General features: G+C 69.8%; 40 protein-coding genes, 2 tRNA genes and 1 pseudogene (1 of these 43 running past the window's edge). 25 read left to right on the forward strand and 18 right to left on the reverse strand.

Translation table 11 applies throughout. From position 1 onward, the window contains the following. Positions 1-835, forward strand: the 3' portion of a protein-coding gene (locus QSJ97_RS01000; protein ID WP_285669610.1) for a homocysteine S-methyltransferase family protein. Its footprint begins 116 nt before the window's first position; only the last 835 of its 951 coding nucleotides appear in the window; its start codon lies beyond the left edge, outside the window; the stop codon is at positions 833-835. A gap of 38 nt (positions 836-873) precedes the next feature. On the opposite strand, the gene QSJ97_RS01005 is transcribed toward QSJ97_RS01000, so the two are convergent. Next, positions 874-2,604 carry a PepSY-associated TM helix domain-containing protein gene (locus QSJ97_RS01005; RefSeq protein WP_285669611.1) on the reverse strand — a complete coding sequence of 577 codons (1,731 nt, stop codon included), beginning with the start codon at positions 2,602-2,604 and terminating at the stop codon, positions 874-876. On the opposite strand from QSJ97_RS01005, the gene QSJ97_RS01010 reads away from it, so the two are divergent. From QSJ97_RS01010 to QSJ97_RS01030, 5 genes and pseudogenes are all read left to right on the forward strand, one after another. Further along, complete coding sequence (locus QSJ97_RS01010) at positions 2,587-3,048, forward strand: MmcB family DNA repair protein (RefSeq protein ID WP_285669612.1); 462 nt, start codon at positions 2,587-2,589, stop codon at positions 3,046-3,048. The genes QSJ97_RS01005 and QSJ97_RS01010 overlap by 18 nt on opposite strands. Before the next feature lie 641 nt (positions 3,049-3,689). Continuing rightward, positions 3,690-4,720: pseudogene (locus QSJ97_RS01015) on the forward strand (IS256 family transposase); the annotation flags it as partial. A 1,781-nt stretch (positions 4,721-6,501) separates the two neighbouring features. Next, positions 6,502-7,470 carry a UDP-glucuronic acid decarboxylase family protein gene (locus tag QSJ97_RS01020; RefSeq protein ID WP_285669613.1) on the forward strand — a complete coding sequence of 323 codons (969 nt, stop codon included), beginning with the start codon at positions 6,502-6,504 and terminating at the stop codon, positions 7,468-7,470. 1,281 nt (positions 7,471-8,751) lie between these two features. Then, entirely contained in the window at positions 8,752-8,982 is a 231-nt protein-coding gene (locus tag QSJ97_RS01025; protein ID WP_285669615.1) for a hypothetical protein, read from the forward strand. Beyond that, positions 8,979-9,380 carry a YopX family protein gene (locus QSJ97_RS01030; RefSeq protein WP_352231042.1) on the forward strand — a complete coding sequence of 134 codons (402 nt, stop codon included), beginning with the start codon at positions 8,979-8,981 and terminating at the stop codon, positions 9,378-9,380. The genes QSJ97_RS01025 and QSJ97_RS01030 overlap by 4 nt, the downstream gene beginning before the upstream one ends. Before the next feature lie 271 nt (positions 9,381-9,651). Here QSJ97_RS01030 and QSJ97_RS01035 read toward each other — a convergent pair. After that, positions 9,652-9,728 (reverse strand) — tRNA-His (locus QSJ97_RS01035). A gap of 180 nt (positions 9,729-9,908) precedes the next feature. On the opposite strand from QSJ97_RS01035, the gene QSJ97_RS01040 reads away from it, so the two are divergent. The 4 genes from QSJ97_RS01040 to QSJ97_RS01055 are packed head-to-tail and all read left to right on the forward strand — an operon-like array spanning position 9,909 to position 13,947. After that, positions 9,909-10,166 (forward strand): DUF6324 family protein, encoded by a 258-nt coding sequence (locus tag QSJ97_RS01040; RefSeq protein WP_285669616.1) that lies wholly within the window; start codon positions 9,909-9,911, stop codon positions 10,164-10,166. A 1-nt stretch (position 10,167) separates the two neighbouring features. After that, positions 10,168-11,283 (forward strand): histidine kinase, encoded by a 1,116-nt coding sequence (locus tag QSJ97_RS01045; protein ID WP_285669617.1) that lies wholly within the window; start codon positions 10,168-10,170, stop codon positions 11,281-11,283. Then, complete coding sequence (glyA, locus tag QSJ97_RS01050; RefSeq protein ID WP_285669618.1) at positions 11,280-12,626, forward strand: serine hydroxymethyltransferase; 1,347 nt, start codon at positions 11,280-11,282, stop codon at positions 12,624-12,626. Before QSJ97_RS01045 ends, glyA begins: the two co-directional genes overlap by 4 nt. 7 nt (positions 12,627-12,633) lie before the next feature. After that, the gene (locus tag QSJ97_RS01055) at positions 12,634-13,947 is read left to right on the forward strand and encodes a Mur ligase family protein (RefSeq protein ID WP_285669619.1); all 1,314 of its coding nucleotides are present in this window, start codon (positions 12,634-12,636) and stop codon (positions 13,945-13,947) included. 6 nt (positions 13,948-13,953) lie between these two features. Here QSJ97_RS01055 and QSJ97_RS01060 read toward each other — a convergent pair whose 3' ends face one another. Then, the gene (locus QSJ97_RS01060) at positions 13,954-14,685 is read right to left on the reverse strand and encodes a winged helix-turn-helix transcriptional regulator (protein WP_285669620.1); all 732 of its coding nucleotides are present in this window, start codon (positions 14,683-14,685) and stop codon (positions 13,954-13,956) included. Between the two features lie 155 nt (positions 14,686-14,840). On the opposite strand from QSJ97_RS01060, the gene QSJ97_RS01065 reads away from it, so the two are divergent. Continuing rightward, complete coding sequence (locus tag QSJ97_RS01065; RefSeq protein WP_285669621.1) at positions 14,841-16,226, forward strand: FAD-binding oxidoreductase; 1,386 nt, start codon at positions 14,841-14,843, stop codon at positions 16,224-16,226. Between the two features lie 67 nt (positions 16,227-16,293). On the opposite strand, the gene QSJ97_RS01070 is transcribed toward QSJ97_RS01065, so the two are convergent. From QSJ97_RS01070 to QSJ97_RS01110, 9 genes are all read right to left on the reverse strand, one after another. Then, entirely contained in the window at positions 16,294-17,595 is a 1,302-nt protein-coding gene (locus QSJ97_RS01070) for an amidohydrolase family protein (protein ID WP_285669622.1), read from the reverse strand. A 9-nt stretch (positions 17,596-17,604) separates the two neighbouring features. Then, positions 17,605-18,549: an ABC transporter permease gene (locus tag QSJ97_RS01075; RefSeq protein ID WP_285669623.1), complete on the reverse strand. Its 945-nt coding sequence runs from the start codon at positions 18,547-18,549 to the stop codon at positions 17,605-17,607. Continuing rightward, on the reverse strand, positions 18,546-19,613 hold the full coding sequence (locus tag QSJ97_RS01080; protein WP_434220873.1) for an ABC transporter permease: 1,068 nt from the start codon (positions 19,611-19,613) through the stop codon (positions 18,546-18,548). The genes QSJ97_RS01075 and QSJ97_RS01080 overlap by 4 nt, the downstream gene beginning before the upstream one ends. After that, complete coding sequence (locus tag QSJ97_RS01085; protein WP_285669625.1) at positions 19,613-21,172, reverse strand: ABC transporter ATP-binding protein; 1,560 nt, start codon at positions 21,170-21,172, stop codon at positions 19,613-19,615. The genes QSJ97_RS01080 and QSJ97_RS01085 overlap by 1 nt, the downstream gene beginning before the upstream one ends. Then, positions 21,169-22,149, reverse strand: a complete 981-nt coding sequence (locus QSJ97_RS01090; protein WP_285669655.1) for a BMP family protein — start codon at positions 22,147-22,149, stop codon at positions 21,169-21,171. Before QSJ97_RS01090 ends, QSJ97_RS01085 begins: the two co-directional genes overlap by 4 nt. A 170-nt stretch (positions 22,150-22,319) precedes the next feature. Next, positions 22,320-23,255 (reverse strand): metal ABC transporter permease, encoded by a 936-nt coding sequence (locus QSJ97_RS01095; protein ID WP_285669626.1) that lies wholly within the window; start codon positions 23,253-23,255, stop codon positions 22,320-22,322. 3 nt (positions 23,256-23,258) lie between these two features. After that, complete coding sequence (locus tag QSJ97_RS01100; RefSeq protein ID WP_285669627.1) at positions 23,259-24,485, reverse strand: metal ABC transporter permease; 1,227 nt, start codon at positions 24,483-24,485, stop codon at positions 23,259-23,261. After that, positions 24,482-25,339: a metal ABC transporter ATP-binding protein gene (locus tag QSJ97_RS01105; protein WP_285669628.1), complete on the reverse strand. Its 858-nt coding sequence runs from the start codon at positions 25,337-25,339 to the stop codon at positions 24,482-24,484. Before QSJ97_RS01105 ends, QSJ97_RS01100 begins: the two co-directional genes overlap by 4 nt. Positions 25,340-25,371: 32 nt before the next feature. Further along, on the reverse strand, positions 25,372-26,346 hold the full coding sequence (locus tag QSJ97_RS01110; protein ID WP_285669656.1) for a metal ABC transporter solute-binding protein, Zn/Mn family: 975 nt from the start codon (positions 26,344-26,346) through the stop codon (positions 25,372-25,374). Positions 26,347-26,499: 153 nt separating this feature from the next. On the opposite strand from QSJ97_RS01110, the gene QSJ97_RS01115 reads away from it, so the two are divergent. Next, complete coding sequence (locus QSJ97_RS01115) at positions 26,500-26,934, forward strand: Fur family transcriptional regulator (protein WP_285669629.1); 435 nt, start codon at positions 26,500-26,502, stop codon at positions 26,932-26,934. Positions 26,935-26,941: 7 nt separating this feature from the next. Here QSJ97_RS01115 and QSJ97_RS01120 read toward each other — a convergent pair whose 3' ends face one another. Then, positions 26,942-27,715: a cobalamin-binding protein gene (locus tag QSJ97_RS01120; RefSeq protein ID WP_285669630.1), complete on the reverse strand. Its 774-nt coding sequence runs from the start codon at positions 27,713-27,715 to the stop codon at positions 26,942-26,944. Between the two features lie 230 nt (positions 27,716-27,945). Here QSJ97_RS01120 and QSJ97_RS01125 point away from each other — a divergent pair, with 230 nt between their 5' ends. The 10 genes from QSJ97_RS01125 (at position 27,946) to QSJ97_RS01170 (ending at position 43,330) form a co-directional block, all read left to right on the forward strand. Next, positions 27,946-30,459 carry a cation:proton antiporter gene (locus QSJ97_RS01125; RefSeq protein ID WP_285669631.1) on the forward strand — a complete coding sequence of 838 codons (2,514 nt, stop codon included), beginning with the start codon at positions 27,946-27,948 and terminating at the stop codon, positions 30,457-30,459. A 218-nt stretch (positions 30,460-30,677) separates the two neighbouring features. Further along, entirely contained in the window at positions 30,678-31,640 is a 963-nt protein-coding gene (locus QSJ97_RS01130) for a TAXI family TRAP transporter solute-binding subunit (protein WP_285669632.1), read from the forward strand. A gap of 178 nt (positions 31,641-31,818) precedes the next feature. Further along, positions 31,819-34,566, forward strand: coding sequence for a TRAP transporter permease (locus tag QSJ97_RS01135; RefSeq protein ID WP_285669633.1), 2,748 nt, complete (start codon positions 31,819-31,821; stop codon positions 34,564-34,566). 11 nt (positions 34,567-34,577) lie between these two features. Beyond that, on the forward strand, positions 34,578-35,012 hold the full coding sequence (locus QSJ97_RS01140) for a universal stress protein (protein ID WP_285669634.1): 435 nt from the start codon (positions 34,578-34,580) through the stop codon (positions 35,010-35,012). 85 nt (positions 35,013-35,097) lie between these two features. Continuing rightward, complete coding sequence (locus QSJ97_RS01145; protein WP_285669635.1) at positions 35,098-36,051, forward strand: carbon-nitrogen hydrolase family protein; 954 nt, start codon at positions 35,098-35,100, stop codon at positions 36,049-36,051. A 58-nt stretch (positions 36,052-36,109) separates the two neighbouring features. Then, the gene (locus QSJ97_RS01150) at positions 36,110-38,878 is read left to right on the forward strand and encodes an aminotransferase class I/II-fold pyridoxal phosphate-dependent enzyme (protein WP_285669636.1); all 2,769 of its coding nucleotides are present in this window, start codon (positions 36,110-36,112) and stop codon (positions 38,876-38,878) included. A gap of 15 nt (positions 38,879-38,893) precedes the next feature. Further along, positions 38,894-40,345 carry a biotin carboxylase gene (locus QSJ97_RS01155; RefSeq protein ID WP_285669637.1) on the forward strand — a complete coding sequence of 484 codons (1,452 nt, stop codon included), beginning with the start codon at positions 38,894-38,896 and terminating at the stop codon, positions 40,343-40,345. 48 nt (positions 40,346-40,393) lie between these two features. After that, complete coding sequence (locus QSJ97_RS01160; RefSeq protein WP_285669638.1) at positions 40,394-41,371, forward strand: C45 family autoproteolytic acyltransferase/hydrolase; 978 nt, start codon at positions 40,394-40,396, stop codon at positions 41,369-41,371. 25 nt (positions 41,372-41,396) lie between these two features. Further along, positions 41,397-42,335, forward strand: coding sequence for a LysR substrate-binding domain-containing protein (locus QSJ97_RS01165; protein ID WP_285669639.1), 939 nt, complete (start codon positions 41,397-41,399; stop codon positions 42,333-42,335). A 113-nt stretch (positions 42,336-42,448) separates the two neighbouring features. Continuing rightward, a complete protein-coding gene (locus QSJ97_RS01170; protein WP_285669640.1) occupies positions 42,449-43,330 on the forward strand; it encodes a CmcJ/NvfI family oxidoreductase in 882 nt (293 codons plus the stop codon). 60 nt (positions 43,331-43,390) lie between these two features. Here the strand turns inward: QSJ97_RS01170 and QSJ97_RS01175 are convergent, their stop codons facing one another. The 5 genes from QSJ97_RS01175 to QSJ97_RS01195 form a co-directional block, all read right to left on the reverse strand. Then, positions 43,391-43,984 (reverse strand): hypothetical protein, encoded by a 594-nt coding sequence (locus QSJ97_RS01175; RefSeq protein ID WP_285669641.1) that lies wholly within the window; start codon positions 43,982-43,984, stop codon positions 43,391-43,393. Positions 43,985-44,022: 38 nt separating this feature from the next. After that, positions 44,023-47,424: an ExeM/NucH family extracellular endonuclease gene (locus tag QSJ97_RS01180; RefSeq protein WP_285669642.1), complete on the reverse strand. Its 3,402-nt coding sequence runs from the start codon at positions 47,422-47,424 to the stop codon at positions 44,023-44,025. 308 nt (positions 47,425-47,732) lie between these two features. Continuing rightward, complete coding sequence (locus QSJ97_RS01185; RefSeq protein WP_285669643.1) at positions 47,733-48,503, reverse strand: RibD family protein; 771 nt, start codon at positions 48,501-48,503, stop codon at positions 47,733-47,735. 21 nt (positions 48,504-48,524) lie between these two features. Next, on the reverse strand, positions 48,525-50,132 hold the full coding sequence (locus tag QSJ97_RS01190; RefSeq protein ID WP_285669644.1) for an OpgC family protein: 1,608 nt from the start codon (positions 50,130-50,132) through the stop codon (positions 48,525-48,527). A 90-nt stretch (positions 50,133-50,222) separates the two neighbouring features. Further along, a complete protein-coding gene (locus QSJ97_RS01195; RefSeq protein WP_285669645.1) occupies positions 50,223-51,578 on the reverse strand; it encodes a tetratricopeptide repeat protein in 1,356 nt (451 codons plus the stop codon). Between the two features lie 174 nt (positions 51,579-51,752). On the opposite strand from QSJ97_RS01195, the gene QSJ97_RS01200 reads away from it, so the two are divergent. The 3 genes from QSJ97_RS01200 to QSJ97_RS01210 all read left to right on the forward strand — a co-directional run bounded on the left by QSJ97_RS01200 (position 51,753) and on the right by QSJ97_RS01210 (position 53,673). Continuing rightward, a complete protein-coding gene (locus QSJ97_RS01200; RefSeq protein WP_285669646.1) occupies positions 51,753-52,928 on the forward strand; it encodes a YeeE/YedE family protein in 1,176 nt (391 codons plus the stop codon). A 91-nt stretch (positions 52,929-53,019) separates the two neighbouring features. Continuing rightward, positions 53,020-53,490 carry a DUF302 domain-containing protein gene (locus tag QSJ97_RS01205; protein ID WP_285669647.1) on the forward strand — a complete coding sequence of 157 codons (471 nt, stop codon included), beginning with the start codon at positions 53,020-53,022 and terminating at the stop codon, positions 53,488-53,490. Positions 53,491-53,597: 107 nt separating this feature from the next. After that, a tRNA-Phe gene (locus QSJ97_RS01210) sits at positions 53,598-53,673 on the forward strand. Positions 53,674-53,754: the final 81 nt, after the last annotated feature.

Here is a 53,754-nt window from a genome sequence, read left to right on the forward strand (position 1 = left end):
CGACAAGCCGGACGCCGCGGCGGCGCTGCGCGGCATGTACCAGCGCTATCTCGATGTCTGCGCGCGGCACGGGCTGGCGGCGCTGATGGCCGGGCTCGACTATCGCCTGAGCCCGGACTGGGGCGCCAGGCTCGGCTACTCCCCCGAAGGGCTGGCCGAAATGCAGGCGCGTTGCATCGCCTTCCTGCGCGAGGTCGCGGCGCCTTATGCCGGGCAGATCCCGGAGATCCGCATTGCCGGCGGCCTCGGCCCGCGGGGCGATGCCTATGGCACCGGCGGCGGCATCACCGAAGCGGAGGCGGAGGACTACCACGCCTGGCAGCTCGGCGAGCTCGCGAGGCTCGGGGTCGACATCGTCTGGGCCGCCACCTTCAACAACGTGCCCGAAGCGGTGGGGGTGGCGCGGGCCGCCCACCGGCTCGGCCTGCCGCTCACCATCTCCTTCACCCTGACCGGCGAGCATCGCCTGCGCTCCGGCGCCTCGCTGAAGGAGGCGGTGGAGGAGACCGACCGGCTGGCCGGGGAGGCGGCGCCGGCCTTCTACGGCATCAATTGCTCGCATCCGCTGGAGTTCGCGCCCGCCATCGAGCCGGGCGACTGGTTCGCCCGGGTGCGCTCGCTGCGCCCCAACGCGGCGAAGATGGACAAGGTGGCGCTCTGCAAGATCGGCCATCTCGAGGAGGGCGACCCGGTGGAGCTCGGCCAGATGATGGGAGACCTGGCCCGCCGGCACCCGCATCTCGACGTCTTCGGCGGCTGCTGCGGCTCCTGGGAGTCCCATCTCGAGGAGATCGCCCGCAACCTGCGCGCCGCCCGCGCGCCGGCCCCCGCCTGACCGGGAGGGGGCCGCCCCCTCCCCTGCCCCGCAAGCTCTCAGGCGGCACGGCGCCGGGCCATCGCCCCGACCGCCAGTTCCGCGGCCAGCACCACCATCAGCGAGAGCCCGATTAACGGGAACCCGACCCCCGCCGCCAGCGCGATCCCCAGCACCACTCTCGGCGCAGCACCATTCGCCGGCAGCGGCGGCGCGCCCGGCCCGCCCTTCGGCCGGCGCTTCCACCACATCGCCGCCGCCGGGACCGCCATCGCCGCGAAGGCGAGGCAGGCCGCCAGCAGCACGAGCTGGTTCGCCGGCCCGAACTCCTGGCCCATATGCACGCTGATCCCCCATTCCGCGGCGCGTCCCAGCGCCCCGAGATCGGCGAGCGACATGTCGAACAGCACCGGGCCGGCATACCGGTCGAGATGGATCACCCGCTCATGGGTGATGTCGTCGGGATGGACCGAGGCGGTGTAGACCCCCTCCGGCCCCAGCGGCACGGCGAGCGCATGGCCCGAATGGATGCCCAGCGCCTCGACCCTCGCCGCCACCGCATCGAGCCCGGCCGGCACGCCCTCCGCGGCCTGCGACACCGGCATCGGCCAGTGCTCGAGAATCCGGGGCGCGCGGCCCAGCGCCTCCCCCGTCGGCACGGTGGAGACCGGGTCGTTCTCCCGGCAGCCCTCCGGCATCCCCAGCCCCTTCACTATCAGGAGCAGCAGCACGCCGGCGGTGTTGATCCCGGTCACCGCTCGGAGGTCGCGCCAGACGCCGCGGCCGGTGCGCCGGCACAGGCGGAACACCCCCACCGCGCGCCCGCGCGGCCACCAGAGATGGATCCCGCTCGCCGTCAGCAGCACGGCCCAGCCGGCCACCGCCTCGATGATCCGATTGCCCCAACAGCCGACATGGTCGAGGCTGTGCAGCTTGCGCACCGCCCTCATCAGCGGCGAGCCGGAGAAGCCGGCATCCCAGTCGCTGCCGAGCACCGCGCCGGTGTGGGGGTTCACTTGGACGACGTCCCTCTCCCCGGTCTCGCGGGTGACCTGCACCTGCGCCGAGCGGTCCGGCGCGGCCGGGGGCTGCCAGGCCCGCAGCGTGCCGGGATGCGCCGCCAGAGCGGCGGCGACCTGCGGCGAGGAGGCGGGCCGCGCGACCGCCTCCACCGCGACTGTCCGCAGGTCGCCATGGAAGGCATCGCTGATCTCGTCCCTTATGAGATGGAGCGCGCCGGTCAACGCGATCAGCACCATGAAGGGCAGGACGATCAGCCCCGAATAGAAGTGCCAGCACCAGACGGCGCGGTAGAGCGCGGAGGTCCCGGCCTCGCGCGGTTGCGCGGTATCGGTCGTTGCACGTGTTCGATGTCGGAAGGCGCCGCCGCCCGCCGATCGGGCACGGCTCCGAGGGTGTTCCGGTCCGTCAGGGGGCGGTGCGGCGGGCCGCGGGCAAGAAAGCCCGCAGGGGTCCGGTGCGGCGGCGCCAGCCGGCGGGTGCCCGGCGCGGCAGGCCGCGGCAGCGGCGGGGGTGGGAGCGCGGTGTCGGCCAGTCCCGGCAGCCCCGGCCCGAACCCGAACCACGCGCAGGGCGCAGTCGCTTGATCGGTCTCCCCGGCAGCCCCAGGCGGCGCCTCGCCGGGCAGGTCGAGCCCCAGCGCCGAGGCTGGCAGGAAGACGATCCCGAAGCCGGCGCAGATCGCGACATGGCCTCCCGCGCCGGCGCAGCAGGGCTTGACGTTCCCGGTCCGTTCCGGAACAGTCGAGCCGATGCCATATCCGAGCCATACCGAACCCATACCCGATCCATGTCCCCAGCCCGGCGTATTGCTGGCCCGCGGGGTATGCCGCGCGTTGGCCGACCGGGGGCTCGCGCCGCTCACCGAGGTGACCGTGCCGGACGGGTTGCGCATGGATGTCTGCGCTCTGGCGGGCGACGGCATGATCTGGTGCGTCGAGGTGAAGTCGAGCCGCGCGGATTTCCTGTCGGACCGGAAATGGGAGGGCTACCGCGCCTGGTGCGACCGGCTGTTCTTCGCGGTGCCGGAAGGGTTTCCCCAGGAGATCCTGCCCGCGGATGCCGGGCTGATGCGGGCCGACCAGTTCGACGCTGCGATCCTGCGCGAGGCACCGGAGCACCGCCTCGCCCCCGCCCGGCGCAAGGCACTGACGCTCCGCCTCGCCCGCCTCGCCGCCAGCCGCCTGTTGCAGGCGCAGCAATCGCTCTGCTGATCGCGTCCGCCGGTCTCCGCACCGCCCGCCGGCGTGTGGCCCGCGCTGCCGAGCAGAACGATCCGGCTGCCGGGCCGGGGCACGAGCGGCCCCGGCCGGCCGGGACGAACGCCGCCGGCCAGTCGGCTTGCACCGAGGCTGCGGCGGGGGCCTGACCCTGCGGTGGTCGCGGCACCCTTGTTCCGCCACGATCTGCGCCTCTCGCCGCGGATGGGCGCCGGAACGCCCCACCTGACCGTTCCTCCCGGGATGAGCTAGGGTCGATGCAGTCCGTCCCTGCGCCGACGGCGGCGATCCCGCAACCCGCCTTGCCCGCCACGACCCCGCAGCCAACGCCGGAACGAATGTTACCGTACAACCTCGACGGATGAAGCGAATCACCGTGCGAAAACCTCACCGAACGGACCGGGCGCGCCATCGGCCCGGATCGCCGGCGCCGCTCCGACGAAGGCTCCGATAGTGTCCCGGAGAGGCAAGCTCCGGCATCACGCTGCCGAACGAGCTTGCGCCGGGCCGAGCGGTGCCGACCGAGCGCGGCATTCCCAAGCCGCCGGTTCTCCATCTCGGGCATCATCAGTCGGCCAGCTTAGGAGGTGGCGAAGGGAACCCCTGCACCGGCACGATGGGTCGAGGGCTGCCCGACCTACCAGAACGGCGACTACGTCCGAAGTCTGGCCACCCGGCGCGGCACACCGAAGCTGCGCCAGGCCTCGTGCATTCCCGCCTTCCTCGAGCCGCGCCGCACCTTGGAGAAGGCGCTCGTCGCGGTCATCCAGGAGGCGTGAATTGGTGGGGTCTCGACCCGGCGTATTGACGAGCTCGTCCAGGCCATGGGGCTCTCCGGCATCTCGAAGAGCACGGTGTCAAAGCTCTGCAAGGACATCGGCGAGAGTGTGAGCGAGTTCCTGAACCGTCCGCACACCAGCGCCTGGCCCCATGTCCGGCTCGACGCCCCGTATCTCAAAATGCGCCAAGGCGGACGCATCGGTTCGATTGCCACCATATTCGCGGTCGTGGTGAACTCCAACGGCAAGCGCGAGCGCATCGGGCTCGGCACCTGCCCCTCGGAAGAGGAGACCTTCTGTACGGAGTTCCTAAGCGGCTGAATGCATGCGGACTATCCGGCACAGGGCTCATCGTCTCCGACGCGCACACAGGCCTCAAGGCCGCCATCGGATGCGCCTTCGAGGCGGCATGGCAAAGATGCCACGTGCACTGGATGAGGAACGCGCTCGCGCAGGTCCCGCGGGGCCAGCACAGCGTCGTCGCGACGGCCATCCGCCAGGCCATCAGCCAGCCCGCCAGCGGCCGGGCCGGCACCACCTGGCGCCACACCGCCGACCAGATCCACGCGCGTTGGACGAAGCTCGCCGCGATCATGGACGAGAGCAAGCACGGCGTGCTGTCTTGGATGGCCTTCCCCGCTCAGCACCGCACGAAGTTGCACAGCACCACCCCGATCGAGCGCCTCGACAAGGAGGTTGAGCGCCGCGCCGACGTCGTCGGGATCTTACCAGACGAGGCCTCGATCACGCGCCTCATAGGAGCCTTGCTCTTCGAACAGAACGACGAGTGGGCAACCCGGCGCCGCTACATGCAGGTCGAGGCCTTCTCGAAAGTTGATGCCGCTGAGCCCGATCTTTTTCTCGGCACAACCATGGAAGCCGCCTGATCGTGACCTGAGGCCATCGCGCAAAGTCCACCTACCTGACGGACGTGACCGCGCAGAGTACGGTCCTGCCGCGCCGATACAGCGGTGATCTTCGAACTCACCGCGCCGCCTCCGGCCCGGCTCGAGGCGGCGGCGCCGGGCCATCCTCGCCATGATGGTCTCCGGATCGGTGAGGCAGACCGTCTTCCGTTTCGAGCGCGTCCTCGTCCGCCATCATTGACCTGGACCATCTCCCCGAAGATCCACTCGGCGAGGTGCCGCCATGCCCCCCCCCGTCCCTGGCGATGCCGGCGACGACGCGGGCCTTCATGCAGCGCGCGATGGCCCGTTTGATACGCTCTGCACGCCAGCGTTGGCGGATGGGCGCCAGGGATGGACGGTCCGGCAGGCCGAGACCTGCGAGCCGGCGGATCGCGGGATCGGCCTGCGTCGCGCGCGCGCCTCGCCGGCTCCGGACGATGCCCGACAAACGCCCGTCGACATCGGCCGGACCTCGGCCACGGAATCAATGATAGGCCGGCCAGAACCTCATGCGTGGAGCTTCGCAACCTCCTCATGCCGCAAGCCGTGATCGAGGCTCGAGTCGACTCGTGGCAGCACATGCCAGCACAATTCAGCGGGGACACGATGGCACAGTGAGCCGCAAACGATGGCCTCCAGCCGCTTCCCACCCCGCCGCTTCAGCACCCGCGATCCCCCCAAGATCTCCCGATCATCGAGGCGGATCAGCAACGCGCGTCCCCTTCAACAGCCACCGCGTGCTCTGGAGGCGGCACGCGTTCTCATATGTCCTCCATGGCTGGCATGTCGTCATCGCAGCAGCGATCCGCCACGCCGTTGCCCGTGCAACGGTTGATAGGCCTGCGCCGGGCCCTCGCGTCTCCTCGGCAATGCGCAGCGTCTCGCCTGATGACCAGTATCGCCGATCACCTCTGCGCGTGAACCTCCCTCCGATCTGGTCGTGGCCCGGGGGTGTCCCCAGCCTCCCGTGGACCGGGATTCCGATCGACGCGAGACTGCGGCAGATGGCAAGACGGGTGAAGCTGCCGATCTGGACTGCGCGCGGCGCGGGTCGGGAACTGCCGGTTTGCCTCGACCGTTGGGGATGGGTTCAGCGTCTCGCCGAGTGCCGTCGGTGTCGGCTTGCTTCGGACAATGCTCCGAAGCCTCTTGTCCGCCATGCGCCCAGCCACGGTGTGGCGGGCCATGCCGGCCCACCCCCGGTGCATCTGGCGCCCCCGGCAGGTCGCGGGCCTTGACGTCTGCGCCGAGAGCTCCCGAAGCGGAACGCCTCGCCCCATCTTGCACCTGAAGTTCCCGACGCCGGCTTCACACGTGATCGTGACAGGTGGACCGAATGACCGCCCGGATCGCGGGCCGGTTAGTTGAATGCGCCGCTTCGTGGCCGCGGACGGGGTGCGCTGCCCATGTCGATCTCGCGAGAGCCCTGATCCGGGACGTTCGCAGAGACTCCCTCGGGGTAGGATGCCGCCGGCAGATCCGCTGCGGTCGCCTCGCGACCGGCGCGCGGCGGTCGGCGGGTTGATCCTGCACACGCCTCGCTCCCGTCGCCAGCGCTCGGTTGCCGGATCTCCGGCGAAGCCCTGCCCGACACCCGGGCGCCTCGGATCGTGGCCCGTGCCGGCGCTCCCGGCAACCCGAACCCCCCGCCCGGGTCGCCCCACCGAAGGCTTGTTGCCGGCCGGAAAGGGTGGGCGCTACAGTCCGGCGGTCGTTCCACACGCGCCGTCATGGCCAGCGTTCACCGAAGCGGAGATCCCATGAGCCTGACCTCGAAACGCATTCTCGTCACCGGCGGCGCGGGGTTCGTCGGCTCCCATCTCTGCGAGCGGCTGGTGGCAGCCGGGCACGAGGTGCTCTGCGTCGACAACTACTTCACCGGCCGGCGGGCGAATGTCGCGCATCTGCTCGACCACGCCAATTTCGAGCTGATGCGCCACGACGTGACCTTCCCGCTCTATGTCGAGGTCGACCAGATCTACAACCTCGCCTGCCCGGCCTCGCCGATCCACTACCAGTTCGACCCGGTGCAGACGACCAAGACCTCGGTGCACGGCGCGATCAACATGCTCGGCCTTGCCAAGCGCACCCGGGCGCGGATCCTGCAGGCCTCGACCTCGGAGGTCTACGGCGACCCGACCCAGCACCCGCAGACCGAGGAGTACTGGGGCAACGTCAACCCGATCGGCCCGCGTTCCTGCTACGACGAGGGCAAGCGCTGCGCCGAGACGCTGTTCTTCGACTATCACCGCCAGCACGGGCTGGAGATCAAGGTGGCGCGGATCTTCAACACCTACGGCCCGCGGATGCACCCGAAGGACGGGCGCGTGGTGTCGAACTTCATCATGCAGGCGCTCGAGGACCGGCCGATCACGCTCTATGGCGACGGCAGCCAGACCCGCAGCTTCTGCTATGTCGACGATCTGGTGGAGGGGCTGATCCGGCTGATGGAGAGCCCGGCCGACATCACCGGGCCGATCAATCTGGGCAATCCGGGGGAGTTCACCATCCGCGGGCTGGCCGAGCAGGTGATCGCCGCGACCGGCTCGGCCTCGGAGCTCAGCTTCGGTCCGCTGCCGGAGAACGACCCGCAGCAGCGCCAGCCGGACATCGCCCGCGCCCGCGCGCTGCTCGGCTGGGAGCCGACGGTGCCGCTGGAGGAGGGCCTTGCGCCCACCATCGGCTATTTCGAACGGCTGGTCGCGGGAGCCGCGAATGCGCCGGGCTGAGGCGCGCCGGCCCTGACCGTCGGGTTCCGATCGACGCAGGCCCGGTCGCCAGGCAGCCGATCCGGGCGAACCGGCCCGACCGCTCGCCGATCCCGGTGATGACGGCCCCTAGGCATGGAGCGGGGCGCCGCCGCGCATCTCGCACCCGGACAGCGCGACCATTGGCACCCGTTCCCTGGCGCATTGCCTCGCCCCGCGCGCCCGGAATTGGCGCGGCCACATGAACGCGGCCGGCGGAGCCGGTCTGCGACGGCGGCGGGGTGCCATGCCGACCGGCTGGATCAAGGTTTGAGGCGTCGAAAGGTCCGGCATCCGTTGTCGATACGATGGAACGCCAGAGCCATCGCCCGGCACGATGCACATCGGCAGCAGCACCCCTGTGTGCGATCCCGGCCTGCCGATGCGCCCATCGCCTCGAGGCTGCTCTCGCGCCCCGACCGGCCGACCGACGCGCCGGATGCACCGGCCAGATGGTGGCCCCGAGCCCGGCGCTCGGAGAGAGGCGCCCGCTCCGCCGCGCGACTATGCCGGGCCAGTCCGGCGGCCGCACGATCTATGCGATGAAGCGCAGGAACCCGGTCCGGCCGGGCGCCGAATCGCCTGGGGGCATGGCCGTTGCCAACACCCGGACGCCGACGATTCTGGCCGACAGGACTGAACGCCACCTCGTTCAAGGCATCGACGCAGCTCCCGGCTCGGGGCATCTGCAGACCGGCGCGCAGGTCGTTTCCCCCCTCGCCGTCACGGGAATCGCCCGGAGGATGTCAGGGCAGGACGCGCGGGAAGGTCCGGTCGGCCCCGAACCCGCGCCGAGGGTATCGCACCATCCCGTACCCGAACGGATGGCCGCGCCCGCATCTGCGCAGCCGGGGCCGGGATCGGCACGGAGCCGCACGCGCCGCGAGGGCGCGGGTTCCATCCGATCCGTGCTGGCTGGTGGGTGGTACCGCCTCCCCGGCTTGAACGGGGGACCTCTAGATCCACAAGTCTAGGATTCCTCAATAGGAACAATAAGTTATCGGAAATGAGAAAGACCTTTAGATCAATACTCTAGTGCTATCGCATGCATAAGCCCTTGAAAACGTGAGATTAAATTTTTCAGTCTCCAATGCACGAGATTTGGGAGTCTGGAAAGAGACTAGAATGAGAGATTTACCCACAGACTTATCCACAAGACATTCTATGTTTGTTCTGGTACTTTATGTAGATTATGAGCCTTGCGACCTGAACCCTGGCCACTCGCAAGGCGGCTAGGGTTTTGGTTTGCTTAATTGATGGACTATGAATGAAAGTGAACTTAATAGATACCTGCAATACCTGCATCGAGAAGATTTCCCGGAATTACTAGATGATGAATTACCAGATCATTTTGATGAATGGGTATCCCTTAAAGAATTTTCTCACTTGAGGACTATAGCGCGCGAATATGCTCGCAATCATAACTATGCGGTTGGCGAGGCAGATCAAGCTGTATTGGATTATTGGAAAAATAACTTTGGATCAATCGTATGAATATAATAAAATTTAGGTACTGGAATGGCGTCACAAACGTGATGGTGAACGATCCAGAAATGCCATATAAAGAGGGCTGGACAATAGAGCAGTTGTTCAGTGAAAGAGGCTGGATTTGGATGCAGTACACTGGCCTCAAAGATGTAAATGGGAAGGAAATTTACGAAGGTGATGTTTGTGAAGAAATCAGCGTGTCCGGCAGAAGATCCCATAAGTCAGCAATTGAATTCTTCGATGGCTCGTATCATCTTTGCCACGATCATTTTGATCTGCGAGGGAATACAACTGGAAGGTACGAACAAGTTCTGGGATTTCTGGAACAACCTGCTGTTGAGATTATCGGCAACATCTACGAAAATCCGGAGTTACTCACCCCACCATCTGAACCAGTAGCGTAGTCACAGCTGCTACAACCGCTCCGATAACCGCGCTAACGATAGCGACCCGCATATTGTCCCGTCGCGTGATTTGAAACTTTAGGTGATCGATCTCGCGCTGGTATTGTTCACGCGCTTCAGGATCACCAAAGCCTCCCCTATCCATGGAGCGCAACAACGAAGCCAGTTCGTTATCCAATTTCCCCACGTTTCAACTCCGAATTCAAAGAGACTAAACCGAGACTAGCGCCCTAATCTGAAACTCTTAAATCCGCTAACCTCTTGATTTTGTTGGTACCGCCTGCTGGATTCGAACCAGCGACCTCTAGATCCACAATCTAGCGCTCTAACCAACTGAGCTAAGGCGGCCCGATGCGGCTGTGCGGGCGGCGCGAGCGCCGTCCTAGACGTCGGATTAATCGCTGCGGCGCGGGAATTCAAGCTCCCCCTTTGCAATTGTGTCATCGGCTCTGGCATTGTCGTCGCCCAGAGCAGATCACGGGCGACGCGCCGGCATGGCGCGCCCCGGACAGGAGGAGTGCGCAGGCCATGGGCATCGACAGCGAGAGCGAGGTGGCGGCGAGCCTCCGGATCGGGCCGACCACGCTCGGCATGGTGCGGGTCTATGTCGAGTCGGACGGGCTCGAGCTGCCGATGGATTTCGACCCCGACGAAGCGCGCGAGATCGCCGAGGAGCTGCGCGCCGCCGCGGACCGGGCCGACGCGCTCGCCACGGCCAGCAAGGGCGGCGGCAAGGCCGGCAGGGCCCGCAAGGGTGCCGGAAGCGGCGGCAGCGAGCGGAGCTGACATGGCACCGCCGCCGCGCAGCGAGGCCGATCTGGCCCCGGAGGCGGCGGCGGCCTCCGGCACGGGCCGGCCGGAGGCGGGCGAGGCGGGCGACGGGCGCCCGGCGATGGCCGTGCCCGCCGGCCCGCTGCCGATCGCGATGGCAGCGATCACCGTCGACGGCCGCTGCCGCGAGCGCAATCCGGCCGATCTCGCGATCTTCGGCGAGCGGGCGGACCGGCTGATCGCGCGCTTTCTCGACCCGGGACTTGGGCAGTCGATGCTCGCCGCGGCGGTGGCCGACGGCATTGCCGAGGCGCCGGCCTGCCTCACCACCGCCGCCGGCGCCCGGCCCTTCCGCGTCAGTCTCTGGCGCCAGCGCGGCGGCGAGCGCATCCGCGTGCTCGGCGCCTTCGCCGGAGACGCGCCCCCGGCTCCGGCACCACCCCCCGACACCCGCCCCGCGCTCCCCGGGGACGGCGGCGCGGCGGAGATCCTCGTGCGTGCACTGAGGGCGCCGCTGCGGGCCGCCATCGGGGCCGCCGAGCGGCTGCGCGACCAGGGCACGGCGGCGGGCGGCGAGGCGGTGGCCCGCGGTGCCTCCGACATCCTCGCGGCCGGCTGGCGGCTGACCCGGCTGGCCGACGACCTGCTCGCCGCGCCGCCGGGGCGGCTGCCGGCACCGCGGGCGCTCGGCGAGGTCGACCCGGTGCGCCTGATCCGGCGGCTGCTCCGCCTCGCCGCCGGGGAGTTCACTGCGCGCGGCATCCTGGTGGAAGAGGAGCGGCTGCCGCCACCCGGCGCGGCGCCGCTGGTGCTGGCCGACGAGAGCCTGCTCTGGCTGGCCTTCGAGACGCTGCTCTGGGAGGCGGCGGCGGAAGCCGGCCCGGACGGGCGGATCGCGCTCGGCCTTGCCCGGACCGCGGGCGGCGGCGCGGTGCTGGAGATCGCCGCGCAGACCGGCACCGCCGCACCGATCGAGCGCGCGCCGCCCCGCCTGGCCAGCAGCGGCGGGCTCGGCCCCGAGCTCTGCGGCCCGATTCTCGCCTCCATCGGCCTTGCGCTCGAGCCACAGGCGGGGGAGGGTCCGGCGCTGCGCATCCACATTCCTCCCGAAAGCTGCCTGGACCCGCCATGACCGAGACATCTGCCCCCACCGACACCGTTCCCGCCGAGGCCGAGCCCACCTGGCTCGCCGCCCCCGCACGGGCGCGCATCGCCGAGATCGAGGCCGGGCTCGCCGGGCGCGACGCCGCCGGGCTGGCGGCGGAGATCGAGCGCCTGGTGGCGGCGGACGAAGCGCTCCGCGCCCGGCACAGCATCAATCTCGACCCCGCTGCCAACGTGATGAACCCGGCTGCCGAGGCGCTGATGGCGCGCGGGCTCTCGGGCCGGCCCTCGCTGGGGCATCCGGGCACGAAATACGAGGCGGGGCTCGAGGAAATCGAGCAGATCGAGGTGATCGCGTCGCGGCTCGCGCGGCAGGTCTTCGGGGCGCGCTTTGCCGAGATCCGGCTCGGCTCCGGGGCGATGGCGAACCTTGCCGCCTTCATGGCGGTCTGCCGGCCGGGCGACGCGGTGATCGTGCCGCCGGCCTCGGTGGGCGGGCATGTGACGCATCACCTGCCGGGCGCCGCGGGGCTCTACGGGCTTAAGGTCCACGCCGCCCCGGTCAACCCGCAGACCTACAGCGTCGATCCGGAGGGCGTGGCGGCGCTGGCGGCGCGGGTCGGACCGAGGCTCATCACCATCGGCGGCTCGCTCAACCTCGGGCACCACCCGGTTGCCGAGCTCGCGGCGATCGCGCGCGAGCACGGCGCGAGGCTGATGTTCGACGCGGCGCATCTCTCGGGTCCGATCGCGGGCGGCGCCTGGCCGGACCCGCTGTCGGAAGGCGCCGACCTGATGACCCTGAGCACCTACAAGAGCCTCGGCGGGCCGCCGGGCGGGCTGGTGCTGACCAACGATCCCGGCCTCGCCGGGCGCATCGACGCCATCGCCTTTCCGGGCCTCACCGCCAACCCTGATCCGGGCCGCATCGCGGCGCTGGCGCGGACGCTGCTCGACTGGGTGGCCTTCGGGCCGGAGGCCGCCCGCGAGATGGTCGCTGCGGCGCGCACGCTGGCGGCCGAGCTCTACCGCCACGGGCTGCCGGTGGCCTTCGCCGGCGACGACGCGACCCGCAGCCATGCCCTCGCGCTGCAGGCGGCGCGCTGGGGCGGCGGCGCGGCGATGGCGGCGCGGCTGCGGCGGGCCGGGCTGCTGGCCTGCCCGATCGGCCTGCCGGACGGGCGCGACGGTGTCGCGGAGGGCCTGCGCATCGGCACCTCCGAGATCTCGCGCCGCGGCATGGGCGTCGAGGAGATGGGCGCGCTGGCCGAGCTGATCGCGCGCGCGCTCGAAGGCGATCCGGCGGCGGTGGCACCGGATGTCGGCCGCCTCGCGGCGCGGCACGATCGGCTGCGCCACGTGCTGCCCTGAGGCGCGGATGGCGCTCGGGCCCCGGTTCCTGCGGCTCGCGGCGCCGCTCATCGGTCCCGGCGGAGTGGATGCGGCGATCACCCTCAAGCGCGACGCGGAGGGGCTGGCGGCGCTGCTGCCGGCGCGGGCCTGGCGGGCGCTGCATCCGCGGCTCCGTGTCGTCGGCATCACCGGGAGCTGCGGCAAGACCACCGCCACCGGGCTGATCGGCGCGGTGCTGGCCGAGGCCGGGCCGGTGATCTGCTCGACGCGCCCCTGGGCGGCCTCGGGCGCGGCGGCGCGGCTGAGCCAGGGGGCGAATGCGCGCCGCCCGATCGGGCGGCTGATGCTGCGCGCGCGGGGCGACACCCGGTTCTTCGTCGCCGAGATGGGCGGCGGCGATGCCGGGGGGCTGCGCCAGTTCGCCCGCCATCTGCGCCCCGACATCGCGGTGGTGACCCATGTGCGGCTCGACCACCGGTCGCGCTATCGCAACCACGAGGCGGTGGCCGCGGACAAGGGCCGGCTGATCGCCGCATTGCCGCCGGAGGGCCTCGCGATCCTGAACGCCGACGACCCGCATGTGGCGGCGATGCGCCGGCTGACCCGGGCACGGGTGATCGCCTGCGGCCGGGCGGAGGGGGCGGACCTCCGGCTCCTGGACGCATCCGCGAGCCTCACGGAGGGGCTGCGCCTCGCGCTGTCGCATGACAGCCGCCGGATCACGCTCGCCACCCGGTTCACTTCGGAGATCGCGGTCATGCCGCTGATGGCCGCGGTCGCCGCCGGGCTGGCCGTGGGGGTGGCGCCCGCGCGCATCCGCGCGGTGCTCGAGGCCGCCGAGCCGCCGCCCGGGCGCATGCGGCTGCACCGGCTGGACAGCGGGATCGCGGTGATCGACGATTCGGTGAAGGCCCCGCTCTATTCCGTCGAGCAGGCGCTCGATGCGCTGGCCGCGGCAGAGGCGGCCCGCAAGGTGGCGGTGATCGGCACGCTCTCGGATCTCGGCAGCGCAACCTCGACAAAATACCGCCGGGTGGCGCGGCAGGCGCTGGCGGTGGCAGACACCGTGCTCTTCGTCGGCCCCTGGGCCGGCAGCGTGGCGCGGCTGAAGGCGGAGGCCGGGGCGGGTCGGCTGCTCACCGCCGAGACCGCCGCGGAGGCGCTCGCACAGCTCGGGCCGGTCCTCGGCCCCGGCGCGCTGGTGCTGCTCAAGGGCTCGAACAACGCCGACCATCTGGAGCGGCTGCTGCTGGCGCTATCCGGGCAGGAGGTCGCCTGCGACCGGATCGGCTGCGGCCGTCACCACCGCTGCGAGGACTGCGCCCTGCTGGCGCCCTGAGCGGGCCTATTCCGCCGCGACCCCCTCCTCCGCGGCGAGCGCGCGCTCGGCGCCCGCGCGCTCCCGCGGAAACGCCGCCAGCGCGCTGAGGCGCAGCCAGTCCGGGAAGGCGCGGCAATGCGCCTCCGGCCCCTCGAGGCGGATCCGGCCCGCGCGGATCTCGGCGCGCAGGTCGCGAAACCCCCGCCAGGCCTCGACGAAGCGGCGGATCTCCGCCAGCACCCTGAGATCCTCATCGAAGCCCGGATGCTTGAGGCACATGTCCACCCGTCCGCCCTCATGCACCAGCCAGAAGCGGTTGAGCGCCACCGGGCTGCCGGCGAACTCGAAGCCGATCACGGTGCGGCCCGCGGGCATCGCCTCGGTGGCAAGGCGGGTGTGCATGCTCCATGCGAGGAAGGCCGGGTCGAGATCCTCCGAGACCATGTCGCGCCCCCATTTCTGGCCCCAGACAGCGAGCTGCATGATGATCGGATCGAGTTCGCGCCCGGCTTCCGTGAGCAGGTATTCGTGGCCGCGCCCCTCCCGGAGCGGGCGGCGCTCCACCAGCCCGGCACGCTCGAGCGCGGCGAGGCGCTGGGAGAGCAGCGTCGCGGAGATCTTCGGTACGCCGCGATGGATCTCGTTGAAGCGCCGGCAGCCATCGACGAGCCGGCTGACGATCAAGAGCGTCCAGCGCTCGCAGAGCAGTTCCGCGGCGAGCGCGAGCGGGCAATACTGGCCGAAACCCTTGGGCATGCGGTTCTCCCTTGGCGGTCGGGCTCCCACCCCGATCATGGCCGAATCGCGGGAGCCCAACCACTCCGGATTCCGGAGCGCTCCAGATTCCCGAGTGGCGCGGGCCGGGCCGGGGACGCATCCTCCTCGCCATGAAGCCGCTGGAGGAGACCGCAATGGACAGCGCAGACCCCCTCGCCCCGCTCGACCGACGGCTCGGGCGCCGGCTGATCCGCCCCGGAGATGCGGACTACGACACCGCCCGGCAGGTCTGGAACGCGATGATCGACCGCCGCCCCGCCGCCATCGCCCGCTGCCGCAGCGTCGAGGACGTTGTGGCCGCGGTGGCAGCCTGCCGGGCCGCCGGCCGGGTCGCGGCGATCCGCGGCGGCGGGCATAACATCGCCGGCAGCGCGGTGGCCGATGACGCGCTGGTGATCGACCTGTCGGACATGCGCGGCGTCACCGTCGATCCCGCGGCCCGCATTGCCCGGGTGCAGGGCGGCGCGCTGCTCGCCGATCTCGACGCCGCGGCACAGGCCCACGGGCTCGCGGTGCCGGCGGGCGTGATCTCGAGCACCGGGGTGGCGGGGCTGACCCTCGGCGGCGGCTTCGGCTGGCTGTCGCGGCGCTTCGGCCTGGCGGCGGACAACCTGCTCGCGGTGCGGCTGGTGACCGCCGCGGGCAGGGTGGTGGAGGCCACCCCCGATGCAACGCCCGAGCTGTTCTGGGCCCTGCGCGGCGGCGGCGGCAATTTCGGCGTGGCGGTGGAGTTCGCCTTTCGCCTCCATGCCGTGGGGCCGGAGGTGCTGTTCGGGCCAACGGTCTTCCCGCTCGAGGCGGCGGAGGTGACGCTGGCGGCCTGGGGCGCCTTCTGTGCCGGGGCGCCGCGGGAGGCCTGCGTCTGGGCGGATCTGCTGACGGCACCGCCGCTGCCCTTCCTCGACGACCGGCATCACGGGCGGAAGGTGCTCTCGCTGATGCAGTGCTGGAGCGGCGATCCGGCGGAGGGCGCTTCGGTGCTGGCGCCGCTCCGCGAGCTGCCCGAGGCGATCGGCGATGCGGTCGCGGTCAGGCCCTATGTCGAGGCGCAGCGGATGCTCGACGCCGCCTATGAGGCCGGCGCGCGCAACTACTGGAGCGCGAGCAATGTGGCCGGCATCGTCGATCCCCTGCCCCGGCTGCTGGCCGAGCGCGCCGCGATCCTGCCGACACCGGCTTCCGACATCCTGATCTGCCAGCTCGGCGGCGCCATCGACGACGTCGCCCCGGAGGACAGCGCCTATCCGCATCGCGGCGTGGGGTTCTCGATCACCGCCGGCGCGCGCTGGACCGACCCGGCGGACGACGCCCGCTGCACCGGCTGGCTCCGCGAAACCGCGGCGGCCTTCCGCCCGCATGCGCAGCCGGGCGCCTATGTGAACTTCATCCCCGAGGGAGGGCGCACGGCGGACGCCTTTGGCGCCAATCTGGCTCGGCTGGCGGCGGTGAAGGCGGTTCACGACCCGGAGAACCTGTTCCGGTCGAACCAGAACATCCTGCCGGGTCGCTCCCCGGCCTGAGGCCCCCCCGCCCGAAAAGGCCGGCGGGGCGCAAGCGGAGACCGACGGGCGCCCCCCGGGGCGGCCGTCAGCCCTCGCCGGTCTCCACGGGCGCATAGTCCGCCGGATCGAGCCGCTCGGGCCGGCCGGGCAGCGCCAGCCGCGTCACCCGCTCCGGCGTCTCGGCGATCACCTGTCCGCGGCGGATCACCGCGAGCCGCACCGCCTTCATGCGGATCGCCTCGACCGGATCCCGGGCCTGCAGCAGCACCATGTCGGCCTGCGCGCCGGGGCGGATGCCATAGCCCTCGAGCCCCATGATCTCCGCCGGGATCGCTGTCACCGCATCGAAGCACCAGGCCATGTCCGCCGGCGAGGAGAGTTGGCCGACATGAAGCCCCATGGCCGCGACCTCCAGCATGTCCGCCGCCCCGAGCGAGTACCACGGGTCCATCACGCAATCCGCCCCGAAGGCGACCGGCAGGCCGGCATCGCACAGCTCGCGCACCCGGGTCTGGCCGCGGCGCTTGGGATAGGTGTCGTGCCGGCCCTGGATCAGGATGTTGATCAGCGGATTGGCGATCGCGGCCAGCCCGGCCTCGGCCATCAGCGGGATCAGCTTGGAAACGTAGTAGTTGTCCATCGAATGCATCGAGGTGAGGTGGCTCGCGGCCACCCGGCCGCCGAGGCCGCGGCGCTGCACCTCTGCCGCCAGCGTCTCGACATGGCGCGACATCGGGTCGTCGGTCTCGTCGCAGTGGAGGTCCATGCGCAGGCCCCGCTCGGCGGCGATCTCGCAGAGCCGCACGACCGAGCGGGCGCCCTCGGCCATGGTGCGTTCGAAATGCGGGATGCCGCCGACCACATCCACCCCCATGTCGAGCGCCCGCAGCAGGTTCGCCTCGGCCGTGGGGGAGCGGAACAGGCCGTCCTGCGGGAAGCCGACAAGCTGCAGGTCGAGATAGGGCGCGACCCGGGTGCGGACATCGACGAGCGCCTCCACCCCCTTCAGCGCGTCGTCGCAGACATCGACATGGCTGCGGATCGCCAGGATTCCTTGGGAGACCGCGAGATCGCAGTAGCGCAGCGCCCGCTCGACGATCTCCTCCACCGTCTGGATCGGCTTCAGCTCGCCCCAGAGCGCGATGCCCTCGAGCAGCGTGCCGGAGCGGTTGAGCCGTGGCCGACCGAGCGAGAGCGTGGCGTCCATGTGGAAATGCGCATCCACGAAGGGCGGCGCCAGCAGCCGGCCGCGGGCGTCGATCACCCGGCCCGCCTCCGCCGCGATGCCGGGCTCGACGCCGATGATGCGCCCGGCGGTGGAGGCGATGTCCTGCCCGCGGCGCCCGTCAGGCAGGGTTGCGTTCCGGATCAGCAGATCGACGGCCATGGCGTGCCTCTAGCGTTGGCCCTTGAACCAGGGGGTGAGCAGCGCGCGCGGATAGTCGGCCCGGCGAGCGGCCAGCACCAGCGCGACGATGGAAAGGAGATAGGGCGCCATCAGGAAGATCTGCCCCGGCACGGCGCCGCCGAGCTCGGTCTGCAGCCGCACCTGGAAGGCGTCGAAGGCGCCGAAGAGCAGCGCGCCCAGCAGCGCCTTCCACGGCCGCCAGGAGGCGAAGATCACCAGCGCGATGCAGATCCAGCCGCGCCCGTTGACCATGCCGAAGAAGAAGGCGTCGAAGGCCGCCATGGTGAGAAAGGCCCCGCCCACCGCCATCAGCGCCGACCCCGCCATCACCGCGCCGATGCGAAGGCCATAGACCGAGAGGCCCTGGGCGTCCACCGCGTCCGGATTGTCCCCCACCGCGCGGATGGCGAGGCCGAGCGGCGTGCGCGCCAGCACCCACCAGACCAGCGCGACCATGGCGAGCGCCAGCCAGGTCAGCGCGGTGTGCTGGAACAGCGCCGGGCCGAGGAACGGCAGCTCCGAGAGAACGGGGATGTCGAGCGCGCCGAAGGGCTCGATGCGCGGCGGCGAGCTGACATCCGGCAGCGCGGTGCGATAGGCGAAATAGGCCGCCGATGTGGCGAGCAGCGTGATGCCCAGCCCCGAGACATGCTGGCTGAGCCCGAGCGGCACGGTCAGCAGCGCGTGCAGCAGCCCGAAACCGGCCCCCGTCAGCGCCGCCGCCAGCACCCCGCCCCAGAGCCCGGCGCCCAGCCAGGCCGCCATCCAGCCGGCCATGGCGCCGGCGGTGAAGATGCCCTCGATGCCGAGATTGAGCACGCCGGCCCGCTCGCAGATCAGCGCGCCGAGCACGCCGAAGACCAGCGGCGTCGCGATGCGGATCGCCGCGGCCCAGAAATTCGCGTTGGCGAGGATCTCGAGAACCTCGGTCATGCGCCCTCTCCCCCTGCGCGAACCCGGACCAGGCGGTATTGCGAGACGAAGCCGCCGACCAGAACCGTCAGCAGCGCGATCGCCACCACCAGGTCGGCGAGATAGCTCGAGACCCCGATCGCCCGGCTCATGCTGTCCGCGCCGACGAAGACGCCTGCGATGAAGAGCGCTGCCGCCACCACGCCGAGCGGCGAGAGCCGCGCCAGCATCGCCACCACGATCCCGGCATAGCCGTAGCCCGGCGAGAGATCCGCCGTGAGATAGCCCTTGAGGCCGGCCACCTCGCCCACCCCCGCGAGCCCCGCCAGCCCGCCCGAGACCAGCGCCGCCCCGATCAGCGTGCGCCCGACCGGGATGCCGGCATGGGCGGCGGCGGCCGGGTTCTCCCCCACCGCTCGGATGCGCAGCCCCCAGGCGGTGCGCCCGAGCACCACATGCAGCACCAGCGCCAGCACCAGCCCGATCAGCAGCCCGGCATGGAGGCGCATCCGCTCGACCAGCGGCGGCAGCATCGCGGCATCGACGATCGGCTCGGATTGCGGCCAGCCCATTCCCATAGGGTCCTTGAACGGGCCCTCCAGCATCATCTGCACGAAGAGCAGCACCACGAAGTTGAGCAGCAGCGTCGTCACCACCTCGTCGGCGCCGAAGCGGATCTTGAGCAGCGCCGGCAGCGCCATCGCCAGCGCCCCGGCCAGCGCCCCTGCGAGCAGCACCAGCGGGATCATCACCGCCGGCGGCGCCGAGATCGCACCGGTGCCCACCGCCACCGCGGCCAGCGCGCCGAGATAGAGCTGGCCCTCGCCGCCGATGTTCCAGAGCCGCGCGCGGAAGGCAAAGGCCGCGGCCAGCCCGGTGAGGATCAGCGGCGCCGCCCGGGTCAGCGTCTCGGTCACGGTGAAGAGCGAGCCGAAGACCCCCTGCCACATCAGCGCGAAGGCCTGCCCGAGATCCGCCCCGGCCAGCGCCAGCGGGATCGCCGCGAGCAGCAGTGCGACGAGCGCCGCCAGCACCGGCACGGCGAGGTTCACCAGCGGCGAGGGCGCGCGCGGTTCGATGCGGATCATGCGGCCTGTCCCACCATCATCATGCCGATGGCGCCGCGGTCGCGGCTGCGGGCCTCGGCCAGCCTGCCGCCCTGCAGCACTGCGATGCGGTCGGCGAGCCCGAGGATCTCGTCGAGATCCTCCGAGATCAGCACCACGCCGGCGCCGCGCTCGCGCGCCTCGAGGAGCCGGCGCACCACCGCGCCCGCGGCGCCGAAATCGAGCCCGCGGGTCGGCTGGTTGGCGAGGATGAGCTGCGGGCTGCGGCCGAACACCCGCGCCAGGATGAGCTTCTGGATGTTGCCGCCCGAGAGCAGGCGCACCGGCACGTCCGGCCCCGGCGCGCGGATGTCATAGTCGGCGATGGCGGCGCGGGCGCGGGCGCGGATGGCGCCGCGGCGCAGGAAGCCGCCCGAGGTGACCTCCGGCGTGTCGAGCTCCTCCAGCACCAGATTCTCCGACAGCGTCATCGCGCCGACCACCCCGTCATGGTGGCGGTCCTCCGGGATGCGCCCGACGCCGGCCTCGAGGAACCCGGCCGGGGTGAAGCGCCGGATCTCCCGGCCTGCCAGCGACATGGTTCCCGCCGCCGGCGCCGCGAGACCCGAGAGCAGCGCCGCCAGCGCCGCCTGGCCGTTGCCCGAGACCCCCGCGATGCCGACGATCTCGTGCGCGCGCACGGTGAGCGAGACCCCGTCGAGCCCGGCCCGCGCCCCCTCTCCGGGCAGCGTCACGCCGTCGAGCACCAGCAGCGGCGCGCCGGGCGCCTCGCGTTTCGCCGGTGGCGGCGGGCTCTCCTCGCCCACCATCAGGCGCGCGATGGCGGCCTCGTCGGCCTCCGCCGTGGCCATGCCGCCCACATTGCGGCCCTGGCGCAGCACCAGGATGCGGTGCGAGAAGGCCAGCACCTCGCGCAGCTTGTGCGAGATGAAGATCACCGAGAGCCCGTCGGCGGCCATCGCCGACATGGTCTCGAACAGCCGGTCCGCCTCCTGCGGCGTCAGCACCGCGGTCGGCTCGTCGAGGATCAGGATGCGCGCGCCGCGATAGAGCGCCTTCAGGATCTCCACCCGCTGGCGCTCGCCCACCGAGAGCCGGCCGACCTGGGTCTCCAGCGCCACGGCGAGGCCGGAGCGCTCCATCAGCGCGCGCACCCGGGCCCGCGCCGCCCGGCGGTCGCGCCGCAGCGCGAAGAGCGGCTCGGTGCCGAGCAGGATGTTGTCGAGTGCCGTGAGGTTGTGCGCCAGCGTGAAGTGCTGGTGCACCATGCCGATACCCGCCGCGATGGCGGCATCCGGCGCGCCCGGCGGCAGCGGCTGCAGCGCTCCCGCCGCGTCGGCCACGCGGATCTGCCCGGCATCCGGCAGGTAGTGGCCAAAGAGCAGGTTCATCAGCGTGGTCTTGCCGGCGCCGTTCTCGCCGAGCAGCGCCAGCACCTCGCCGCGCCGGAGCGTCAGGTCGATCCGGTCATTGGCCAGCATGGCGCCGAAGCGCTTGGTGAGGCCGGCCATCTCGAGCACGACCTCACCCGCCCCGGCGCGAGGGGGAACTGTGCCCCCCTCCGTCGTCTGGCTCATGCGTCGGGCTCGGGCTCTGCGTCGTTGACATTCACGCGGAAGAGCCCGTCGAGGATCTCCTGCTTGCGCGCGTTCACCTGCTCGACGACCTCCGCCGGCACCAGCGCCTCGTCGAGCACCAGCGAGCCGCCGCCATGCGCCATGAAGCTGTAGGGGCCGTAATCCGCCGGCTCGAACTGCCCGGCCTGCACCGCCGCGATGGCGCGGTCGATGGTCGGCTCCATGTGCCAGAGCGCCGAGGCGAGGATGGTGTCGGGATAGTCGGCGGCAGTGTCGATCACGTTGCCGATCGCCTTGACGCCCCGCTCCACCGCGGCATCGGAGACCCCGAAGCGCTCGGCATACATGATGTCGGCCCCGGCATCCATCATCGCGAAGGCCGATTCCTTGGCCTTGGGCGGGTCGTACCAGGAGTTGATGAAGGTCACCATGAACTTCACCTCCGGGTTCACCGCGCGCGCGCCCTCCATGAAGGCGTTCATCAGGCGGTTGACCTCGGGGATCGCGAAGCCGCCGACCATGCCGATGCGGTTCGTCTCGGTCATCGCGCCGGCGACCATGCCGGTGAGATAGGAGGGCTCGTGGATCCAGTTGTCGAACACCGCGAAATTGGGCTTCGCCGGGCCGAAGGATGAGCCCATCAGGAAGGCGGTCTCGGGATAGTCCGCCGCCACCTTGCGCGCCGCGCGCTCCACCGCGAAGGCCTCGCCGACGACGAGGTCCATGCCCTGCTCGGCATATTCGCGCATCACCCGCTCGTAGTCGGTGTTGGCGACGTTCTCGGAATAGACATAGGAGATCTCGCCGCGCTCCTTGGCCGCGACCAGCGCGACATGGATGCGGCTGACCCATTGCTGCTCCACCGGCACCGTGTAGATCGCCGCCACCTTCGTCGCCTCGGCCAGCGCCGCCGGCGCCGACAGCGCGGCCGCAGCGGCCAGCGCCCCGGCGACCACCGCGCGGCGCAGAATTCGCATCTCAAGCAGTTTCACGTGACCCTCCTGTCAAACCGGGTGCCCGGCGCCTTTGCTGGCGCGACTTATCCCGCAACGCAATAGAACGTCAGCGGAAAGGCAGGGTCAAACGCTTTGTCCCCGACAGACCGGCGGCGGGGCCGGTGGCGCGGCCGGGGCCGGATCGGCCCGGCTCAGGCCTCCGCGGGGTCGCGGCCCTGCCCGACGCGCGCCCGGCAGGGGCCGAAGAGGCAGGCCAGGCCGAGGATCAGGCCCGACACCGCGGCGATCATGCCGGCGGCGCTCACCGCCTCCGCGCCCCCGAACCAGAGCGGCCCGTAGCCCGCGAAGACATAGCCGAGCACCGCCGCGAGCACCGCGAACCCGACGCTCCAGAGCACCTGCGCCTCGAGCCGGTTGGTCATCAGCCGCGCCGCCGCGGGCGGGCAGATGAACATCGCGATGACGATGATCGAGCCCACCGCGTCGAAGGCCGCCACCGCCGCCACCGCCGCGGTGACCACGAGGCCGAAGCCGATCGCCGCCACCGGCAGGCCGATCGCGCGGGCGAAGCCCTCGTCGAAGGTGGAGATCTTGAGCGGCCGCCAGAAGATCACCGTCAGCGCCACCACGACGAGACAGACCAGCGCCATGCGCGGCAACTCGTCCGGCAGCGCCGCCAGCGCCGCCGGGTCGGCCAGCGAGTGCCAGCCCTTCGCCTTGAACCAGATCAGACTCTCGAGATTGCCCATCAGCGCGTGCTGCACGTCGAGATGCACGCTGCTGGTGTCGGACTGCTCGAGCAGCAGCACCCCGCCGGCGAACATCGAGGTGAACACCACCCCCATCGCGGCGCCGGGCTCGATCCGGCCGAGGCGCTTCACCGCCTCGATCAGCAGCACCGCCAGCACCGCCGCGCCGGCCGCGCCGAGCATCATCGCCATCGAGGCGACTCCGCCGGTCAGCAGGAAGGCCACCACGATGCCGGGCAGCACCACATGGCTGATCGCATCGCCGATCAGCGCCTGGCGGCGCAGGATCAGGAAGTTGCCGGGCAGCGCACAGGCCACCGAGGCGAAGATGCCTATCAGGATCGGCGTCAGGCTGAGCTGGACGAACTCGGCATGCATGGCTCAGGCTCCCGCGGCATCGCCGGCAACCGGCCGGGGCGGGCCGAGATGCCGGTCGAACTCGGCGATCTGATCGGCGGTGAAGACACGCTCGATGGGGGTCAGCCCGTCATAGCGGCCGGTCAGCGCGGTGTCCTGGTTGACCAGGCGCGCGATCTCCCAGCGATGTTCGTCACGCGCCGCCTTGGCAGCCTGGGCGCGCCCCGCCTCGGTGGCCACGCCGTCGGCGCGGATCAGCCCAGCCCGGCGCAGCACCGACAGCGTCAGCGGATCGTGGATCAGCTCGCCCCGCGCCAGCGCCAGCAGCCCCTGGCGCCGATGCACCCGGCGCTGGAACCGGCGGTGGCGCAGCACCGCCGCCAGCACCCCGCGGGCCGGCGCAAACAGCAGCGAGAGCAGGAACAGCGCGGTCGCCGTCAGCACGATGATCGGCCCGGTGGGCAGCGCCGGCGCCGAGGCCGAGACCGCCGCCCCGACATAGCCGGAGACCGCGCCGAGCCCCGCTGCGATCCAGATCACGCGGCCCGCCCGCTCGGTCCAGAACCGTGCGGTCACCGGCGGCACGATCAGCATGGCGACGATCAGGATCAGCCCGACGATCTTCAGTCCGATCACCGTCACCGCCATCACCAGCGCCATCATCGCCAGGTCGATCCGGCGGACGTCGTAGCCGCAGGCGGCGGCATAGTCCGGATCGAAGGACACCAGCGTCATCGGCCGGCGCAGCACCCAGACCGCGAGCACCGAGAGCGCCCCGCCGACCGCGATGACCACCGCGTCGAGGTAGAGCATCCCCGCCGTCGAGCCGAGCAGGAAGCTCTCGAGGCCCGCCTGCCGGCCGCTCGACATGGTCTGGATCACCGTCAGCAGCACCACGCCGATGCCGAAGAAGACCGAGAGCACCGCGCCGATGGCGGCATCCTCGGCGAGCCGGGTGCGCCGGGCGATCCACTCCACGAGGAGGAGCCCGACCCCCGCCGTCACCGCCGAGCCCGCCAGCAGGCCGAGAAGGCTGCGTCCGTCGCCGCCGAGCGCCACCATCAGGATGAAGGCGAGGCCGACGCCGGGCAGGGTCGCATGAGCCACCGCGTCGGAGACCAGCGCCCGCTTGCGCAGGAACAGGAAGGTGCCCGCCGCCCCCGCCGCGAAGCCGAGCAGTGCCGCGCCGATCGCCACCAGCGCCGCGTTGTAGCCCGCCTGGAGGGTCAGCGCCGCGAGCAGATCGCTCACGCCGTGCCGCCTCCGAGGCGCAGCTGCTCGATATGCCCGGCCGCGAGCCGCCCGCCATAGGTCGCCTGGAGATTGCCGGCGGTAAAGGTGCTCGCCACCGGCCCCTCGGCGATGCGCCGGACATTGATCAGGAACACATGGTCGAAATAGCTCTCGACGGTGGAGAGGTCGTGATGCACGCAGACCACCGCCCGGCCCTCGGCGCGGAGCGATTTCAGCACCTCGATGATCGCCCGCTCGGTGGCGGCGTCGACGCCGGCGAAGGGCTCGTCGAGCAGGTAGAGATCCGCCCCCTGCGCCAGCGCCCGGGCGAGGAACACCCGCTGCTGCTGCCCGCCGGAGAGCTGGCCGATCTGGCGGTCGGCGAAATCGGTCATGCCGACGCGCTCGAGGCAGGCCAGCGCATGGGCGCGTTCCTCGCTGCGCATCCGGCGCAGGAGGCCGAGCCGGCGATAGAGCCCCATCGAGACGACGTCGAGCACGCTGGTCGGGAAATCCCAGTCGACGCTGGCGCGCTGCGGCACATAGGCGATGCGCGCGCGGGCCGCGTCGATCGGCCGGCCGAAGACCGAGACCTCGCCCGAGAGCCGCGGGATGATCCCGAGCGCCGCCTTCAGCAGCGTCGACTTGCCGGCACCGTTCGGCCCGATGATCGCGGAGAGGGCACCGTCCGGGAAGGTCGCATCCACCGAGAACACCGCCGGCTTCTCGCCATAGGAGACGGTGAGCCCGCGGATCGACAGCGGGCTTTCCGCCGCGGCCTCGGGGTGCAGCGCCTCGCCATCGGCCGCCGCGAGGTCGAGCCCGGCAGGCAGGCCCGCAAGCCGGGCCGCCGTCGTCATCGTGGGGGTCATGGTGATGCTCCGCGTCATCGCGCCTCTGTTCCTCAGATCCCGGCCAGCTTGCCCTGCATGCCCCGGTCCGGCGCGGTGCCGCCGAGGGCGCGGGCGATCACGGTGGCGTTGTGGTCGATCATGCCGAGATAGGTGCCCTCATAGGTGCCGGGCGTGCCCATCGCGTCGGAGAACAGCTCGCCGCCGATCACCACCTTGTGGCCGGCCGCCGAGGCGCCCTCGGCCAGCGCCCGGATGTTGCGGTCGGAGACCGAGCTCTCGACGAAGACCGCGCGGATGTCGCGCGCGACCAGCAGCTCGACGAGCTCGGCGATGCGCTTCAGGCCGGCCTCGGATTCGGTGGAGATGCCCTGGATGCCCACCACCTCGAAGTCGTAGGCCGCGCCGAAATAGTTGAAGGCGTCGTGCGAGGTCAGCAGCACCCGGTTGCCCTCGGGCACCGAGGCCAGAATCCGCCGGGTGTAGCGCGCCAGCCCGTCGAGCTCGGCCAGGTGGCGCTCGGCGCTGGCGCGGAAATCGGCCTCCGCATCGGGACGCGCGGCGATCAGCGCATCGCGCACCGCAACGACCACCCCGGCCCAGAGCTCCGGGTCCATCCAGACATGCGGGTCGAACTTGTCGGAGTAGCTGTCATGCCCGATCAGGCGGTCCTTCGGCAGCGCCTCCGCCACCGCGACGACATGGCCGTCCTCGGCAAGCTCGAGCAGGAACTCCTCCATCTGCGCCTCGAGATAGAGCCCGTGCCAGAGCACCAGGTCGGCATTGGCGAGCGCCACGATGTCGGTGCGGGTCTGGCGATAGGAATGCGGATCGACCCCCGGCCCCATCAGCGCCTTCACCGTGACATGCGCGCCGCCGATCTCGCGCGCCGCATCGGCAATCATGCCGGTGGTCGCGACCACGGACAGCGGCGCCTCCGCCCGCGCCGTGCCGCCCGGAACGCCGAGCGCCAGAACCGCCAGCGCCGCCGCGCCGAGCGCACCGAAGAACCGCCGTTTCGAAACCATCTCCGCCATCCGACCCTCTCTGAGCACCATTCGAGTTAGGTGCGCGATTCGCACTTGCAAACGCTAATGCGAACCAGTCGCAACAGTCAACATAGTTGCGAGCTATTCTCATTTAAACTTCCCAGTTGCGAATGCCTGGGATAGGGTCGCGCCATGGCCTATGCGAACAAGCTCAAGGACGATCTGGACGACGCGCTTCGCGAGGCGGGTCTTCGCGTGACGCGCCAGCGCGCGGCCATCGTCAAGGTGCTGACCGAGGCCGAGGACCACCCGGACGCGCACGAGGTGCACCGCCGGGCCAGCGAGATCGACAACACGGTCTCGCTCGCCACCGTCTACCGCACGCTCGCGGTGCTCTCCGACAAGGGGATCGTGCATCGCCACGCCTTCGAGGGGGCGCCGGCCCGTTTCGAGACCGCGGACGCTCCGCATCACGACCACATCATCGACGTCGATACCGGTGCGGTGGTGGAGTTCGCCTCAGCCGAGATCGAGCGGCTGCAGCGCGAGATCGCCCGCCAGCACGGCTTCGAGGTGGTCTCGCACCGGCTCGAGCTCTATTGCCGGCGCCGCAAGGACAAGCGCTGAGGCGCGGTCAGCCGAGGGCCGCGCGGATACTGTCGAGCCCATCGGTGAGCGCCGCCGGGCCGGGCTGCAGGATCAGCGGCGACTTGATCTCGTGGATGCGGCCCGAGACCACCGCCGGCACGCGCTCCCAGCCGGGGCGCGCGGCGATCCGTTCGGGCCGCACCTTCTTGCCGCACCAGGAGGCGAGGATCACCTCCGGCGCCGCCGCAATCACCTGTTCGGCGGAGACGATCCGCCCGGTGGCCGCCTGCGCGCCGGCCTGCGCGGCAAAGACGTCCTCGCCGCCGGCGATGCGGATCAGCTCGGAGACCCAGCCGATGCCGCAGATCATCGGCTCGTTCCATTCCTCGAAATAGACCCGCGGGCGATGCCGGGGCGCCGCCGCCGCGAGCGCCGTGATCCGCGCCTCGTAGCCCGCCGCCAGCGCCTCGGCCCGGTCGGCCGCCCCGACCAGCGCGCCGAGGCTGCGGATCATCGCGAGGATGCCGGCAACGTCGCGCTGGTTGTAGCCGAGCACCGTCACCCCCTCGCGCATCAGCGCCGCCGCGATCTCGGCCTGCAGGTCGGAGAAGGCGAGCACCAGGTCGGGCTCGAGTGCGAGGATCTTCGGGATATCGGCGGAGGTGAAGGCGGAGACCCGCGGCTTCTCGCGGCGCACCCTTGCCGGGCGCACGGCATAGCCGGAGACGCCGACGATACGATCCTCCTCACCGAGAAGATAGAGCGTCTCCACGGTCTCTTCGGTGAGGCAGACGATGCGGTCGGGCGGGAAGCGGCGCATCTGCGAGGGTCCTGCCTTGGGGCTCCGGTCGCGCCGAGCCTCGCCGCGGGGGACGCGCCGGTCAAGCCCGAGGACGCGCCGCAACAGGTCAAGATTTTCTGTGCGCACCCCTGGGGGCTGCCATATATTGTGGAAGCGGCAGGATCGGTCGGCAGACGGAGGCATGCGGGGATGACGACAGGCGAGGCGGGCCACCGGTCGGCCGGAGTTGGGCGGGAGGGGCGCCGCGCGTGACGATCCTCGGCTACGGCGTCGCCGCGCTGGTCGGCATCCTCCTGACGGCCGCGCTCGCCGTGCCGGGCTCGCGCGCGCTCGGCATCCCGCTCTCGGTGGCGCTGGCGGGGATCGGCCTCGCCTATGGCTTCTTCACCTCGATCCTCGGCTACGAGCTCGCCGGCGGGCTGCTCGACACCTATGACCAGTGGTTCGTCGCCCAGCTCGCGCTCGATTCCAACTCGATGCTCACCGCGCTGCTGCCGCCGCTGCTGTTCGAGATGGCGCTGGCGGTGAACCTGCGCCGCCTGCTCGACGATGTCGCGACGATCCTGGTGATGGCGATCCTTGCGGTGATCGCCGCGACGGCGGCGGTCGGGCTCGCGCTCTGGGGCGTCTCCGACATCGACATCGTCGCCTGCCTGCTGCTCGGCGCGGCGGTGGCCACGACCGATCCCGGCGCGGTGATCACCACCTTCAAGGAGATCGGCGCGCCGCGGCGACTGCTGGTGATCCTCGAGGGCGAGAGCCTGCTCAACGACGCCGCCGCGATCGCGGTGTTCTCGCTGCTGATCGGGGTGCTCAGCGGCGTCGCCGATGTCTCCGCGCTGGGGCTGGTCGGCAGCTTCCTCTACAGCTTCTGCGCCGGCGCGGTCATCGGCATCGTGGTGGCGCTCGCGGGCGCGCGGCTCTATCCGCAGCTCGGCGGCTCGAGCATGGCGGAGGCTTCGGTCACGGTGGCGGTGGCCTACGGCGCCTATCTGCTGGCGGAGCAGGGCTTCGGCGCATCGGGGGTGGTGGCCGTGGTCTTCGCCGGGCTGGTCACCGGCTCCGGCGCCTTCGTGCACATGGGGCCCGGCAACTGGCCCCGGGTGCGCGGGGTCTGGGACCAGATCGGCTTCTGGGCCAATGCGATCATCCTGCCGCTGGCGGCGACGCTGGTGCCGGGGCTCCTGCGCGATCTCGAGGTGGACGAGGTTCTGCTGGTCGGCGTGATCTATGTCTTCGCGCTGCTGGCGCGGGCCTGGATCCTCTTCGGCGTGCTGCCGATGCTCGGCCGGATGCGCCTCGCCGCGCCGATGAGCCGGCCGCAGAAGGCGCTGGTGCTCTGGGGCGGTGTCCGCGGCGGCGTGACGCTGGTGCTTGCGCTGTCGATCGCCGACATGAGCGTGCTCGGCGATGATGCCCGGGTGCTGGCGGCGCTGGCGGCGGCCTATGCGGTGGCGACGCTGATGATCAACGCCTCGACGCTGGCGCTGGCCACCCGCCTGCTCGGGCTCGACAAGCTCTCGCCCGCCGATCTGGCGCTGCGCGAGCGCATCATCGCCGGCTCGCTCGACCGGGTCGTCCGGGTGGTGGGGGAGCTCGCCAAGGCGCGCGATCTCGAGCCGGCCGCGATCGCCTCGGTCGAGGAGGCGCTCGGCCGCCAGCGCGCCGGCATGGGCGAGGCGGCGCAGGGGCCCGCACGGATCCCCTTTGGCGAGCGGTTGCGACTCGGGCTCGGCATCATCTGCGGCCAGGAGGCGCGGCTGATCCGCCGGGCCTTCGAGGACGGCGCCATCGGCCCGCGGGCGACCGGCGCGCTCCGGCTCAGCGCCGAGCGGATCGCCGATGCCGCCCGCATCGAGGGGCGCGACGGCTACGAGCGTGCCGCCCTCACCGCGGCCAGCGCACCGCCGGCCTATCGGGCGGCGGTGTTCCTGCACCGGAACCTCACGCTCGACCGGCCGCTGCGCGCGCAGATCGAGCTGCACTTCACCAAGCTGCTCGAGACCGACCGCGTGCTGCGCGACCTCGTGCACTTCGCCAAGGAGACGGTGGCGCCGATGATCGGCGAGGACGCCACCGCCAACATCGTCGCCCTGCTCGAGGCACGGACCCGGGCGGTCGATACCGAGCTCGAGGCGATCAGCGCCCAGTATCCGGCCTATGCCTTCGAGATGGAGCGGATGCTGATCACGCGCTCGGCGATCCGGCGCGAGCGCCAGCAGTATCTCAAGCTGTTCAACGATGGCGTGATCGGACAGGAGCTGTATCAGGATCTGGGACGCGATCTCGACATCCGCGAACGCGCCGTCACGCGGCCGCCGAAGCTCGATCTGCTGCTCTCGCCGCAGGACCTGATCGCCCGGGTGCCGATCTTTGCCGAGCTCACCCCGGCGCAGCGCAGCTTCGTGGCGCGGCGGCTGAAGACGCATTTCACCGTGCCGGGCGAGATCGTGCTGGGCCGCGGGCAGCGCGGCTCCGAGATGTATTTCGTCGCGTCCGGCTGCCTGCAGGCGGAGGGCGGCACCGCCTCGGCAATCCTCAAGGGGGGCGACTTCTTCGGCGAGCTGGCGCTGCTGCGCCCCTATGCCCGGCGCCGCAGCACCGTGCGATCGGTCACCCATTGCCGGCTGCTGGTGCTCACGCGCCGCGATTTCCAGCGCCTGGCGCGCGACGATCCCTCGATCGAGGCGACGATCCGCCAGACCGTGCAGCGCCAGCTCGACCAAGGCTATTCCCGGCCCACCGGCCCGCATGGGAACTAACGCTACGCTGCGGCGCACAACAAATCTGCCATTTGCAAGATTACGCTGCCCGTGGCAGGCCAAATGATCCCCGACATTGCCGCGCGCTCAACTTACTGAACGCCGATCAGGCGCGACACTATATTCTGCACCGCGGGCAGCGTCTCGGAAGATGTCCATTGCAGTCGGTCGGCAATCGGGCGATCCTTCTGGCGAATCAAACAACACTGGAGACAGGGATGAGACATCTTTCAAAGGCTATCGGAATTGCGGCGGTGATGGCCTGCGCGACCCAGGCTGTCGCCGAGGAGAAGTTCATCACCATCGGCACCGGCGGGCAGACCGGCGTCTACTATGTCGTCGGTCAGTCGATCTGCCGCCTGGTGAACCGCGGGAGCAAGGATCACGGGCTGAAATGCACGGCGCCCTCCACCGGCGGCTCGATCGCCAACATCAACGCGATCAAGGCCGGCGACATGGACATGGGTGTCGCGCAGTCGGACTGGCAGTTCCACGCGATGAACGGCTCGTCGAAGTTCGAGGGCAACGCGATGCCCGAGCTCCGCGCGGTGTTCTCGGTGCATCCCGAGCCGTTCACCGTGATCGCCCGCAAGGATTCCGGCATCGCCAATTTCGACGACCTGAAGGGCAAGCGGGTGAACGTGGGCAACCCGGGTTCGGGCCAGCTCGCCACCATGGAGATCGTGCTTGGCGCCAAGGGCTGGACGATGGACGACTTCGCGCTGGCCTCGCAGCTCAAGCCCGCCGAGCAGGCACAGGCGCTCTGCGACAACAAGGTTGACGCGATCGTCTACACCGTGGGCCACCCGAATGGCTCGATCCAGGAGGCCACCACCTCCTGCGAATCCAACATCGTGACGGTTGACGGCGAGGCCATCGAGGCGCTGGTCAACGACAACCCGTTCTACTCCTTCGCCACGATCCCGGGCGGGATGTATACCGGCACCGATGCCGACACCACGACCTTCGGCGTGCGCGCGACCTTCGTGTCCTCCACCAATTCCGACGAGGAGACGATCTATCAGGTCGTGAAGGCGGTCTTCGACAATTTCGACCGCTTCAAGAAGCTGCACCCCGCCTTCGCCAACCTGAAGGAGGAGGAGATGGTCTCGGCAGGGCTCTCCGCCCCGCTGCATGACGGCGCCGCCCGCTACTACCGCGAGCGCGGCTGGATCGAGTGATCCCTGCCGCTTGAGCAGCACCGCGGCCGGAACGCCGGCCGCGGACCCCTCCGGCGAATGAGCCGTCTGCCCAGGCGCGCCGCGTCGATCCGTCCCGTGCGGACCTGACGGCGCGAAACCGGGGCCGACCGGCACCGCCGCAAGATAACGGCTCCACCCGAATGCGAGGCGATCCGAGATGACCGATTCGAAGACAGGCCCGGAAGAAAGCCGCCCACTGAGCCAGGAAGAGCTCGACGCCCTCGTCGCCGCGGCCGACACCGGCGGGCGGCAGATGAGCGGAGCGCTCGGCACCTTCGTGCTAGTGCTGGCGGTTAGCTGGTCGCTGTTCCAGCTCTGGTTCGCCTCGCCGATCCCCTTCATGGTCAACTGGGGGGTGTTCAACGACACCGAGGCGCGGTCGATCCACCTCGCCTTCGCGCTGTTTCTCGCCTTCGCCGCCTATCCCGCCTCGCGCAGCACGGTGCAGCTGGTGCTCGGCATCGGCGTGCCGCTGGTGCTGACGGGGCTGTTCATCTACGGCTCGGCCGGAGACCTGCCGGTCTGGGTGCCGCCGCTGCTGACGCTGCCGGTCATCGGCGCGATCCTGCTCGGCTCGCCGCATGACCGGCTGCCGCCCTGGGAATGGGCGCTGGCCATCGTCGCGGCAGCCTGCGCGCTCTATCTCTTCATCTTCTACGAGGGCATCGCCGACCGTGTCGGCGCACCGATCACGCAGGACTTCGTGGTGGCGATCATCGGCATCACGCTGCTGCTCGAGGCGACCCGCCGCTCGCTCGGCCCGGCGCTGACCATCGTGGCGAGCTGCTTCCTCGCCTATACCTTCCTCGGCCAGCTGATGCCCGACATCATCAGCCACAAGGGCAACTCGCTCTCCGAGGTGGTCAACCACCAGTGGATCACCACCGAAGGCGTCTTCGGCATCGCGCTCGGCGTCTCCACCTCCTTCGTCTTCCTCTTCGTGCTGTTCGGCTCGCTGCTCGACCGCGCCGGCGCCGGCAACTACTTCATCCAGGTGGCCTTCTCGCTGATGGGTCACATGCGCGGCGGCCCGGCCAAGGCGGCCGTGGTCTCCTCGGCGATGACCGGGCTGATCTCCGGCTCCTCGATCGCCAACGTGGTCACCACCGGCACCTTCACCATCCCGCTGATGAAGAAGGTCGGCTTCTCCTCGGAGAAGGCCGGCGCCGTCGAGGTCGCCTCCTCGGTCAACGGCCAGATCATGCCGCCGGTGATGGGCGCCGCGGCCTTCCTGATGGTCGAGTATGTCGGCATTCCCTATTTCGACGTGGTCACCCATGCCTTCCTGCCGGCGGTGATCTCCTACATCGCGCTCGTCTACATCGTGCATCTCGAGGCGATGAAGGCCGGCATGGAGGGGATGGAGCGGGCCTACACGCCGAAGCCCATCATCCAGCGGCTGATCGGCACCGCCTTCGGCATCATCGTGATCTGCGCCCTGTCCTTCGCGGTCTACTACGGGATGAGCTGGATCCGGCCGACCTTCGGCAACAGCGCGGGCTACATCGTCTTCGGCTTCCTGACGGCGGTCTATGTCGTGCTGCTCTGGCTCTCGACGAAATATCCCACGCCCGAGATGTCTGATCTCGACAAGCCGGGCGCAAAGCTGCCGCTGCCGGGGCCGACGGTGAAATCCGGCCTGCACTTCATCCTGCCGGTGGTGGTGCTGGTCTGGGCCCTGATGGTCGACCGGCTGAGCCCCGGGCTATCGGCCTTCTGGGCGACCTCGTTCATGGTCTTCATCCTCGTCACCCAGCGCCCGCTCGCGGCGATCCTGAGCGGCGAGGGCAGCCGGCTCGCAGGCGAGTTCGCCGCCGGCATCACCGACCTGATCGAGGGCCTCGCCGCCGGCGCGCGCAACATGATCGGCATCGGCATCGCCACCGCGACCGCGGGCGTCATCGTCGGCGTGGTGAGCCAGACCGGCGTCGGCTCGGCGCTGGCGGATGTCGTCGAGGTGCTCTCGGGCGGCAACATCCTGGCGATCCTGTTCCTCACCGCGGTGCTCTCGCTGATCCTCGGCATGGGGCTGCCGACCACGGCGAACTACATCGTCGTCTCGGCGCTGCTCGCCCCGGTGATCGTGACGCTCGGCCAGCAGAACGGGCTGATCGTGCCGCTGATCGCGGTGCATCTCTTCGTGTTCTACTTCGGCATCATGGCGGATGTGACGCCGCCGGTGGGCCTTGCCTCCTTCGCGGCGGCGGCGGTCTCCGGAGGCGATCCGATCCGCACCGGCGTCGTCGCCTTCTTCTACAGCCTGCGCACCGCCGCCCTGCCCTTCCTCTTCATGTTCAACACCGAGCTGCTGCTGATCGAGGTCGGATGGGCACAGGGCATCCTGGTGTTCCTCATAGCCACGGCAGCGATGCTGCTCTTCGCGGCGGCGACGCAGGGCTGGTTCCTCACGCGCAACAAGATCTGGGAATCGGCGCTCCTGCTGCTGGTGGCCTTCTCGCTGTTCCGCCCGGGCTTCTGGATGGACATGGTGGTGCCGCCGCATGTCGAGACCGCGCCCACGGAGATCGCCGAGGCGGCGGCCGCAACGCCGGAGGGCGAGGATCTGAGGCTCCGGGTGCTCGGCGTCAACGAGCTTGGCGATCCGCTGGAATTCGTGGCGCTGCTGCCGCTGGAGGCCGGCGCGACCGGCGAGGAGCGGCTGGAGAATGCCGGGGTGGTTCTGGTCGAGCGCGACGGCAAGATCATCATCGACGACGTGCTCTACGACAGCGCGGCGGCGAAGGCCGGGCTGGACTGGGACCAGGAGGTGCTGCGCGTGCTGCGCCCGACCGACCAGCCGAGCAAGTACCTGATGTTCCTGCCCGCCTTCCTGGTGCTCGGGCTGGTCATCATGCTGCAGCGGGCGCGGGCGCCGAAGCCCGCCCCGGCCACCGCAACGAGCTGAAGGAGGCTGCCATGGCCGCCCGAATCCTGTGCCCGGTCGATCTCGCGCATGAGAAATCCTGGCAGATCGCGCTGCCGGAAGCGGCGAGGGAGGCCCGCCTGCGCGACGCCGAGCTGCACCTGCTCTGCGTCGTGCCGGATCTCGGCATGTCGATGGTCGCGCAGTATTTTCCCGAGGGCCACGAGCGCGAGATGCTGGAGCGCGCCGAGGCCGATCTGGCGAGGATCGCGCAGGAGACGCTGCCCGCGGGCACCGCGCACCAGTGCCACGTCGCCCATGGCCACCCGGCGGAGGAGATCCTCGCCGCGGCCGAGCGCCTCGGGGCCACGCTCATCGTGATGGCCTCGCACAAGCCGGACAGCCTGCGAACCCTCTTCGTGTCCTCGATGGCCGACCGGATCGTGCACCACGCGCCTCAGTCGGTGCTGATTGTGCGGGGCAACTGAGATTGTTCATGCGGGCCAGATTGCCAAGCCGGGGGGAGAACCAATATCGTCTGGGTCTGAAGCTCCCTCACAGAGGACCCACTGTATGACCCCCTTCGCGATCGCCGGCGTCCAGATGCACGTTGCGGCCCTGCACGGCAATGTCGAGGCCATGCGCCATCGCATCGACATCCTGATGGCCCGCTTCCCCTGGACGCAGATGGTTCTGTTCAGCGAGCTCTCGCCCTTCGGCCCGCTGCCGCGCTATGCGGAGAGCTTCCCGAACGCGACCATCGACCAGTTCTGCGCCGATGCCCGGCGTCACCGGATCTGGCTGATCCCCGGCTCGATGTTCGAGCAGACGCCCGACGGGCGGATCTACAACACCGCCGTGGTGATCAACCCGGAAGGCGAGGTCGTCGCGAAATACCGCAAGATGTTTCCGTTCCGGCCCTACGAGACCGGAATCGAGGCGGGCACCGAGTTTTGCGTCTTCGACGTGCCCGAGGTCGGGCGCTTCGGCCTCTCGATCTGCTACGATATCTGGTTCCCGGAGACCACGCGCCAGCTCACCAGCCAGGGCGTCGAGGTGCTGCTGCACCCGGTGCTGACCGGCACCACCGACCGCGATGCCGAGCTCGCCATCGCGCGCGCCACGGCGGCGCAGTTCCAGTGCTACGTGTTCGATGTCAACGGCCTCGGCGCGGGCGGCGTCGGGCGGTCCTGCGTGATCGACCCTTCGGCGGTGGTGCTGCACCAGTCCGGCGGGCAGGAGGACATGTTCCCCTTCGAGATCGATCTCGAGCAGGTGCGGCGCCAGCGCGAGACCGGCATGCGCGGGCTCGGCCAGGTGCTCAAGAGCTTCCGCGACCGCTCGGTCGATTTCTCCGTCTATGACCGCAACTCGGGCGCGGATGCCTATCTGCACGGCCTCGGCCCGCTCGAGATGCCGCGCCAGGGCACCCAGGGCGGGCTGGCGCATCACGATCCGCGAGCCGAGCTCGCACCAATCGAACACGGCACGCTGCAGGCAGTGGCGCCGAAGATCGCCTCGGGATGAGCGGCCGGATCGCAGCAATCCGTCCGCTCCAACCCGTGCACCAGCAGGGGAGACAACGATGCCGGACGAGAACGGGCGCAGGCTGACATCGATCAGCGACTACTACAGCGCCATCCAGCTGCGATCCGATCGCTGGAGCGCCCTCCGCGAGGCCGCCGACCGTCTCGCGGAGATCGGGCCGGAGGGCCGCGGCGTTGTGAAGGCCGCGCAACGGGTCGATGCGCTGTTCGAGGCGCTGGCCCCGATCGAGGTCTACTGGGCCTTTCCCGGCCTCCATGCCTTCGATCACATGCGCCGCCAGCACGAGCACAAGTCGTGGGACGAGCTGGCCTTCTCGGTGCGCCGCGTGGTGCGCGCGCTGACCTCGGGCGCCTATCGCCGGCGCCATGTGCCGCTGGCGCGCGATGAGGCCGACTCCGAGGACATCGAGGACGAATCCACCATCCCGATCGAGGCGCGGGCGCTTGCCCGGCCCTATTTCGAGGTGCTGATCGTCGACGACCTGCACGAGCAGCAGGAGCGCTGGCTGCGCGCCAGCCTCGCCCGCATGCGCCGCTCGGAGGACCCCTTCATCTACGAGCCGGTGATGGTGCCGAGCCTCGAGGACGCGCTGATCGCGATCCTGTTCAACCACAACATCCAGGCGGTGATCGTGCGCCCCGGCCTGCGGCTCAAGTCGCAGAACACGCTGCCGATCCTGACCCGCTACCTCACGCGCATCGGCAACGAGGACGTCGATTCGCTTATGCCCTCGCAATACGCCCCGGAGCTCTGCCGGCTGATCGAGAAGGTCCGCCCGGAGCTCGACGCCTATCTCATCACCGACCGCTCGGTGGAGGAGATCGCGGGCCATGATCTCGGCCGATGCCGCCGGGTGTTCTACAATCAGGAAGACTTCCTCGAGCTGCACCTGAACATCCTGCGCGGCGTCAATGCGCGCTACAAGTCGCCCTTCTTCACCGCGCTCAAGGAGTATTCCAAGCAGCCCACCGGCGTCTTCCACGCGATGCCGATCAGCCGCGGCAAATCGATCACCCGGAGCCACTGGATCCAGGACATGGGCGCCTTCTACGGGCCCAACATCTTCCTTGCCGAGACCTCCGCCACCAGCGGGGGGCTCGACAGCCTGCTCGAGCCGCACGGCCCGATCAAGGAAGCCCAGGAGCTGGCGGCCCGCGCCTTCGGCGCCAAGCACACCTTCTTCGCCACCAACGGCACCTCGACCTGCAACAAGATCGTGGTGCAGGCGCTGGTCCGCCCCGGCGACATCGTGCTGGTGGACCGCGACTGCCACAAGTCGCACCACTATGGCATGGTGCTGGCCGGTGCCGAGGTGGTCTATCTCGACAGCTATCCGCTGCACGAATACTCGATGTACGGCGCCGTGCCGATCCGCGAGATCAAGCACCAGCTGCTCGCGCTCAAGGAGACCGGCAAGCTCGACCGTGTGCGGATGCTGCTGCTGACCAACTGCACCTTCGACGGCATCGTCTACAATGTCGAACGGGTGATGGAGGAATGCCTCGCGATCAAGCCGGATCTCGTGTTCCTGTGGGACGAAGCCTGGTTCGCCTTCGCACGCTTCGGCCCCACCTATCGCCAGCGCACCGCGATGAACACCGCCAACTTCATGCGCGAGCGGCTGCGCGGCGAGGATCACCGCAAGGCCTACGAGGCGCAGCAGGCGGAACTCGGCGAGGCCCCGGATACCGAGACGCTGCTGGATACCCGGCTGCTGCCGCCGCCGAATGCCCGGGTGCGGGTCTATTCCACCCAGTCGACCCACAAGACGCTGACCGCGCTGCGGCAGGGCTCGATGATCCATGTCAACGATCAGGACTTCAAGGGCGAGGTCGAGCAGAGCTTCCACGAAGCCTACATGACCCACACCTCGACCTCGCCGAACTACCAGATCATCGCCTCGCTCGATGTCGGCCGGCGGCAGGTCGAGCTCGAGGGGTTCGAGTTCATCCAGCGCCAGGTCGAGGCGGCGATGTCGCTGCGCCGGGCGATCCACACCCATCCCCTGCTGCAGAAATACTTCAAGGTGCTGACCGCGGGCGACATGATCCCCGAGCAGTATCGCGAGAGCGGCGTCAGCTCCTATTACGATCCCGAGCAGGGCTGGGCGGATTTCTGGGAGTGCTGGTCACAGGACGAATTCGTGCTCGACGCGACGCGGGTGACCCTCGCGGTCGGCGGCACCGGCTGGGACGGCGACACCTTCAAGACCAAGATCCTGATGGATCGCTTCGGTATCCAGATCAACAAGACCTCGCGCAACACCGTCCTGTTCATGACCAATATCGGGACGACGCGCTCCTCGGTCGCCTATCTGATCGAGGTGCTGGTCGAGATCGCCAAGGAGCTCGACGACCTGCTCGACGATGCCTCGAAGATGGAGCGCCGCGCCTTCGAGCGCCGGGTCCGCTCGCTGGTGGAGGACCTGCCGCCGCTGCCGGATTTCTCCCGCTTCCACGATGCCTTCCGCTGCGCCGACCACGCGACGCCGGAGGGCGACATACGCTCGGCCTTCTTCCTCGCCTACGACGAGGACAATTGCGACTATCTCGATCTGCATGGCGAGTTGAAGGAAGCGATGTCCTCGGGGCGCGAGCTGGTCTCGGCGAGCTTCATCATCCCCTACCCGCCCGGCTTCCCGATCCTCGTGCCGGGGCAGGTGATCTCCGAGGAGATCCTCGCGTTCATGCGGGCGCTCGACGTCAACGAGATCCACGGCTACCGGCCCGATCTGGGTTTGCGGGTGTTCACCGACGAGGCGCTCGCCCGTCACGCCAGCCGCACGCTTGCCAAGGCCGCTGAATAAACCTGGGAGGGCATCATGCCGAAAAAGAAGCTGAAGAACATCTCCGAGATCCGCCGGTACTTTCACCGTAACGAGCACCCGATCTACTTCATCTCCGCGACCAACTTCAACCTGCTCGGCATCGACGAATGGGTGAAGAACTTCAAGTACATCAATTATCTCGACTGCTATGACGGCCGGCATCCCAACGTGTTCTGCCCTTCCGAGCAGCCGCATCACGAGTTCCAGTCGATCGAGGACATCAACAACTACCTCCTTCAGCACAAGGAGGTGCTCGATTACATGAAGAACCGGGGCGGCAAGCCGAAGCTGGTCTTCCTGATGTTCGACAAGGAGACCGAGAAGATCGCCAAGGAAATCGGCGCGGAGATCTGGTTCCCGAAGGCGAAGCTGCGCGAGAACTGCGACAACAAGATCGAGACCGTCCGCATCGGCAACAAGGCCGGCGTGCCGTCGGTGCCCAACACGCTCTCCGAGGTCGAGGGCTACGAGCATCTCGAGGAGATCTGCAAGAAGAGCGATCTCGGCTCGGACCTGGTGCTGCAATCGGCCTTCGGCGACAGCGGCCACACCACCTTCTTCATCAAGTCGGAGTCGGATTTCCGCAAGCATGAGCACGAGATCGTCGGACAGGGCGAGATCAAGATCATGAAGCGGATCGACTGCCGCGGCTCCGCCATCGAGGCCTGCGCCACCAAGCAGGGGACCATCGTCGGCCCGCTGATGACCGAGCTGGTCGGCTTCAAGGAGCTCACCCCCTATCGCGGCGGCTGGTGCGGCAACGAGATCTTCTCCACCGCCTTCCCGCCCAAGGTGCGCCAGAAGGCCCGCGAGCTGACCTTCAAGTTCGGCGAACAGCTCAAGAAGGAGGGATATCGGGGCTATTTCGAGCTCGATTTCCTGATCGACAAGAAGACCAACGACATCTGGCTCGGCGAGCTCAATCCCCGGATCACCGGCGCCAGCTCGATGACCAACCATGCCGCCTTCGCCCATGCCGATGCGCCGCTCTTCCTGTTCCACCTGCTCGAGTTCTCCGGCAAGGAGTTCGATCTCGACGTCGAGGCGCTGAACGCGCGCTGGTCCGATCCGGACATGATCGACAGCTGGTCGCAGATGGTGATCAAGCATACGGAGGATTCGGTCGACATCCTGACCCAGGCCCCGGAGAGCGGCATCTACCGGATGCTCGACGACGGCAGCGTGGTGTTCGACCGGTTCGACTATCACCGCCGCGCGGTGGAATCGGAGAAGGAGGCCTTCTTCCTGCGCATCCTGAAGCCGGGAGACTATCGCTACGAGGGCGCGGATCTCGGCATCCTCGTCACCCGGGGGCGGTCGATGACCCAGAGCTTCAAGCTGACCGAGCGCTCGAAGAAATGGATCAACGGCATCAAGCGCGCCTTCCAGGCCCGCCCGCTGCCGACCGCAGCGGAGCTCGAGAGCCCGGCCTTCAAGATCCTCTGACGCGGGGCTGCGCTTGCCCGGCGCGGCGGCGGCGGCTAGGAGACGATGATGCAGCTAGCCTTCCGCGCCATTTCCGAGACCACCCCCGGCCCGATCTGGGCCGGGCTCTTCCATGAGCACTGGCCCGCCTATCACGACTGGTGGGCGCGCAACGGGCTCGAGGCCCGCCCGCCCTATTTCGAGAGCCGGCGGGCGCTGCGCGCGCACATGCCGGAGCTCGGCGATCTCTATGACCGGCTCTGCGAGCTGGCCGGCGGCGGCGACAGCGCGGCGCGGTTCCTCTCCTTCTTCTGCCCGCCGCCCTATCTCGCCGGCTGCTCCCAGGCGATCTGGCCCGGCGAGGAGCCGATGCTGGTCCGCAACTACGACTACTCGCCGACCGCCTTCGATGCGGTGGTGCTGCGCACCGAGTGGCTGGGGCGCGCGGTGATGGGCACCTCCGACGGGCTCTGGGGCATGGTCGACGGCGTGAACGATGCCGGGCTCGCGGTCTCGCTGACCTTCGGCGGGCGGCGGGTGGTGGGCGACGGCTTCGGCGTCCCGCTGATCCTGCGCTATGTGCTGCAGGTCTGCGAAACCGCCGAGGAGGCGGTGGCCGCGCTCCGCCGCATCCCCTGCCACATGAGCTACAACGTCACCGTGCTCGACGCGCAGCGGCGGTTCTCGACGGTCTATCTCTCGCCCGACCGGGAGCCGGTGGTGACCCATGCGGCGGTTGCCACCAACCACCAGGCGCGGGTGGAATGGTCGAGCCATGCCCGCTTCACCGCCACCGTGGAGCGCGAGCGCTATCTGCTGGCCCGGCTCACCCTGCACCCGGAGAGCCAGGAGAAGTTCATCGGCGCCTTCCTCAAACCGCCGCTCTACTCCACCGCCTTCAACCAGGGCTTCGGCACGCTCTACACCGCCGTCTACCGCCCCCGGGCGCGGACCATGGAGCTGCGCTGGCCGCGGGTGCGCTGGCCACTCACGCTGTCGGGCTTCTCCGAAGGCGCGCGCCACATCGCCATGCCCAGCGCGGCCTGAGCGGTCGAACCGGCCCGGCGCACAGATGGCAGCGGACCGCGCCCCCATCCCGCCGCTCCGCGCGCTCGAGGCGCTCGGCGCGATGGCGAGGCACGGGCGGATGGCCGATGCCGCGGCCGAGCTCGGCGTCACCGAATCCGCCGTCAGCCACCAGATCCGCCAGCTCGAGGAGCGGCTCCACACCGCGCTCTTCGATCGCAGCTCGGGCCGGCTCGTGCTCACCGAGACCGGCCGGCGCTATCTCGCGCGCATCGAGCCGGCGCTGCGCGAGATCGAGGCCGCCACCGCCGAGGTGCTCCCGGCCCGCGGGCGCACCGGGGTGCGCCTCACCCTGCCGACCTCCTTCGCCGCGACCTGGCTGATCCCGCGGCTCGGCGCCTTCGAGGCGGCGAACCCCGGGATAGACGTGCAGCTCGTGCTGACCGCCCGGCTCGTCGACCTGGTGCGCGACCAGGTGGACCTCGCGATCCGGCACGGACGCGGCAGCTGGCCAGGCGTCGAGGCGGCGCATCTCTTCGAGGACCTGGCCACGCCGGTCACCGCGCCCGGCCTGCTCCCCGCGGCCGAGGGGCCGCTCTCCGCCCTGCCTGGCGGCGTGCGCTATCTCGTCAACCGCCTGACCCCCGGCGAATGGGAGGAATGGGCGCGCGCCCGCGGGCTCGCACCGCCGCCGGCCGAGACCATGCTGCCGCTCGACGCCATCGAGCAGGTGCTCCAGCTCGCCGAGGCCGGGCACGGGATCGGCCTCGGCCGCTCACCCTATATCGAGCCGCGGCTCGAGCGCGGCACGCTGATCGCCCCCTTCGGCGGGGCGGACCCCACCGGCACCGGCTATTTCCTCTGCCGCGCCGCGGGCGTCAGCCCCTCGGCCGCGGCCCGCCGGCTCGCGCGCTGGCTGGAAGCGGAGGCGGCAGAGTTCGGTTCGGCGCAGGCGCGGGCGGCATGGAAGGGCGCCGGACTTTAAAATTCCTCAAGCCGTGCTGAGCCGAACTCGTTTGGCCCGGCAGCCATCATCCTCCACATTCACCGCATGGAAGGGCGCCAACACGGCGCGCGAGATGCCAGTGGAGAGCCGAGATGAACCAGATTTCCTCAAGCTTCGTCAGCGCCGGCAGCGCCGCCGCCAGCCCCCGCCAGCGGCCTGCGGAGGTTGTCGCACCGCTCACCTTCATCACGCCGCAGGCGCAGAAACCCGTTTTCTACAGCCAGGCCTTTACGGGCGGCAAGGCGCAGTACCGCTTCGCGGTGGAGGAGCACCCCGTGCCGATCGCCGACATGCGCCGGCTCGTCGAGGCGCCGAGCCTCGACCGCGAGGGCTTCGCGCTCCGGGAAGCGCCGAGCTGGGTGCGCAACCTCCATGACGACGACGCGGTGGAGGGCGCCTATTTCCGCGAGATCGCCGCGCTCCTGACCCGCGAGTTCGGAGCCAGCCGCGTCGCGATCTTCGACGCCACCCGCCGCTCGGACAGCGGCCAGGGCGCACGCAACCGCGACGGCAACCGTGGTCCGGCTTCGCGGATCCATGTCGACTACACCGCGAGGAGCGGCCCGCAACGGGCACGCGACGTGCTCGGCTCGCAGGAGGTCGCCCGGCTCGAGGCCGAGGGCGCACGGCTGGTGCAGGTGAATGTCTGGCGGCCGATCCGCGGACCGGTGCGCCGTGCGCCGCTGGCGCTGGCCGATGCCCGCAGCGTGAAGCCCGAGCATCTGGTGGCCACCGACCAGATCTTCCCCGACCGCGTCGGCGAGATCTACCACCTCGCCTATGACCCGGCGCAGCGCTGGTACTATGCCCCGGAGATGACGGTGGACGAGGTTCTGCTGATCAAGGGCTGGGACAGCCTCGAGGACGGGCGGGCGCAATACACCCCGCATTCCGCCTTCCAGTTGCCGGAGCAGGACCCGGGCGCCCCGCCGCGCGAGAGCATCGAGGTCCGCACCATCGTGGTGATCGAGTAACCGGGTTGCCCGGGACCGGCGGCGCGGGTCTTCGCGCGCCGCCGCATTCTGCGTGGCGTCTCAGGCGGCGCGGCGGCGCGAGACCAGTGCAGTGCCCGCCAGCGCGGTCAGCAGCAGCGCCGCCGGCAGCGGCAGCGGGATCTCGGCCGAGTTGATCTCGATATCGGCGATGGCAAAGGAGAAGCCGGTGTCGCCGAAGGGATCGTCGCCGAACTCGCCGATCAGCGTGACCGCGGCAAACCAGCCGAACTCCGCCATGGCCGGGCCGCCGAGATCGCCGAAGAGCAGACCGAGCATGTCGTCGCCCGAAGGATCGAGCATGGTCTCGACCTCCACCAGCGTGCCGGTGAGCACATTGCCGCCCGCACCATCGACCGACAGATCGCCCGAGAGCGGCGCCCCGGTCTCGATGATGCCGCTGATGAAGATGCTGAGATCGGCGGTGTCGCCGGTATAGCCGGTGCCGGTCGCGGCATCGTTGCCGATCACCGAGAAGCCGCCGAAACCGATGTCGTTGTCGGCGAGGACACCGGTCTCGGTGATCGAGATCGAGGTGTCGATGTCGTAGCCCTCGAAGAGCGCGGCATCGGCGGGGGCGGCGGCGAGGCCGAGGGCGAGGGCGACGAGCGCGCAGCCGAAGGTCCGGGTGGTCATCTGTACATACTCCTGGTGAGATCCGTTGAGCGCGCGCATCAGGCAATCGGGAGGTCTTCGAAGACCACCTGCTCGATGTCGTTCGTGCCGGTGAGGACCACGAGGTCGCGGTCGTCGCTGAAGCTGAGATAGAGGGTGTCGCCGAAGCTGCGCACCTGGTCGATGTCCTCGCGCAGGAAGCCGCGGATCGTCTCGCCCTCCTCGTAGTCGTGGATCCGGACCACGTTGCGGCCGCTGTCGGCGCGGATCGCGGAGAGGTCGAAGATGTCGCCATCGCCCGTGCCCATGCCGCGCATCCGGTCGAGGCCGCCGCCATTGCCGATGATCAGGTCCGCGCCATCGGTGCCGGTGAGCGCGTCGTTGCCCGCGGTGCCGGCAACCATGTTGACCGTGGCCGCACCGCCGAGATCGAGGCCGACGACGATCGGGTCGTGATCGGAGGAGCGGAACGGGTCGTCGTTGTAGAGGAAGACGTCCTGCGCGGCGGAGGTGAAGTCGGTGTTGTAGTCGAGCACCGCCGGCTCGTCGGCGTTGATGTGCCAGGCCTCGGCGGAGGTCACCTGCCCGAGCAGCGAACTGTTGGCGAGCGCATAGTCGAGGGTGCCGAAGACCTGCACGTAGTTGACCGAGTCGAGGCCCACCGGGAAGGCGTAGGAGTAGTCGCCCGCATCCACCAGGCTGGTGAAGTCGTCGGCGGTGGAGACGATGTCGTCCGCCCCCTCGAGGATCGCCTGGATCGGGTCTTCCATGAAATAGGCGTTGAGATCGCCGAGGATCAGGAAGTCCTCGTCGCCCGAGCCGGTCGGGTCGGTGGCGAGCCAGTCGACCAGCGCCTCGGCGGCATCGGTGCGGGTGCCGTTGCTGGCGGCCTGGCCGTCGCCGATATCGGCGTCGCCCGGGTTGCCCGCCGAGGAGCCCTTGGACTTGAAATGGTTGACCACCGCGGTGAAGCTCTCGCCGCTGGCGGTCTCGCTGAAGGTCTGGGCCAGCGAGGCGCGCTGGTTGTCGCTGTCGAAGCGTGCGTCGTCGGCCTTGTCGAGGATCTCTGCCGCGCCGGACAGCGAGGTGGTGGAGGTGTCGTAGATGAAGCCCACCGCGATCTCGTCGGTGCCGACGCCGGAGGTGCCCGGATCGACGAAGGCATAGCTGCGCGAGGAGACGAGGTTGAGCCCCGCCACCAAGTCGGCGATCGCGCTGTTTGTGCCGAAGCCGTCGTTCTCGATCTCGATCAGGCCCACCACATCGGCGTCGATGGTGGCGATCGCGTCGATGATCTTGTCGCGCTGGCGGTCGAACTCGTCGGCGTTGCTGGCGCCGCGCGAGGTCGGGAAGCCGCCGCCGAGGCCATTGCCGTTGAAGTAGTTGAGCACGTTGAAGGAGGCGACCTTGTAGTCGCTCTCCGAGACCGAAGGCGTGGCATCGCGCGGGTTGGCCGCGGTGAAGACCGGCTCCTCGGTCGGGATCAGGCGGTAGTTCTCGCCCTCGAAGCTGGAGGGATCGCGATAGGTGATCACGCCGGTCAGGCCGGTCACCGTGTCGCCCGAGCGCAGCACCCGCGGCACATCGGCATCGAGGCCGCCGCCCTGCGGATATACCGGGTCGCTGTTCTGCGCGCCGTCGTCGTTGAAGGGATCGTCGATCAGCAGGCCGCGGCGGGCGGTGTCGAGCACCCACTGGGCATAGTCCGCGACGCTCGGCGCGTTCTCCTGGGTGAAGTTGGCGATGCGCCCGCCGGCGGTCAGGCTCACCTCGTTGTAGCGGCCGAGGGTGAAGAGATCGCTCACCGTCAGCGTCTCCGGCACGGTCACCAGCATGCCCTCATACGCCTCGTAGTCGGCGATGGTATTGCCGTCGGCATTGGTGGTGGTGCCGGCGACGAGGCCGTCGTCGGCGGCATGGCCGATGATCGCCGGGGTGACCGCGCCGATGCCCGGCGCGGCATCGACGGTGACCGAGGTCACGCCGGAGATCTGCGTCTCGCCGGCAAACTCGGAGACGGTGCCGGTCACGGTGACGAGGTCGCCGACATTGACATCGACCGCGTTGGCGCCCTCGAAGACGAAGATGCCCTCGGAGGTCAGCGGGTCGGCATCCTCGTCGGCGGTCTCCTCCTGCAGGAAGAAGCCGTTGAAGTCGCTGTCGGCGGCGTCCTGGAAATCCGCGGTGACGACGGCGGTCACGGTGACCACGTTGCCGAGCTCGGGGCTGACGGCGCCGGCGCCCTGGATCTCGTGGATGAAGCGCGCGGTCGGCGTGCCGCCGTCGGTGCTGCCGCCATTGGCTGCGCCCGGGGTGCCCAGGTCGCCATCGCCGAAGATCGCGGTGGCCTCGGCCCAGTTGGCGGCAAGGCTGTTGTCGTTGGTCGGGTCGTTCAGCTCCATCGAGGCGCCGTCCGGGTCGGGGAAGGCGGTGCCGCCGTCATACGCCACCCGGTCGATCTCGGTGCCGGTGCCATCGACCAGGATGATCTCGTCGGCGCCGTTGGCCAGCGTGAAGCCGGCATAGGCGTAGTCGACCGCAACGCCGCCATTGATGTTACCGTCGTCCTTGCTGCCGAGCACGACATAGGCGCCGGGCGCGACCAGCAGCGGGCCGCCGTTGTCGATCACGTGGCTGTCGCTGCCGTCGTCCCGGATGGTCCAGCCGTTGATGTCGACCGCGGTGCCGCCGGTGTTGGTGATCTCGAACCACTCGCCGTCGGCGTCGAGCACCGCCTTGGGGTTCTGCATGATCTCGGTGATCACGATGTTGCCCGGCGCCGGCGCCCCTTCGGTGCCGTTCACCACGATCTCGCGGAAGCCGAAGGCCTCCGAGCCGCCATTGTTCGCGCCGGCTTCGTAGGTGATCGTGAGCGTGCTGCCGCTCATGCCCGAGAGGGCGCTGCTGGAAAAGGTGGTGAAGCTGTTGGGGATGACGTTGGCGAGGCCGGTGCCGTTCACGGTCAGCGGGTCGTTGAGGGTGACGGTCGCGCCGCCCTCCATGGTGTAGCCGAAGGCGATGCTCTCGTCGCTGTCGATGTCGAAGAGCGTGACCGCCGAACCGCCGTCGATGCTGGCGGTGAAGCTGTGGCCGTTGTCGCCCGCCTCGAAGTCGCCCATCGCGGCGAAGTCGATGGTGATGTCAGTGAGGCTGGTCGCGCCGGAGATGTCGAAGACCCAGACCGCGGTGCCGGTGCCGCCGGCGTTGTCGCCGTTGTCGAGATCCTCGACGCCGAAGAACGGGGCGGTGTCGCCGGTCGCGACGAAGCCGAAGGTGTCGGAGGCGAAGCTGCCGGCCGAGTCGTCGGCGAAATCGAAATTGATCGTGCGGTCGGTGATGCCGAACACGTCGAAGATGCTGCCGGCAAAGGCGCCGTTGCTGCCCGAGTTGTCCGGCGTGATGGTCCGGCTCGTCCGGTTCTGGCTGGTGCCGTTCACCAGATCAAATGCGATGATTGCCATGTTTTGTCCCCCGTCTGCCCCACATAGATCGAACCGAGGCGCGCCCGTCGGTCGCGCGATCAGCCCGGTTGCCTCGATGCCGTTCTGCTCGCTGCGGCCTGTTCGACGCCGAATACGCGCCGGACACCGCAGGCCCACGGGTCGCTGCTTAGCGGGGGACCGGTAATATTTGTATGAAATCGGTTTGAATTAAAAACGACGATATCGCGACGAATGACCGGCTTCGGGACGCGCCGGCGGCCCGGCACGGCCATGCCGGGAGCGCCAGGGCCGTTCGGGGCATGGTGGCGCGCGAAGCGCCTGCACGGTCAGGAGGCGGCGGTGAGCGGGCAGCGCCGGGCCATCGCCGCGCGCTCGCGCGAGAGGTCGCAGAGGCAGAGCATGTCGCCGTCGCGAAACCGCATGGTCAGCACCTCGGGGCGCATCGCCTCGTCCAGCGTCTCGATCGGCGCAAGGTTGAGCCCGGTCTTGCCCGAGCCGAGCACGATGGGCGCGACCATGAGGTGCAGCTCGTCCACGGCACCGGCATCGAGGAAGCGCGCCAGCGTCTCCGCCCCGCCCTCCACGAGCACCGATGCCATGCCGCGGGCAGCAAGCGCCGCGACGATGCTGGCGGGCGGGATGGAGCCGGTCTCGTCGCCGCAGAGCGCCAGCGCCTCGACACCGGCCGGCACGGCAACGCCCGGCAGCGTGATCGCGATCACCGGCCCGGCGCCGTCATGCAGCATGGCGAGATCGGCCGGCATCCGCCCGCGCGGGTCGATCACCACCCGCACCGGGTTCGGCCCCGGCACATGGCGCGTCGTGAGCTGCGGATCGTCGGCGATGGCGGTTCCGACGCCCACCAGCACCACGTCGACCTTCGCGCGCAGCCGGTGCAGGTGGCGCAGCGCCTCGTGGCCATTGATGTATTTCGACTCCCCCGCGGGGGTGGCGATCCGTCCATCGAGCGACTGGCCAAGCTGGCCGATGACCACCGGCCGATCGCGCTCGCGCGGGGCAAGCCCGGCCAGCGCCTCGGCGGCATCATAGTCCGACGCCCGGTGGCGGATCGTGGCGGTCTTGGCATCGAGGAGCACTGTTCTTCTCCGTTCCGTCACCTAGCCTTGCACCGGCCGGGCGGGCACGGGCCCGCCCGAGGACCGGCTGGACAGCCCGGCGGTGCTGCCCGGCACCACCGGCGCCGGCTTCGGCGCACCGCGCCACGGCTGTTGCTTCAACCACGCGACGAAATAGGCCACGGCAATCAATATGGCAAAGCCGGAGATGTTGACCGCGGCACGGGTCCAGACATCCCGGCCGATCACGTCCATCACCCAGCCGTTAAACCGCGCCAGCGGAATCGAGACCATGAAGACCGCAAGGCTCTGCGTGCCCACCTTGCGGATCACCGGCACGGTGGCAAGGAAGGCGTCGCGGCAGATCCAGCGCCGCGCATGGTCTCCGATCGCCGCCCAGAGAAACAGCAGTAGCGCCGCCAGGTGCAGGAGCTGGATCATCCCGAGCTGGTTGAAGCTGACGAGCCCGTCGATCCAGTCGGCGTAGCCCTCCACCGCCAGGCCGATCTCCTGCGGGTAGGCCAGCGGCAGGGTCCCCAGCATCGCCAGCCCCGCGGCCAGCGCGACGCGCCCGTTCGGCACCGGCAGGCGGGTAAAGCCCTCGGAGAGCCGGATGCCACCCGGCCCCACCGCTGCCCAGGCGAGATAGGCCAGCGCGAGGAAATGCAGGAAGCGCCCGAGCCCCTGCCAGCTCTTCCACCAGAACGGCTCGATGAAGCCCCGCACGCCGCGGATCGCCTCATGGACCGCGGTGTCGGCCACGAAGGAAAAGCCGCCGTGGAACTTGTACCAGGCGAACGGCACCGTCAGCACCAGGAAGCCCGCGGCCAGCAGCACCAGCCAGCGCCGCACCGGCGGCGCCGGCAGCCAGCCCATGCCGAAGGCGAAGCCGGTGAAGAACACGAGCTGCCAGCCGAAGGGGTTGAAGAACCAGACATTGTCGCCCCAGGGCAGCGACGGGAAGTTCATCCAGCGGAACGGCTCGCCGGCGGCGGCCAGCCAGGCCTGCCAGGCGGCGATGTCCTCCGCCCCGTCCATCCTGCGCGCATAGCCCGCGAGGTTGGCAAGCACCCAGACCGCGATCACCGCGGCCACCACCGCGGGCACCCCGCCGATCCGGTGCAGCGCCATGACCGCCGGGATCATCGCGAGAATCACGAGATACATCGGCAGGATGTCGAACAGCCCCGGCACGTAGGTGAGGGTGAACAGCCCGATCAGCGCCTCGCCGGTCTGCTCGAAGAGCGGCACCACCCAGGGCCCCTCGATATAGGGCCGCTCGCGATTGCCGATGCCATAGTGATCGATCGCGAAGAGCATGATCGCGGTGGCGAGGAACACCCCGATATGCGCCCAGTAGACCTGCCAGACACGGAACCCGATGCGCGCCGTGCCGAGCAGGAAGCCCTTGTTGGCAAACACCGCGCCGAAGGCCAGCGCCGAGGCCATGCCGGAGCAGAAGACGAAGATCTCGGTGGCGTCGGAGAAGCCGAAACGCGCCGGGATCCACAGCGTCCAGGTGTTGCCCGGGGTATGCGCCAGCAGGATGATGAACATCGCGATGCCGCGAAAGAAGTCGAGCCGCGGGTCGCGGGGGCGGCGGGCGCCGCGGGGATCGCCGGTGGTGGTCGTGCTGGGCTCTTTGTTCATCCGGTCCGGTCTCGTGGTCTTGGCGCCGGCGCCGCACGGGAGCAGGCACGGTCGGGCGCGACATACAGCAAGATCAACGCGCGTGCACGCTCATTCCGCCGCAACGGCAGCCCGCGCCCGGCCGAGCGCGGCGAGGCGGCGGCGGGTGAAACCGTCCTCGGCGCCGCGGCGCTGCACCCGGGCCCGGATCTCCGACTCGGCTTCCGCCCAGCGCCCGGCACGGATGCCGGCCTCGATCATGAGGCGCGAGAAGACATCACGCTGCGCATGGCTGCCGCCGATGCGCTGCATGTCGCAGCGCACCCCGCGCAGACGCTCGAAGGCGGTGGCGTAGTCTCCCGCGCGGAAGGCGACGAGGCCGACCGCCGCCGGATGCCCCGCCACCGCCGCGACCTCGTGCATGTCGTGCTCGCGCCGGGCGGCATCGGCGGCGAGCCGGGCGAGCAGGCGCTCGGCCTCGGCATCCCGCTCCCCGCCGCCGAGCGCGAGGAGATAGTGCAGGTCGGCAAAGACCACCGCCCCGTCCTCCACCCGGCCCGCGGCCAGCGCGGCCAGCTCCTCCCAGCGATCGCCGACTTCGATGCCCTCGATCTCGAGGCGCACGAGCATCGAGGCGCCGTTGGCGATGTCGCGATAGTCGTCGGTATGTTCGGCCCGAACATGGCTGTCGTAAAGTTCCAGGACCCGGTCGATCTCGCCCCGGTCGAGATGGAAGAGGCCGAGATGCCACCAGAGATGCGCGCCGAAATTGTTGCAATGCGCCCAGCGCGCGGTCTGCCCCTCGAGCCAGGCGATGCCGGTCTCGTTCTGCGCCGTCATGTCATAGACATGCGCCACCGCGTGGAGACCCCAGGCATCGTCGGGCGTGCGTTCGAGCCCGTGGCGCCCGGCCTGCTCGGCCAGTGCATAGGCGCCCATCTCCTCGAGCGCGAAGGCGTGGCAGCCGAGCGCATAGCCGGCAAGGGGGTGGTCCGGCCCATAGGCTGGCAGCGCCGCCGCGGCCTCGCGCAGCATCCCGCGCCGGTCGCCGAGCAGGAAGCGCAGCGAATGGTCCAGCTTGAGCGCAAGCGCATCCTCCGGCGCCGCGGTCAGGACCCCGGACAGGATCTCGGCCGCGTGCCGCGGGCGCCCCGCGAGCCAGGCGCCGAGCGCGATCACATAGGCCCGCTCGCGTCGCGAGCCGCCGACCCGGGAGAGCGCCGCCTGCGCCTTCGCCTCGGCCTCGCGGGCCAGCGGCGCCAGTTCCGAGCGGCCGAGCAGCAGGGTGAAGAGCCCCTTGGCGGCCCAGCCCATGGCGAAATCCGGCGCCGCCCCGAGGCAGCGGCCGAGATGATCCGGCGTCTCGCGGCAATGGCGCAGCGCCGCGCGCACCGTCGCGTTCCAGGACGCAGCCGCGGCGTCGGAGGGAAGCGTGACGGCAAGCCCGCAGGCGTCGGTGATGGTCATGTCTGGCCTCCAGTACGGCGATGCCCTAAAGGCTGAGATGTCGGTTCCCGGCGCCCTGTCGACATGCAGTCACTCTGTTGTGACAAAGAAGCGGCCGGGTTTCACTTAACAAGTTTGTTAAAATCAGGTGACCTGATGCACGGAGGAGTTGCGATGTCGGCACGAATTGCATGGTTGTCCGGGGTCCTACTCGTGGCGCTTTGCCTCGCGGCCTATCTCGCGCAGGGGGGCGCAGCGGGGCTGCGCTATGCCGCCGGCGCCGCGCTCGGCGGGGCAGCCGGATTCGCGCTCTACCACGCCGCCTTCGGCTTCACCGCGGCCTGGCGCCGGATGGTACGCGAGCGCCGCGGCGCCGGGCTCCGGGCGCAGATGCTGCTGATCGGGCTGACCTGCCTCGTGACCTATCCGCTGATCGGCTTCGAGGCGGAGACGGGGTGGAACATGCACCCCGTGGTGCTGCCGATGAGCCTGGCCTCGGCGGTCGGCGCCTTCATGTTCGGCGCGGGCATGCAGCTCGGCGGAGGATGCGCCTCGGGTACTCTGTTCACCGTGGGCGGCGGCTCGACCCGGATGCTGGTGACGCTGATCGCCTTCATCGCCGGCTCGGTCTGGGCGACGGCGCATCTGCACGAGTTCTGGTTCCCGCTCGGGCCATCGCTGGGCCTGCCCGCGATCCCCGGCACCTCGGTGATCTCGCTTTTCGGGCCGTTCGGCGCGCTGGCGGCGCTGGGGCTGCTGCTGGCGGCGATCTGGCTCGGCTCCGCCGCGGTGGAGCGGCGCGCCCATGGCAGCCTCGAGCCCTTGCGGCCACAGGGCTCCTGGCTGCGCGGGCCCTGGGCGCTCTGGGCCGGGGCGCTGGGGCTCGCTGCGGTGGGCATCGGCTGCTTCCTGCTGTTCCAGCGGCCCTGGGGGGTGACGGCGGGCTTCGCGCTCTGGGGTGCCAAGGCGCTGGAGGCGGTCGGCGTGGAGCTGCGCGACTGGGGCTACTGGTCGGGCTGGCGCGCCGGGCAGCTCGATCACAGCCTGCTCGCCGACCGCACCTCGGTGATGAATTTCGGCATCGTCCTCGGCGCCATGGCGGCAAGCGCCCTGGCCGGTCGTTTCGCGCCGGTGCTGAAGCTCTCCCCGCGCGACGTCGCCACGGCGGTGATCGGCGGGCTGATGATGGGCTATGGCGCACGGCTCGCCTTCGGCTGCAATATCGGCGCCTATCTCGGGGGTCTGGTCTCCGGCTCGATGCACGGGCTCTGGTGGCTGCTCTGGGGCTTCGCCGGCTCCTGGCTCGGCACCTGGCTGCGCGCCGTCATCGCCATGGACCCGCCCTGGCCGCAGCGCGGCGCCCCCGCATGAGGGGGCAGATCGCGGGGGCGTGACTTGCCGGCGGGCCGCCGTCCGGCAAGGCTGCGGGAGCACCGTTCACATCACGGGAGGTCCGACCGCCATGCGCCCGCCCCGCCTCGCAGCCCTGCTCCTGCTCGTTGCCCTGCCCGCCGCCGCGGAGATGGCCCCGCGCGACGGCTGGGCCGTGCACCCGACGCCGCATGCCTACGAGACCCTGCTCGAGCGCCTCCGCGCCGCGGTCAGGGCCGAGAAGATGGGGCTCGTCACCGAGGCCGGCCCGACCGGGGCCGCCGCCAGCCGCGGCATCGAGATCCCCGGCAACCGCGTGGTCGGCGTCTTCCGCAACGATTTCGCCGTGCGCGCGGTGCGGCTCTCCACGGCCGCGATGATCGAGGCGCCGATCCGCTTCTATGTCACCGAGAATGCCGATGGCACCGCGACGCTCTCCTACAAGACGCCAAGCTTCGTCTTCACGCCCTACGTATCCGAGGGAGGGGACGAACTCGCCGCACTGGCCGGCGAGCTCGACACCATCTTCGCCGCCATCGCCGCGCGCGCTGCGGCCGAGTGAGCCGAGCGGAAGCACGAGCGGTAAATTGCGCGAATTCGCGCTGGACAGCGCCGCCTCCCTGTCTTAGATACCGCCCGTCGGCGCGGCGTTCACGCCCCCCGACCGGCGCCCAGGTAGCTCAGTTGGTAGAGCAGCGGATTGAAAATCCGCGTGTCGGTGGTTCGAATCCGCCCCTGGGCACCACAATTCCATAAACTTGCGCAGCAATCGCCTATCTCGGACCTGCTTAGGGCTGGGATTTCTCATTGAGAGCAGCGGGCACTC

Origin of the sequence: Paralimibaculum aggregatum (assembly GCF_030270585.1) — a bacterium.
GTDB lineage: Bacteria > Pseudomonadota > Alphaproteobacteria > Rhodobacterales > Rhodobacteraceae > Thermohalobaculum > Thermohalobaculum aggregatum.

Bases quoted from the DNA above. Each gene is read 5' to 3' on its own strand.
- QSJ97_RS01010 (WP_285669612.1), top strand. From the start codon at position 2,587: ATGCCATATCCGAGCCATACCGAACCCATACCCGATCCATGTCCCCAG.
- QSJ97_RS01005 (WP_285669611.1), bottom strand. From the start codon at position 2,604: ATGGCTCGGATATGGCATCGGCTCGACTGTTCCGGAACGGACCGGGAA.
- QSJ97_RS01020 (WP_285669613.1), top strand. From the start codon at position 6,502: ATGAGCCTGACCTCGAAACGCATTCTCGTCACCGGCGGCGCGGGGTTC.
- QSJ97_RS01025 (WP_285669615.1), top strand. From the start codon at position 8,752: ATGAATGAAAGTGAACTTAATAGATACCTGCAATACCTGCATCGAGAA.
- QSJ97_RS01030 (WP_352231042.1), top strand. From the start codon at position 8,979: ATGAATATAATAAAATTTAGGTACTGGAATGGCGTCACAAACGTGATG.
- QSJ97_RS01040 (WP_285669616.1), top strand. From the start codon at position 9,909: ATGGGCATCGACAGCGAGAGCGAGGTGGCGGCGAGCCTCCGGATCGGG.
- QSJ97_RS01045 (WP_285669617.1), top strand. From the start codon at position 10,168: ATGGCACCGCCGCCGCGCAGCGAGGCCGATCTGGCCCCGGAGGCGGCG.
- glyA (WP_285669618.1), top strand. From the start codon at position 11,280: ATGACCGAGACATCTGCCCCCACCGACACCGTTCCCGCCGAGGCCGAG.
- QSJ97_RS01055 (WP_285669619.1), top strand. From the start codon at position 12,634: ATGGCGCTCGGGCCCCGGTTCCTGCGGCTCGCGGCGCCGCTCATCGGT.
- QSJ97_RS01060 (WP_285669620.1), bottom strand. From the start codon at position 14,685: ATGCCCAAGGGTTTCGGCCAGTATTGCCCGCTCGCGCTCGCCGCGGAA.
- QSJ97_RS01065 (WP_285669621.1), top strand. From the start codon at position 14,841: ATGGACAGCGCAGACCCCCTCGCCCCGCTCGACCGACGGCTCGGGCGC.
- QSJ97_RS01070 (WP_285669622.1), bottom strand. From the start codon at position 17,595: ATGGCCGTCGATCTGCTGATCCGGAACGCAACCCTGCCTGACGGGCGC.
- QSJ97_RS01075 (WP_285669623.1), bottom strand. From the start codon at position 18,549: ATGACCGAGGTTCTCGAGATCCTCGCCAACGCGAATTTCTGGGCCGCG.
- QSJ97_RS01085 (WP_285669625.1), bottom strand. From the start codon at position 21,172: ATGAGCCAGACGACGGAGGGGGGCACAGTTCCCCCTCGCGCCGGGGCG.
- QSJ97_RS01090 (WP_285669655.1), bottom strand. From the start codon at position 22,149: ATGCGAATTCTGCGCCGCGCGGTGGTCGCCGGGGCGCTGGCCGCTGCG.
- QSJ97_RS01095 (WP_285669626.1), bottom strand. From the start codon at position 23,255: ATGCATGCCGAGTTCGTCCAGCTCAGCCTGACGCCGATCCTGATAGGC.
- QSJ97_RS01105 (WP_285669628.1), bottom strand. From the start codon at position 25,339: ATGACCCCCACGATGACGACGGCGGCCCGGCTTGCGGGCCTGCCTGCC.
- QSJ97_RS01110 (WP_285669656.1), bottom strand. From the start codon at position 26,346: ATGGTTTCGAAACGGCGGTTCTTCGGTGCGCTCGGCGCGGCGGCGCTG.
- QSJ97_RS01115 (WP_285669629.1), top strand. From the start codon at position 26,500: ATGGCCTATGCGAACAAGCTCAAGGACGATCTGGACGACGCGCTTCGC.
- QSJ97_RS01120 (WP_285669630.1), bottom strand. From the start codon at position 27,715: ATGCGCCGCTTCCCGCCCGACCGCATCGTCTGCCTCACCGAAGAGACC.
- QSJ97_RS01130 (WP_285669632.1), top strand. From the start codon at position 30,678: ATGAGACATCTTTCAAAGGCTATCGGAATTGCGGCGGTGATGGCCTGC.
- QSJ97_RS01135 (WP_285669633.1), top strand. From the start codon at position 31,819: ATGACCGATTCGAAGACAGGCCCGGAAGAAAGCCGCCCACTGAGCCAG.
- QSJ97_RS01140 (WP_285669634.1), top strand. From the start codon at position 34,578: ATGGCCGCCCGAATCCTGTGCCCGGTCGATCTCGCGCATGAGAAATCC.
- QSJ97_RS01145 (WP_285669635.1), top strand. From the start codon at position 35,098: ATGACCCCCTTCGCGATCGCCGGCGTCCAGATGCACGTTGCGGCCCTG.
- QSJ97_RS01150 (WP_285669636.1), top strand. From the start codon at position 36,110: ATGCCGGACGAGAACGGGCGCAGGCTGACATCGATCAGCGACTACTAC.
- QSJ97_RS01155 (WP_285669637.1), top strand. From the start codon at position 38,894: ATGCCGAAAAAGAAGCTGAAGAACATCTCCGAGATCCGCCGGTACTTT.
- QSJ97_RS01160 (WP_285669638.1), top strand. From the start codon at position 40,394: ATGCAGCTAGCCTTCCGCGCCATTTCCGAGACCACCCCCGGCCCGATC.
- QSJ97_RS01165 (WP_285669639.1), top strand. From the start codon at position 41,397: ATGGCAGCGGACCGCGCCCCCATCCCGCCGCTCCGCGCGCTCGAGGCG.
- QSJ97_RS01170 (WP_285669640.1), top strand. From the start codon at position 42,449: ATGAACCAGATTTCCTCAAGCTTCGTCAGCGCCGGCAGCGCCGCCGCC.
- QSJ97_RS01175 (WP_285669641.1), bottom strand. From the start codon at position 43,984: ATGACCACCCGGACCTTCGGCTGCGCGCTCGTCGCCCTCGCCCTCGGC.
- QSJ97_RS01180 (WP_285669642.1), bottom strand. From the start codon at position 47,424: ATGGCAATCATCGCATTTGATCTGGTGAACGGCACCAGCCAGAACCGG.
- QSJ97_RS01190 (WP_285669644.1), bottom strand. From the start codon at position 50,132: ATGAACAAAGAGCCCAGCACGACCACCACCGGCGATCCCCGCGGCGCC.
- QSJ97_RS01195 (WP_285669645.1), bottom strand. From the start codon at position 51,578: ATGACCATCACCGACGCCTGCGGGCTTGCCGTCACGCTTCCCTCCGAC.
- QSJ97_RS01205 (WP_285669647.1), top strand. From the start codon at position 53,020: ATGCGCCCGCCCCGCCTCGCAGCCCTGCTCCTGCTCGTTGCCCTGCCC.